This is a genomic window from Pseudoalteromonas xiamenensis (assembly GCF_017638925.1).
Classification (GTDB): Bacteria; Pseudomonadota; Gammaproteobacteria; order Enterobacterales; family Alteromonadaceae; genus Pseudoalteromonas; species Pseudoalteromonas xiamenensis.
This window is the reverse complement of the sequence record NZ_CP072133.1, coordinates 173,015-230,685: the sequence shown is the minus strand read 5'-3', so window position 1 is coordinate 230,685 and position 57,671 is coordinate 173,015. Positions and strand designations below refer to the sequence as shown.

The 57,671-nt window shown below is 42.3% G+C and carries 51 protein-coding genes, 2 tRNA genes and 3 pseudogenes (2 of these 56 running past the window's edge); 28 read left to right on the top strand and 28 right to left on the bottom strand.

The features are described 5' to 3' along the window. The 7 genes and pseudogenes from J5O05_RS01245 to dapA all read right to left on the bottom strand — a co-directional run. Positions 1 to 364 carry the 5' end (the start) of a M24 family metallopeptidase gene (locus tag J5O05_RS01245; protein WP_208843255.1) on the bottom strand. Its footprint begins 716 nt before the window's first position, so the window shows 364 of its 1,080 coding nt (coding positions 1-364); the start codon lies at positions 362 to 364; the stop codon falls past the left edge of the window. Next, positions 361 to 1,383: a proline racemase family protein gene (locus J5O05_RS01240; RefSeq protein WP_208843254.1), complete on the bottom strand. Its 1,023-nt coding sequence runs from the start codon at positions 1,381 to 1,383 to the stop codon at positions 361 to 363. Before J5O05_RS01240 ends, J5O05_RS01245 begins: the two co-directional genes overlap by 4 nt. A 101-nt stretch (positions 1,384 to 1,484) precedes the next feature. After that, positions 1,485 to 4,481: a TonB-dependent receptor gene (locus tag J5O05_RS01235; RefSeq protein WP_208843253.1), complete on the bottom strand. Its 2,997-nt coding sequence runs from the start codon at positions 4,479 to 4,481 to the stop codon at positions 1,485 to 1,487. Between the two features lie 387 nt (positions 4,482 to 4,868). Beyond that, positions 4,869 to 5,532 (bottom strand): annotated as a pseudogene (locus tag J5O05_RS01230) (GntR family transcriptional regulator). Positions 5,533 to 5,726: 194 nt separating this feature from the next. Next, complete coding sequence (locus tag J5O05_RS01225; RefSeq protein WP_425281508.1) at positions 5,727 to 7,223, bottom strand: aldehyde dehydrogenase (NADP(+)); 1,497 nt, start codon at positions 7,221 to 7,223, stop codon at positions 5,727 to 5,729. A 13-nt stretch (positions 7,224 to 7,236) separates the two neighbouring features. Beyond that, positions 7,237 to 8,239: pseudogene (locus J5O05_RS01220) on the bottom strand (4-hydroxyproline epimerase). A 4-nt stretch (positions 8,240 to 8,243) separates the two neighbouring features. Next, positions 8,244 to 9,182, bottom strand: coding sequence for a 4-hydroxy-tetrahydrodipicolinate synthase (gene dapA / locus J5O05_RS01215; RefSeq protein ID WP_208843252.1), 939 nt, complete (start codon positions 9,180 to 9,182; stop codon positions 8,244 to 8,246). A 252-nt stretch (positions 9,183 to 9,434) separates the two neighbouring features. Here dapA and J5O05_RS01210 point away from each other — a divergent pair, with 252 nt between their 5' ends. The 9 genes from J5O05_RS01210 (at position 9,435) to J5O05_RS01170 (ending at position 16,500) form a co-directional block, all read left to right on the top strand. After that, positions 9,435 to 10,697 (top strand): NAD(P)/FAD-dependent oxidoreductase, encoded by a 1,263-nt coding sequence (locus J5O05_RS01210; RefSeq protein ID WP_208843251.1) that lies wholly within the window; start codon positions 9,435 to 9,437, stop codon positions 10,695 to 10,697. A 9-nt stretch (positions 10,698 to 10,706) separates the two neighbouring features. After that, positions 10,707 to 11,936: a M24 family metallopeptidase gene (locus J5O05_RS01205; protein ID WP_208843250.1), complete on the top strand. Its 1,230-nt coding sequence runs from the start codon at positions 10,707 to 10,709 to the stop codon at positions 11,934 to 11,936. A 104-nt stretch (positions 11,937 to 12,040) separates the two neighbouring features. Beyond that, complete coding sequence (locus tag J5O05_RS01200; RefSeq protein WP_208843249.1) at positions 12,041 to 12,241, top strand: ParD-like family protein; 201 nt, start codon at positions 12,041 to 12,043, stop codon at positions 12,239 to 12,241. Beyond that, positions 12,234 to 13,031 (top strand): type I methionyl aminopeptidase, encoded by a 798-nt coding sequence (gene map, locus J5O05_RS01195; RefSeq protein WP_208843248.1) that lies wholly within the window; start codon positions 12,234 to 12,236, stop codon positions 13,029 to 13,031. Before J5O05_RS01200 ends, map begins: the two co-directional genes overlap by 8 nt. Then, positions 13,031 to 13,381, top strand: a complete 351-nt coding sequence (locus J5O05_RS01190; protein ID WP_208843247.1) for a RidA family protein — start codon at positions 13,031 to 13,033, stop codon at positions 13,379 to 13,381. The genes map and J5O05_RS01190 overlap by 1 nt, the downstream gene beginning before the upstream one ends. 439 nt (positions 13,382 to 13,820) lie before the next feature. Beyond that, on the top strand, positions 13,821 to 14,606 hold the full coding sequence (locus J5O05_RS01185) for a DUF2071 domain-containing protein (RefSeq protein ID WP_208843246.1): 786 nt from the start codon (positions 13,821 to 13,823) through the stop codon (positions 14,604 to 14,606). A gap of 43 nt (positions 14,607 to 14,649) precedes the next feature. Continuing rightward, on the top strand, positions 14,650 to 14,958 hold the full coding sequence (locus J5O05_RS01180) for a hypothetical protein (protein WP_208843245.1): 309 nt from the start codon (positions 14,650 to 14,652) through the stop codon (positions 14,956 to 14,958). Between the two features lie 73 nt (positions 14,959 to 15,031). Then, the gene (locus tag J5O05_RS01175; RefSeq protein WP_208843244.1) at positions 15,032 to 15,997 is read left to right on the top strand and encodes a hypothetical protein; all 966 of its coding nucleotides are present in this window, start codon (positions 15,032 to 15,034) and stop codon (positions 15,995 to 15,997) included. 155 nt (positions 15,998 to 16,152) lie between these two features. Continuing rightward, on the top strand, positions 16,153 to 16,500 hold the full coding sequence (locus tag J5O05_RS01170; RefSeq protein WP_208843243.1) for a hypothetical protein: 348 nt from the start codon (positions 16,153 to 16,155) through the stop codon (positions 16,498 to 16,500). A 628-nt stretch (positions 16,501 to 17,128) separates the two neighbouring features. On the opposite strand, the gene J5O05_RS01165 is transcribed toward J5O05_RS01170, so the two are convergent. The 7 genes from J5O05_RS01165 to J5O05_RS01135 form a co-directional block, all read right to left on the bottom strand. After that, on the bottom strand, positions 17,129 to 18,136 hold the full coding sequence (locus J5O05_RS01165) for an IS110 family RNA-guided transposase (RefSeq protein WP_208843242.1): 1,008 nt from the start codon (positions 18,134 to 18,136) through the stop codon (positions 17,129 to 17,131). 43 nt (positions 18,137 to 18,179) lie between these two features. Then, entirely contained in the window at positions 18,180 to 18,749 is a 570-nt protein-coding gene (locus J5O05_RS01160) for a hypothetical protein (RefSeq protein WP_208843241.1), read from the bottom strand. 128 nt (positions 18,750 to 18,877) lie between these two features. After that, complete coding sequence (locus tag J5O05_RS01155) at positions 18,878 to 19,240, bottom strand: hypothetical protein (protein WP_208843240.1); 363 nt, start codon at positions 19,238 to 19,240, stop codon at positions 18,878 to 18,880. Between the two features lie 127 nt (positions 19,241 to 19,367). Then, positions 19,368 to 19,955, bottom strand: a complete 588-nt coding sequence (locus J5O05_RS01150; protein WP_208843239.1) for a hypothetical protein — start codon at positions 19,953 to 19,955, stop codon at positions 19,368 to 19,370. Between the two features lie 37 nt (positions 19,956 to 19,992). Then, on the bottom strand, positions 19,993 to 20,436 hold the full coding sequence (locus J5O05_RS01145; RefSeq protein ID WP_208843238.1) for a hypothetical protein: 444 nt from the start codon (positions 20,434 to 20,436) through the stop codon (positions 19,993 to 19,995). 127 nt (positions 20,437 to 20,563) lie between these two features. After that, positions 20,564 to 21,280, bottom strand: a complete 717-nt coding sequence (locus J5O05_RS01140; RefSeq protein ID WP_208843237.1) for a hypothetical protein — start codon at positions 21,278 to 21,280, stop codon at positions 20,564 to 20,566. A 545-nt stretch (positions 21,281 to 21,825) separates the two neighbouring features. Beyond that, on the bottom strand, positions 21,826 to 23,538 hold the full coding sequence (locus tag J5O05_RS01135; RefSeq protein ID WP_208843236.1) for an MFS transporter: 1,713 nt from the start codon (positions 23,536 to 23,538) through the stop codon (positions 21,826 to 21,828). Between the two features lie 85 nt (positions 23,539 to 23,623). Here J5O05_RS01135 and J5O05_RS01130 point away from each other — a divergent pair, with 85 nt between their 5' ends. Next, entirely contained in the window at positions 23,624 to 26,104 is a 2,481-nt protein-coding gene (locus tag J5O05_RS01130; protein ID WP_208843235.1) for a hypothetical protein, read from the top strand. Positions 26,105 to 26,208: 104 nt separating this feature from the next. On the opposite strand, the pseudogene J5O05_RS01125 reads toward J5O05_RS01130, so the two are convergent. Continuing rightward, a pseudogene (locus J5O05_RS01125) lies at positions 26,209 to 27,442 on the bottom strand (amidohydrolase family protein). An 11-nt stretch (positions 27,443 to 27,453) separates the two neighbouring features. Further along, complete coding sequence (locus J5O05_RS01120; RefSeq protein WP_208843234.1) at positions 27,454 to 28,836, bottom strand: amidohydrolase; 1,383 nt, start codon at positions 28,834 to 28,836, stop codon at positions 27,454 to 27,456. Between the two features lie 355 nt (positions 28,837 to 29,191). On the opposite strand from J5O05_RS01120, the gene J5O05_RS01115 reads away from it, so the two are divergent. Then, complete coding sequence (locus J5O05_RS01115) at positions 29,192 to 29,542, top strand: DUF3718 domain-containing protein (protein ID WP_208843233.1); 351 nt, start codon at positions 29,192 to 29,194, stop codon at positions 29,540 to 29,542. Between the two features lie 62 nt (positions 29,543 to 29,604). Here the strand turns inward: J5O05_RS01115 and J5O05_RS01110 are convergent, their stop codons facing one another. Next, a complete protein-coding gene (locus J5O05_RS01110) occupies positions 29,605 to 30,297 on the bottom strand; it encodes a DUF445 domain-containing protein (RefSeq protein WP_208843232.1) in 693 nt (230 codons plus the stop codon). Between the two features lie 120 nt (positions 30,298 to 30,417). Here J5O05_RS01110 and J5O05_RS01105 point away from each other — a divergent pair, with 120 nt between their 5' ends. Beyond that, positions 30,418 to 31,272 (top strand): fructosamine kinase family protein, encoded by an 855-nt coding sequence (locus J5O05_RS01105; protein ID WP_208843231.1) that lies wholly within the window; start codon positions 30,418 to 30,420, stop codon positions 31,270 to 31,272. Positions 31,273 to 31,345: 73 nt separating this feature from the next. Beyond that, positions 31,346 to 31,549, top strand: a complete 204-nt coding sequence (locus J5O05_RS01100) for a CPXCG motif-containing cysteine-rich protein (RefSeq protein ID WP_208843230.1) — start codon at positions 31,346 to 31,348, stop codon at positions 31,547 to 31,549. On the opposite strand, the gene J5O05_RS01095 is transcribed toward J5O05_RS01100, so the two are convergent. Then, entirely contained in the window at positions 31,546 to 32,175 is a 630-nt protein-coding gene (locus J5O05_RS01095; RefSeq protein ID WP_208843229.1) for a riboflavin synthase subunit alpha, read from the bottom strand. The two genes, J5O05_RS01100 and J5O05_RS01095, sit on opposite strands and share 4 nt — an antisense overlap. A gap of 130 nt (positions 32,176 to 32,305) precedes the next feature. Here J5O05_RS01095 and J5O05_RS01090 point away from each other — a divergent pair, with 130 nt between their 5' ends. The 4 genes from J5O05_RS01090 (at position 32,306) to J5O05_RS01075 (ending at position 34,953) form a co-directional block, all read left to right on the top strand. Beyond that, the gene (locus tag J5O05_RS01090) at positions 32,306 to 33,661 is read left to right on the top strand and encodes an MATE family efflux transporter (RefSeq protein ID WP_208844437.1); all 1,356 of its coding nucleotides are present in this window, start codon (positions 32,306 to 32,308) and stop codon (positions 33,659 to 33,661) included. Continuing rightward, positions 33,633 to 34,652 (top strand): DUF3080 family protein, encoded by a 1,020-nt coding sequence (locus tag J5O05_RS01085; RefSeq protein ID WP_208843228.1) that lies wholly within the window; start codon positions 33,633 to 33,635, stop codon positions 34,650 to 34,652. Before J5O05_RS01090 ends, J5O05_RS01085 begins: the two co-directional genes overlap by 29 nt. Positions 34,653 to 34,789: 137 nt before the next feature. After that, positions 34,790 to 34,866, top strand: a tRNA-Val gene (locus J5O05_RS01080). Positions 34,867 to 34,876: 10 nt separating this feature from the next. After that, positions 34,877 to 34,953: transfer RNA gene (locus tag J5O05_RS01075), tRNA-Val, on the top strand. A gap of 144 nt (positions 34,954 to 35,097) precedes the next feature. On the opposite strand, the gene ltaE is transcribed toward J5O05_RS01075, so the two are convergent. Next, complete coding sequence (gene ltaE, locus J5O05_RS01070) at positions 35,098 to 36,111, bottom strand: low-specificity L-threonine aldolase (RefSeq protein WP_208843227.1); 1,014 nt, start codon at positions 36,109 to 36,111, stop codon at positions 35,098 to 35,100. A 194-nt stretch (positions 36,112 to 36,305) separates the two neighbouring features. On the opposite strand from ltaE, the gene J5O05_RS01065 reads away from it, so the two are divergent. After that, a complete protein-coding gene (locus J5O05_RS01065) occupies positions 36,306 to 36,788 on the top strand; it encodes a DUF1842 domain-containing protein (RefSeq protein ID WP_208843226.1) in 483 nt (160 codons plus the stop codon). 155 nt (positions 36,789 to 36,943) lie between these two features. Here J5O05_RS01065 and J5O05_RS01060 read toward each other — a convergent pair whose 3' ends face one another. Further along, positions 36,944 to 37,606 (bottom strand): peptidylprolyl isomerase, encoded by a 663-nt coding sequence (locus tag J5O05_RS01060; RefSeq protein WP_244369726.1) that lies wholly within the window; start codon positions 37,604 to 37,606, stop codon positions 36,944 to 36,946. A 203-nt stretch (positions 37,607 to 37,809) separates the two neighbouring features. On the opposite strand from J5O05_RS01060, the gene J5O05_RS01055 reads away from it, so the two are divergent. After that, positions 37,810 to 38,253: a BLUF domain-containing protein gene (locus J5O05_RS01055; protein ID WP_208843225.1), complete on the top strand. Its 444-nt coding sequence runs from the start codon at positions 37,810 to 37,812 to the stop codon at positions 38,251 to 38,253. Between the two features lie 17 nt (positions 38,254 to 38,270). Here the strand turns inward: J5O05_RS01055 and J5O05_RS01050 are convergent, their stop codons facing one another. Further along, positions 38,271 to 38,510: a DUF2960 domain-containing protein gene (locus J5O05_RS01050; RefSeq protein WP_208843224.1), complete on the bottom strand. Its 240-nt coding sequence runs from the start codon at positions 38,508 to 38,510 to the stop codon at positions 38,271 to 38,273. Positions 38,511 to 38,800: 290 nt separating this feature from the next. On the opposite strand from J5O05_RS01050, the gene J5O05_RS01045 reads away from it, so the two are divergent. Together J5O05_RS01045 and J5O05_RS01040 are read left to right on the top strand one after the other, a co-directional pair. Then, positions 38,801 to 39,907: a uroporphyrinogen decarboxylase/cobalamine-independent methonine synthase family protein gene (locus J5O05_RS01045; protein ID WP_208843223.1), complete on the top strand. Its 1,107-nt coding sequence runs from the start codon at positions 38,801 to 38,803 to the stop codon at positions 39,905 to 39,907. Next, positions 39,900 to 40,853: a GGDEF domain-containing protein gene (locus J5O05_RS01040; protein ID WP_208843222.1), complete on the top strand. Its 954-nt coding sequence runs from the start codon at positions 39,900 to 39,902 to the stop codon at positions 40,851 to 40,853. The genes J5O05_RS01045 and J5O05_RS01040 overlap by 8 nt, the downstream gene beginning before the upstream one ends. On the opposite strand, the gene J5O05_RS01035 is transcribed toward J5O05_RS01040, so the two are convergent. The 5 genes from J5O05_RS01035 to J5O05_RS01015 form a co-directional block, all read right to left on the bottom strand. After that, entirely contained in the window at positions 40,850 to 41,611 is a 762-nt protein-coding gene (locus J5O05_RS01035) for a hypothetical protein (protein WP_208843221.1), read from the bottom strand. The genes J5O05_RS01040 and J5O05_RS01035 overlap by 4 nt on opposite strands. A 19-nt stretch (positions 41,612 to 41,630) precedes the next feature. Then, positions 41,631 to 41,993, bottom strand: coding sequence for a hypothetical protein (locus tag J5O05_RS01030; protein WP_208843220.1), 363 nt, complete (start codon positions 41,991 to 41,993; stop codon positions 41,631 to 41,633). Between the two features lie 35 nt (positions 41,994 to 42,028). Continuing rightward, the gene (locus tag J5O05_RS01025; protein ID WP_208843219.1) at positions 42,029 to 43,114 is read right to left on the bottom strand and encodes an HNH endonuclease; all 1,086 of its coding nucleotides are present in this window, start codon (positions 43,112 to 43,114) and stop codon (positions 42,029 to 42,031) included. Positions 43,115 to 43,116: 2 nt separating this feature from the next. Beyond that, positions 43,117 to 43,707, bottom strand: coding sequence for a class I SAM-dependent methyltransferase (locus tag J5O05_RS01020; protein ID WP_208843218.1), 591 nt, complete (start codon positions 43,705 to 43,707; stop codon positions 43,117 to 43,119). Positions 43,708 to 43,883: 176 nt separating this feature from the next. Then, entirely contained in the window at positions 43,884 to 45,401 is a 1,518-nt protein-coding gene (locus J5O05_RS01015; protein ID WP_208843217.1) for a calcium-binding protein, read from the bottom strand. A gap of 191 nt (positions 45,402 to 45,592) precedes the next feature. On the opposite strand from J5O05_RS01015, the gene J5O05_RS01010 reads away from it, so the two are divergent. Next, positions 45,593 to 46,048 carry a hypothetical protein gene (locus J5O05_RS01010; protein ID WP_208843216.1) on the top strand — a complete coding sequence of 152 codons (456 nt, stop codon included), beginning with the start codon at positions 45,593 to 45,595 and terminating at the stop codon, positions 46,046 to 46,048. Positions 46,049 to 46,184: 136 nt separating this feature from the next. Then, a complete protein-coding gene (locus J5O05_RS01005; RefSeq protein ID WP_208843215.1) occupies positions 46,185 to 47,033 on the top strand; it encodes a hypothetical protein in 849 nt (282 codons plus the stop codon). Positions 47,034 to 47,089: 56 nt separating this feature from the next. Here J5O05_RS01005 and J5O05_RS01000 read toward each other — a convergent pair whose 3' ends face one another. Together J5O05_RS01000 and J5O05_RS00995 are read right to left on the bottom strand one after the other, a co-directional pair. Next, on the bottom strand, positions 47,090 to 48,520 hold the full coding sequence (locus tag J5O05_RS01000) for an alanine/glycine:cation symporter family protein (RefSeq protein ID WP_208843214.1): 1,431 nt from the start codon (positions 48,518 to 48,520) through the stop codon (positions 47,090 to 47,092). A gap of 101 nt (positions 48,521 to 48,621) precedes the next feature. Continuing rightward, a complete protein-coding gene (locus J5O05_RS00995) occupies positions 48,622 to 49,647 on the bottom strand; it encodes an energy transducer TonB (RefSeq protein WP_208843213.1) in 1,026 nt (341 codons plus the stop codon). Between the two features lie 389 nt (positions 49,648 to 50,036). Here J5O05_RS00995 and J5O05_RS00990 point away from each other — a divergent pair, with 389 nt between their 5' ends. From J5O05_RS00990 to J5O05_RS00970, 5 genes are all read left to right on the top strand, one after another. Next, positions 50,037 to 52,976 carry a TonB-dependent receptor gene (locus J5O05_RS00990; RefSeq protein WP_425281522.1) on the top strand — a complete coding sequence of 980 codons (2,940 nt, stop codon included), beginning with the start codon at positions 50,037 to 50,039 and terminating at the stop codon, positions 52,974 to 52,976. A gap of 65 nt (positions 52,977 to 53,041) precedes the next feature. Beyond that, the gene (locus J5O05_RS00985; RefSeq protein ID WP_208843211.1) at positions 53,042 to 54,583 is read left to right on the top strand and encodes a tryptophan halogenase family protein; all 1,542 of its coding nucleotides are present in this window, start codon (positions 53,042 to 53,044) and stop codon (positions 54,581 to 54,583) included. Between the two features lie 16 nt (positions 54,584 to 54,599). After that, positions 54,600 to 55,307, top strand: coding sequence for a SapC family protein (locus tag J5O05_RS00980; protein ID WP_208843210.1), 708 nt, complete (start codon positions 54,600 to 54,602; stop codon positions 55,305 to 55,307). A 3-nt stretch (positions 55,308 to 55,310) separates the two neighbouring features. Beyond that, positions 55,311 to 56,327, top strand: coding sequence for a cupin-like domain-containing protein (locus J5O05_RS00975; RefSeq protein ID WP_208843209.1), 1,017 nt, complete (start codon positions 55,311 to 55,313; stop codon positions 56,325 to 56,327). 20 nt (positions 56,328 to 56,347) lie between these two features. Then, positions 56,348 to 57,671: the 5' portion of a tryptophan halogenase family protein gene (locus tag J5O05_RS00970; protein WP_208843208.1), read on the top strand. The gene runs 167 nt beyond the window's last position; the window shows 1,324 of its 1,491 coding nt (coding positions 1-1,324); its start codon is at positions 56,348 to 56,350; its stop codon lies off the right edge, out of view.

Below are 57,671 nucleotides of genomic sequence, written 5' to 3'. Positions count from 1 at the left end.
TAAGGGTGAGATGAGACAGGTCCTTCGCCACATCGTGCCAAATTGCAACAGAGATAAACGCGGATTCAAAACCCACCTTAGTTTCATCAACCAAAAACATTGCAATCGCCGCTCCTAGCGTTTGAGCCTCTCGGTCACGCTCATATATCTCTGCACCGTGAGTTTCTGTTTTTGCTCTTTCAAAATAGCGATAGTCGGTGATGAGCACATTGCCTGAAGGCTTGAGAATTAGGTAAGCCGCATTGCCACTGTAGCCGGTTAAATATCGAATATTTTCATACCCAAGAATGAGTTGTGCTTCTAAACCAGCTGAATGAATTTTTGTTAGTGCTTGAGCTTGTCTTTCTAGATACATTGCGTTCATTTAAAAATAAAACCGTCAGTTAGTGGATCATCATCTTCAAGAATAAATTCATGCTTGCCAGTAATGTAGGCCCTACCAGACACTTTAGGGATCACGGCGTCATAATTTGCATACTGTATACCACCTGTAACACTAACTTCAAAGCAATAACCGAGAATACTTTCAATTTCGATTGTGTCGTTTAACGCAACTGAACCTTGAGCATGTAATAACGCGGCTCGGGCACTTACACCGGTTCCCGTTGGGCTTCTATCCAACTCACCATCCGCAAATATACACACATGCTTACTGTGGCTAGACGGTTCGTTTGTCTGTTTTGAAGAATAGAAAATGACGCCGTATAAGAAGCTCAGTTCTGAGTCATTGGGATGTATGCATGATAACGTGTGCGCTATTTCACATTTAAGCGCGGATCCAAGCTGTTTAAGCACTTGATGGTTTTCTGTACTCAAATCTATGTCATGCAAATCGGCATCAATGAACGCATAAAAAGCGCCGCCGAACGCGACGTCGAAAGTATAGCGTACACCGCTAACCTCGACTTTTAATTCAGTTTTATAAACAAAACTTGGTACGTTAATAAACTCGGCAAATTTCCCCATACTTTTTGAGATGACTAATCCAGCCGGCGTATCTATTCTGAGCGTTTCTCCTATCCCAATGTGGCCAATTTTATAGGCCAACTGAGTCAGAGCAATAATCGCATGACCACACATCGTGCTGTAGCCTTCATTATGTGTAAAAAGCACACCAAAATCACTGTCATCGCGCTCCTTGCCGACTAAAATCGCACCATACATATCGGCATGGCCTCGAGGCTCAAACATTAATTGTTTACGTAAGCTATCGTGATTTTCTAAACAGTCTTTGCGCTTATCCACAATACGTCGGCCACTAAGCTCTGGAAAACCTTTGTAAATGATACGAAGTGGCTCACCTGCAGTGTGCATATCAATCGTGTGAATTCCAGCAGTTGCAATTAACGCGCTATGTTCAATTTGTTGTGTGAACTTAATCATTTAGTACTCCAATGAAAAATGCCGAGACTCAAAGAGCCCGACATTGACTTTACTAAAAACAACCAGTACATCCATGTACACATCTAACACAGGGAAATTGCTTAGAACGTGAGTCGAGCGACGAAAGAGACAAAGCGTTCTTCTTGGCGCTCAGTGACGAGGCCATAGTTCGGATTCAATGCTACGCCATTGTCTCCGTAGTACGTACGTTCCTCGTTAATGTTGGTCGCTGAATCAGAATCAAGTAAGTTGTATACCGTGCCTTTCAACGTTAAATCGTTACCGTAAATTTCGGTTTGATATGCAATAGACATATCAATGTTTGTAACCCAAGGTAAATTGCCTGCACTCCCACGAGGTGCCGGATTACCATTTTCATCGTAGTGAGAAGCGTGATCATAATATACGCTCACACAATCTTCCCACGGCGAACCTGCCGCACAGCTATCAACACCTGCTGGGTGCACTGAGAAATAGCTTTTTGGACGCCCAGATGTAGTGCGAGCCACAAGACCTAACGTTAAATCGTCAGTTAAACGATATGAACCAGAGAACTTAATCGAATGACGGTGATCATTTGGAAGGCTGCCGTAACTGTGGTCCATCAAGTCCGCATAGTCATATGACGTTGTCCAACCTGGGTCGGCTTGGTTATTGTCTGTTTTAACGAGACCTTCAGTGTTTCCATAACTCTTTGACCACGTGTAAGACGAGTTAAAGCGCAAATCGTCGTTCAAATTCCCTTCAAGCGTCAGCTCAACAGCTAAATAGCGGCGCTTTGGCTTTGGTAAAGCAAGTTCTTCAGAGGTCAGCGTGACGTTATCAATCTCACCATCGCCATTGAAATCGTAAGACATCAAAATGTCTTCACCTGGGTTATTTAAAACGTAGTACGAACTTTGCCCAACGTTATCAACAATACCCAGTTCAGCGAGTTTCTTCGCAAGAACTGGCGCAACGTCAGTATCTTCAAGGCTGCGACCTAAATTGCGATAAATACCTCGGATCCCAGCCTTCATACCATCGCCAAATTCTTGTTCATAACCCAATGTAAATTCATCTGAATACATTGGCTTCAATGAACTCGAAGCGATAAGGCCTGGCTCAGTAATACCGCGTTGGCGCCAGCGTTTATCTCTCAACATATCGCCGCGGCTTGGTGAACCGTCTGCAAGTAAAACAGGGTGACCTGCGCCATCAACCTCATCCAAAGCAAAATATTCAAACCATTCAACTGACGCTGAACCTTGAGTAATGTTCATGTTTGCTGATACCGGTTGGAAATAACGTCCATAAGTCGCGAATACCTTCGCACTACCATCACCATGTAAGTCATAAATTGCTTGTAAGCGAGGCGCGAACTGTTCATCCAGTTTCGCGAATGAACGACCATCCGTAACGGTGTTTTCAAACTCGCTGTATCTCAAACCTAAATTCAACACAAGTTGATCATTCACTTGCCAAGAGTCATTGATGTAAACCGCTTTAGACTTAACGTCGGAATCGACATCACGAGTACGTACACGGCGCTCAATGTATGGCGAGCCTTCTACAGCACCTGAAATATCATTAGCACCCGCGTTTTTAATTGACCACCACCCTTCAGCCTCACCGATCCCGTTTTGACCTTCATGGAATTTCACACTTACGTTGGTGTAATCCACGCCGAATTGTAACGAGTGGTCATCCAAATCCCATGAGAAATCTAAGCGAGCTTGGTCGCGGACAAACTTTTGTTCTTTTACGCTTGAAGCAGTGTGCGCGCTCAGTATCACCGTACCATCTTGATAGTCATAAACACTCGGATCTGTCGATGCTACAACGTTTTCCACGTTCTCCGTTACGCGACCAACCACTGCAGTCATTGAGAAGGTGTCTGTGATATAACCGGAATAATTAAGGCTTAGTACTTTACCGCCATCTTCACCCGGAGCATCAACGCCTTTTTGAGTGCCGACGACGTTTGATTCCCATTCATAATCAAATGTTTTTTGAGTCCACGTACGTTTGTTGTTCATCGCCGAAAAACCAATAGAGTGATCTTCGTTGATAAACCAGTCTAACTTTGCAAACCAACGATCTTCATCTCGGTCACGTGATGTTTTGGTTGTTTGTTCAGCCCATTCTTGTTGCTCTCGTCTCGGTGCGAAAAGAGCGTAGCCAAACACTTTATCTTCAATCAGCGCACCACTTGCCCAAATCTGGAACTCTTTAAAATCGTAGTACGATTGCTGCTCATTCGTGTCAATAGTTCCGTTTACTTGGTAAACCGAATCTTGCTGTTCGCGAAGTGATTTAGGATCCCAACGTGTTTCGATGCCAAAATCGAAATCGTTGTCACCCGATTTAGAGACCGCATTAATAATCCCGCCTAGTGCTCCGCCAAATTCAGGACTCACACCGCCAGTTTTAATTTGTGTTTGTGCGACTGCTTCCCAAGGTAATCGAATCGCACCAAGGCCTGTGCGGATACTCGTTACATTGAGACCGTTAAAATAGTAGCTATTTTCTGCCGCGGATGAACCACCGAAACTTGAAGTATTTTTGAAGTTGTCACCACCAGGTAACGCCGTACCCGGTGCCATTAATGCCATGTTTTCAAAGCCCGTACTGACTGGCATTAATCGCAAGTCATTGTCGGTAATCGTGATGCCAGCCGTCGAACTCGCCATATCAACACGTCGAATTGCAGCACCCGTTACAGCGATACGTTCCATCGAACCTTGTTGTTGCATCGCCACATCAAGCACAACAGCTTGACCAACGGTTACAGATACGTCTTGTTGAATGACTTGCTCATAACCATCCTTTACGATGCTTACATCATAAATACCAACAGGTAAATTACGCAGAATGTAATCCCCTTCGCCATTTGTGACCACCGTGTATTTGAGGCCTTTTGACTTGTGAGAAAACGTCAAAGTTGCGCCAACAAGTTCCGACCCAGTCACGTTTTCAATGTGACCACGTACTACACTGTTGCCGTCAGCTGCATGCGCTGGCATTTGCCAAACCAATGCACCTGTTAACGCAGTTGCTATTGCTAAAGAAGTTAAAGATCGCGCGGGTAGAAGGCGATTTTTATTATTGCTCTTCATCTCTTGTCCTTTGTTTTTATCATGGGTAATTACATTCTGTTGATGAACAAAAGATACACACATTACATATTGTATACAATATATTTTAGTTTGTTTTTTGCAAAAATATTTCAGAAAGCTGCTATCTAGCTGTTTTAACTATTATAATTGTCAAATAGAACCTAAATATCTGACCTGTACTGTTACTTAGCCCAATGAATTGACAGGTAAATTTCTGGGCAAGAAATGAAATGTGAAAGAAATCAATTCAAATTAATCGACTTTTTGGAATGGTGTTATGGTGGCTAAATGCTGTTATCAGTGTTTGGGCTGTTCGCACCTGCACCGCTCGAGTGCCTGTGCGACCTTGAAATAAAAAAGAGCACTGAGTGCCCTTTTCCTAAATGCTTACTTGTTTTCGATTTTCACAAGTAGATGCTTGATATCTTCTTTCGCTCCGAGAATGTGCTTTTTCAAATAGTCACATGCTTCATCGACCTTTTTCGCTTTACACAACTCAAGCAATTGACGATGTTCTTCTGGCGCGGTTTTAATACCACCGGCGAGCAAGATGTGCATACGCACATATCGTTCTGAGTTTTTGCTGTATACCGCCACAAGTTCTTTTGTCTGCGGACGCTCAGCTTTGCTGTATAACTTTCCGTGAAACTCAGCATTGAGCTTACCAGTCGCTAATTGAGTGTCTCCCGCTTCCGTCGCTGCTTCCAAATCAAATAAAATCGCTTCCGCTTCAAGAAGATCTCTCGGCGTAAGATTTGTAATAGAGTGGCGGAGTAATTCAGCTTCTAACAATGCTCTTAAGTCAAAGATTTCATCGATTTGATCGGAGTTGAGCTGAGTTGCCGTTGCTCCTTTATGAGCTTCAAAATTAACGAGTTCCTTCTGCTTCTAACTGCAGTAGCGCCTCACGTACAGGAATACGGCTTACGTTAAGCTCCGCAGCAAGCGCGGCTTGACGCAGAGGCTCTCCCGCTTTAATTTCACCCGAGAGAATTTTTTCACGAATTGCTTCTGCAACTAACTGTGTTCTTGTTTTATGCTCAATCGCCATAAAGCACTCTTTTTAAATACAATCTCGCATACATTATACATAATAAAATCGTATTACCAATCCTAAAACAAATGTTGCGTAAAACAGTCTAACAAAAACCAAAAAAGAGGTAATTCAGTCAGATTGAATTACCTCTTGGGGTGCTACTTAAAATACGCCTATCGCTTACAGCCAGTGTATTTGTAACGGCAATATTAGCGTCCTTGATAACAGATTGGACGAACAAAACGTAAAAGCGCGCCAGAGCCTACAGAGGTGCTGCGAACATCACTCGAGGACGGAAAGGGTCCACCATGGTTCATCGAGCAGCACACTTCAACACCCGTTGGCATTTGATTGAAGATCAATCGACCCACAGCATACTGCAACCACTCGATCAACGCTTGATTACGTGATATGGCCAATTCATTCCCATGGACTGACGCCGTTAGTTGGCCTTCTAATTGACTGACGAATTGGAACAACTCAGCTTCGTCTTGATAAGTTACGATAACCGCTTGCGGGCCAAACACTTCTTCATGTAATGCCTTCGTTTCAAGATATGTTTCTAGATCTGTCTTGAAAACATGCGGTGTTGCATGAAACGATTCAACTTCTAAACCCTTCGCTAACAACGAAACGTTGTTTAGTTTTAGTCTCGCTTCAATTGCACTTTTGTAACTCGAAACAATTGCTGGCGTTAACAATGTGTCTGATTTACTTGCCTCAATACTTTCTTTTATTTCGTCAATTAGACGCGCTTCGCGATTGTGAACGAGCCAAACGCCCGGACTTGTACAAAACTGTCCATTTCCCATAAGCATAGATTGAACTAATGCGTGTCCTAACCCAATTTGAGCATCGTCGATACTTGCAGAAAGCACAAACTGCGGGTTTACAGAGCCTAGTTCACCATAAAACGGAATAGCTTCTGTACGCTGGTTGATCGTTTCAATTAGTTTTTTGGCTACATTTAACGATCCTGTAAAACCAACCGCTTTTACAAATGGATGAGCGACAAGCTGATGAGAAATTTCGTAGTGTTTAGCTTGGATCATTGAAAACACGCCTTTGGGCATATTGCATTTTTTAATTGCCGCTTCGATAGCGCGAGTAATAAGCTCTGAAGTACCGGGATGTGCGGTATGACTTTTCATAACAACTGGACAACCGGCTGCGAGCGCAGAAGCCGTGTCACCGCCCGCCGTTGAAAATGCATATGGGAAATTTGAAGCACCAAATACAGCGACAACACCTACAGGCAAATAATCAAGTTCCAACTGAGGCTTTGGCAAAGGCGCTCTGTCAGGCTCTGCCTGATCAAATTCGCGTAATCGATAAAGTACGTTGTTTTCTTTGCCCAACTCGGATGCGAAAAAACGTAACTGATTAACCGTTCGGCCTCGTTCACCTTGAAGTCGCATCATCGGCAAGTTTGTCTCTTGATGCGTTGTTTCAAGTAACTTATCACCGAGCTTTTCAATTTCGTCAGCAATACAATTTAGAAAAGCAGATTTTTGTTCGCGTGTCGTTTGTCGATATTCAATAAATGCGCGTTGAGCCTGATTGATCGCATCCGCGACCATCAACTCTGTTGCATTAAAAAACGGGGTTTCTAGCGCGCAGTTTTGGCTTGGCGAAAACGCATTAAATACGCCATTTGTCGCGTCACCTTGCCAAATACCTGCAATAAATGATTTTCCTGATAGCATAATTTAACGCCTTTTATATAACTTGAAATCCAAATGCATACGGATCTGCATCATCGATTGTGATTGCGTTTTTACCCGTCATGCGTGCCCAACCACGAATACTCGGTAAAATCGCGGCTTTACCAGCCACTTCAGTCAGGCCTTCAACTTTTCCGATAAACTGGCTACCAATGTAGCTTTCATGAACAAACTCATCACCCTCGCTGAGTAATCCCTTTGCAAAACGTTGCGCCATCCGCGCGGAAGTACCTGTCCCACAAGGCGAGCGGTCAATCGCTTTATCACCGTAAAACACAGCATTGGCACCGTCGGAATTTTGATGTTTACACTGGCCCGTCCAAAGTAAATGAGACGCTCCACGCACGGTACTATCAAGTGGGTGAATGCAATCCAGTGAATCATTGATGATTTGCCGCACAATAGGGCTGAAATGCAATATTTTTGATGCATCCCAATGCTCGATACCCGGAAAATTAGCTTGCGGTTCCACGATTATGTAAAAGTTTCCGCCATAAGCGATATCAACGGTGAGTCTCGCCTAAATCAGGCACATTAATTTTCACGTTTTCATGCAACAGAAACGAAGGCACATTGTAGAGTTTTACCCATTCAACTTTGTCGCCGACACGATGGAATTCTGCGTTGACACGCCCTGCTGGCGTGTCAATTTTAAGCTCATTAGGGCTTTTCGCTGTCAGAAGACCACTTTCAAGCGCAAACGTTAATGTACCGATCAATCCATGTCCACACATAGGAAGACAACCAGACGTTTCAACGAACAAGACACTCGCGTCCCCATCGACCGTGGTCGGTGGATAAATAAATGAACCCGACATCATGTCATGCCCACGAGGCTCAAACATAAGTCCTGTTCGTATCCAATCAAATTCCTTTAGAAAGTGCTGGCGTTTATCGCTCATTGTCGCACCGAGCAAATTCGGATGGCCGCTGGTGATCAGTCGCACAGGATTTCCACATGTGTGACCATCTAGGCAGAAAAAAGTCCCCTTACGCATAGGCTTAATCCAAATTAAATTTGCTTAGGTCGATACGATTAGACATAGCCTTGTCGTACATTGCGTTGATTTGTGCTTTTTCGTCATTGGTAAGTGGCAAACGAGGTGCACGAACGGTTTCTTTGCCGCGACCCGCTAACTGTTCCGCGTACTTAATGCATTGAACCAACGTTGGAATGGTATCTAGACGAAGTAATGGTAAGAACCAGCGCCATATCTCAAGCGCTTCTTCATAACGTCTTTGTTTCGCGAGTGTGTAGATTGCTACTGATTCTTTTGGAAAGACGTTAGTTAAACCTGAAATCCAGCCGTGTGCGCCGAGCATTAAACTTTCAAGTGCAATGTCATCAACACCACAAAATACCGTAAAGCGATCACCAAATTCGTTTGCTAACTCCGTTAATCGGCGCGTATCTGTTGTCGATTCTTTTATTGCAACAATGTTTTTCTCATCAGCCAGTACTTTCATACTCTCAAGGCCTAAATCGACCCCATACGTCACCGGGTTGTTGTAGATCATGATAGGAAGTGAAGTTGCACGTGCAATCAGTTGGTAATGGTGAATAGCCTCTCGTTCAGTTGAACGGTACACCATACCCGGCAACACCATTAAACCGTCGACACCAATCTCTTCCGCTGCTTGAACAAACTCAATGGCGAATTGCGTGGTTGTTTCTGCTACACCGCTGATCACAGGTATGCGGCCTGCCACTAGTTCTTTTGCTCTACGAAGTACTTCACGCTTCTCTTCGATGCGTAACGAACAGTTTTCTCCAACCGTCCCCATGACTATGACACCGTGAATACCGTCTTCTATAAGTGCTTCAATCATGTTCGCCGTTGCATCAAAGTTTATGCTTCCGTCGTCATTAAATTGGGTTGTCACAGCAGGATATACACCGTGCCAGTTAATAGTAGGGTTAGCCATCTGAGCTAAAGCCATTTTGTCTTCCTCATTAAATGCGCATCGTGAGTTGAATTATGTGTGTCACTAAACGCGGATTGAACTTGAAACATGCATGCTTACGTTTTGTACTTGCCATAATAAGCATATTGTATACAATATTCAACATTGAATTTGATTTCATACTAGAACTTCGCGAAATCAACGTAGATTTGCTGACTATCCAACTGATTTCTCGCAATTATTTTTTTGAAAGTTGTTAACAAAGCACAAGCTCAACGTGGATACAAAATGATAAAAACAAATAAAATAGATGAACAAAAGCCAAAAACTGTCGCAATTGTAGGTGCAGGTATCATTGGATTGTGTATCGGTTTGCAACTGGTAAAACGAGGATTTCAGGTTACGTTATACGACCCCAACGGTGTCGCAAATAAGTGTTCTTTTGGCAACGCAGGACACTTTGCAACGGAGCAAGTGTTTCCCCTTGCAAATCGGTCACTGTTACCGAAACTACCAAAAATGTTGCTGGACCCAAATGGCCCTTTACGAATAGAGCTTCGCTATCTTTTTAAAGCAATGCCTTGGTTTACGCGTTTTGTACTGAATATGACTCAACGCAAACAACAACAACTAACCTCTGCCCTTCGAAGCCTAAACGAACCGAGTCTTGCTGCGTATGAAAGGTTATTAGATAATTCGTATGATGTGTTCATTAGTAGTAAGGGAAGTCTACTCACGTTCGAAAACGCGGATTTTAATGAAGTCGAATCGGTAAAAAATCACTACGCGAGTCAAGGCGTCAATGTTCAACTATTAACGCAACAAGATGTTTTGGAACTAGAGCCAAATCTCTCCCACAACATCAAGTATGCCTTGTTGTTCAAGGAGGTAGCGCATAGCGCTGATCCTCATGCTCTGTGCCTTCATCTTTTCGACGAAATTCAGTCTCGAGGTGGCAGGTTCATACAAGAACGTGTTGAACACATTTCATCCACAACAGAAGGCGAAGTGATCAAACTAGCCAACAACAATAACGCCATCTTTGATAAGGTGATTATCGCAAGCGGCGTATGGAGTAAGTCGCTGGCAAAACAATTGGGATTTAGCGTCCCTATTGATGCCGAGCGAGGTTATCACAGCATGCTCAATATGGAAAACCCTATCACGCGTCCTGTGGCGTCCGCTGATAGACAGTTTATTATTACACCTATGGATAATGGGCTTCGATTAGCCGGTACGGTCGAATTTGCAGGCGTCGATGCAAAAGAAAATCACGCAAGAGCAACCATGCTGCTTACTCACGCTAACGCACTCATCCCCGCCACTCAATCTCAGCAAATAGAGTCTACATGGATGGGGTGCCGCCCTTCACTACCTGACTCCTTGCCAGTGATTGGCGTTTCACCGAGAAACAAAAACATTATCTTTGCTTTTGGCCACCAGCACCTAGGGCTAACTCAAGGTGCTATTACATCTGAACTTGTCGCAGATCTCTTACAAGATATACAACCAAGTATTACACTCACCCCCTATCGAATTGACCGATTTTAGGAGAACGTCATGAATGATTTAAAATTACCGATTGGCATCGGCACGAAAACACAAGAACAAGCACTTGCCGAGTTAACTGACATGACGACTGACTTGGTGCCCATTCAACGAGAAGAGTACCAAGCTCGAATTCATCAAGCTCAAGCTCATATGCAGGCACATAATATCGATGCGCTTTATTTAAATGCCGGGACTAATCTCAAGTATTTTACAGGTATGCAATGGTATGCCAGTGAAAGAATGGTGGGTGCAATCCTGCCAGCCAACGGGCAATTTCAATATATCGCGCCGACATTCGAAATTGGTTCATTAAAAGATTTTCAATTAATTGAAGCACCCATTCGGTCTTGGCAGGAACATGAGAGTCCCTACCAACTTTTTGTTACTGTTTTAAAAGAGATGGGACTTTCTAATAGTGCGACCATAGGCATGGACGAAAGCGCGTCGTTTTTCCTATTTGATGGCATACGTCAAATTGCTCCGTCATTAAACTTTATCAACGGTAAAGCAGTAACCGCACATTGTCGTATGCATAAGTCTGTGAACGAACTCGCCCTTATGCAACGCGCAATGGACATGACACTAGAAGTACATAAAGCCGCAGCAAGTATTCTGAGAGAAGGTATAACCACGGTTGAAGTTGAAGCGTTTATTAATGAAGCTCATAAACGCGTAGGTGCGCCCGGTAATTATTTTTGCATCGTTCTGTTTGGCCTCGCCTCCTCTTTCCCGCACGGCGTTAAAGAACCGCAAACGTTAAAGCGCGGTGATGTCGTGTTAATTGACACTGGCTGCAAGGTGCACAGTTACCTATCCGATATCACAAGAACCTATGTATTTGGTGAAGCCTCGGAATGCCAAAAACAAATGTGGCAGCATGAGAAGAACGCGCAAGCGGCAGCATTTAATGCGGCGAAATTAGGCACGCCATGCGGTAACGTAGACCTAGCCGCTCGCAGTTATCTCGCCTCTGTGGGTCTTGGACCAGAATATGATTTGCCAGGATGTCCTCATCGCACAGGTCATGGGATTGGTCTCGACATTCATGAATGGCCTTACCTTGTGAAAGATAACCCACAGCCTTTAGCCGTTGGTATGTGCTTTAGTAACGAACCTATGTTGGTGATCCCAGGGGAATTCGGTATTCGACTGGAAGATCACTTTTACATGACTGAAAGTGGGCCTAAATGGTTTACCGAGCCTTCCTGTAGTTTAGAAGATCCGTTTGGTTTAGCGTAAACAAGCTTTAATTTGAACAGCAAAGCGTAGTTACCCAACGTTTTGCTGTTCAATATTGTCGATTGAATATATGATACATATATAAATCATATACGGTACATTTAATGGGTATAGTCAAAATATCTGACGAACTTCATGAAGAACTTCGCATCGCCAGCGGCATTATGTCTCGCTCAATCAACGCTCAAGCAGAACATTGGATTAAAATTGGTAAGTTATTAGAGCTAAATCCAAATCAAACCTATGCCGATATAGTTAAAGCACAGTTTGAACTCCTCTCTAAGGAGATAAATGCCAATGAGTAACGTTGTGATCAAATCGACCGACGACATCGAAAAAATGCGCGCCAGTGGCAAACTACTCGCGCAAGTATTTGCGGCACTTGATGCTTATATCCGTCCAGGGCTTTCAACCATGGACGTGAATGATTTCGTCGAGGATTACATTGTAAACACGTTACAAGCTCGACCTGCCTCAAAAGGTCAATACGGCTTTGCTTATGTGCTAAATAGTTCGCCAAATAACGTGGTTTGCCATGGAGTACCTAATAAAGAGGTTATTATTCAAGACACTGATATCATTAACATTGATATCACGCTTGAAAAGTACGGGTTCATTACAGATTCCAGTAAAATGTATGTGATGCCAAAAGCACCTGACAATGCAAAAACACTCGTAGATACGACCATTCATGCACTATGGGAAGCGATTAGTCTCGTTAAACCCGATACTCGTCTTGGCGATTTAGGTGCGGCTATTCAATCGAAGGTTGAAAAACTTGGCTATTCTGTCGTTCGCGAATATTGCGGTCATGGTATTGGCCGTCAAATGCACGAAGAACCAAACGTTTTGCATTATGGTTCTAAGAATACAGGTATGAAGTTAAAACCGGGCATGACATTTACAATTGAACCCATGATCAACGAAGGGACTTACCGTACAAAGACACTGAATGATGGTTGGACGGTCATTACAACCGATGGTGGTCTCTCTGCACAGGCTGAGCACACGTTACTCGTTACGGAAAATGGCGTAGAAGTACTGACTTTACGCGATGAAGAACATGCTTTATACAAAAATTATCTAGGAAAATAATGAATATCATACGTTTAAATCCGACAAAACGCTGGTCAGATGCAACTGTTTTTAACGGAATGGGACACTTTGTTGAAGTGGCTAACGATGAAATGGCCGATGCAAAATCACAAGCATTGCAAATTTTTGCTCAAGCAGAACAAACCATGGCTGAAATTAAGAGTGACAAAAGCAAAATTTTGTCAGCAACTATATACCTAACTGATTTCGCGTACTTAGCTCAATTCAATGAAGCGTGGGATAGTTGGTTACCTGAAGGATGTGCACCCAGCCGCGCGTGCATCAAAGCCGAATTAGCCGATCCAAATTACAAAGTAGAAATTGCTTTTGTCGTAGCGTGTGAAATCTAGCCAAAAGAATAACCGCCTTAAACATAAAGGCGGTTTTGATGTTCAACTGCGACTTACGAATATCGATCTATCCAAAGCATTTAAGTTTATACCGACGGTGATCGGTGGCAGTTCTGTCAGTCTGCTAAGTGCCATTAGCAGCTCTTCAACTCACATTCGAAGCCACCTAGATAAATGGTAAATTGACTCAACTTATCGAGTTTATACCATCTCTTTGAATTTGATTGAATAAATAAACTACATAACGAGCTGGGCAAGGCTCGAATGAGTAAAATCCCGTTTTTGCTGAGAACTGTTTGGGTTGCCTAAAGAAAAAACAGTTGATAATTTATTGTTATCGTATAGACAATTTAACAATTTAATAAAATAGATTTATAAATGACTTCGTTAACTGGTACGTTTTGCTTATACGCAGTTATATTTCAGGGTAGATTCAGCGTTGGATTCATTAAAGTTTAAAGATTTTCTTCACCCAAGACCTTCTCCAAAAGGGATTGATGTTCTCTGTAAATTACAACATTTTGCGATCATTACCTACGCAGTAGATCCTTCGAGGTTTGATGGGCTTTATCCCGAACGCTTTAAACTGGATACTTTAATAATTAATAGTGAAGAAAAAGCTTTAATCTCCGTTGTTCCTTTTATCGACATTGACTTTACGTCAGCAGTCTTCCCATTCCCTAAGTTCAAAATGGGACAAACCAATTATCGAATTTATATTGTTGATAAAGAAACAAATGAGCGTTGCGTTTGGTTTTTAGGTACCACTTTAGATTCATGGACACTTGTAGTGCCAAGGTTTTGTTGGAATTTACCATGGCATAGCGGTGAGGTTAAATTTGATTGTGAATTCGATGAATCACAACAAATATACAGGAAATATAAAATGACTACCGAAGCCACTTGGGCTTCGGCTAGTGTAGAGTTATTTCAAACCCAAGACACTCCTATAGAATTACCCGGGTTTCCTGATCCTGAAACTGGACTTGTATATTTGACTCATCCACTCGCGGGTTTCTATCATCGTCGCGATGGCAAACTCGGGACTTATCGTGTTTGGCACAAGCAATTAGAGGTTTCTCACGCAAAGCTTATATCTGCAAATTTTGGTTTATTAAGTCGATTAGGTTTAGTAACTCTTGAAGAGCAGCAAGTTGTGCATAGCGTGCTTATTGAGCCTATTAATGAATTTACTATTTATTTACCGCCTAAAGTGCTGAAATAGAAATCTAACAAGCAAATCATGTGACAAAGCTAAAGGATGAATCGTGAAACTACCTGAATTTTTATTTGATATTAGCAAGTGGGGAGCATTTAAAACCAGTGGGGTTGCTCTAGGATGTGCTGCATTACTACTATTATTTAGAGACTCATCAAACCCAGAGGAAATGTTGTTTATTCAAAATGTTGTACGCTTCGCTATTGGCTCTTCTGTAATTGCATACTGTCAATCATTAGCTTATTCAACATATTGCCTAAATAAAGAAGCTCGAGACCTTCCAATTCTTGCTCAAGTATTCTTTATGGCACTTCATCTTGCTTGGTTTTGTTATTGGTATTTGTATAAATTGGCTTAACAAACGTATTAGTTCAGTAATGTGCTATTAAATTTCTACCTAGCTGTGCTATCAACCAAAAGTGAGGGAGCGAATGCCATTATTATTTACTAAAGAGACAGAAGGACGGATCAATGCTGTCTATACAGGACGATTTGCGTTTGTTCGAGGTCTGAGTTCTACAGAGGCTGACCTATTTATTGCTGAAAAAATAGCTAGCACAGAAAAAAAGGACAGGTTGCTAGAAGAGCTTGAGCATTCTCGTGTTTATATTAAATGCAGCAGTGGACTAATAATTAGTGCCATCCGATGGTTTGTGAGAATTTTTTGGCTCGTCTCAAAGAATGAAAAATTTGTATATAGATATTATAAATTGAGAGCGATATTTTTTGTGAATATGTATAGCTTGCATGAAGATATTGTTGAGTTTAACCGCAAATCGAATGACGATTCCAAATTTTCTGAAATGGCTACTAGAGATCTGAAACTATCAGATCAAAAAGTGATGTCAGCATGGAAAAAAGAACTTGGATATACGTATCTGGCAATACAAATTTTTTATCCAGTCCTGTACCTCATGGGTTACATTACAACAAAAAATTTCACAATTGTTTCTTCTAATGGTGATGTCGACGAGTTAGTCGATCATAATTCTTCAGTAGGTGGCTTGCTGAACGATATAGGCACAAAGGAAAGAGGTTTTTTTGATCCATTGTTAAAATATTTAATTGTCGAAAATTGGTCAAATATGACCTATTCAGATGGATTAAGTTGGGTTAAAGAAAAATTTAGATCAGAGAGAGATTCATGGCGTTATGTAGAGACAGCATTAAATAAAAACAAAAAGTACCAATCTTTATACCCCTCATTTCATGAATACTGCCACAAGATATCTGATTTTGTTTTGAGTTGGTCATCGTGTAAAGACATTAATAGTCGAGAAGCACTTGTGTACTTCTTAAAATACCCAGATGATAAGGATGCTTACAATTATCTTCTTAAAACACAAGATGTTTTTTTAAAAAAAGCTATTGATTATTTTTATTACCATGGGAATTGATGATGCTGCTCACAAATTACGTAGAGAACCACGGCACTAGGTTTGATCACGAGATTGTTTTCAATAAAAGTTGGCTCGTAATTGTTTATGTCGGAAGCAAAACAGTTAACAGAGATATCGAAGTGCCCGCCGTTGTAAGGATTACTGGAACTGAAATGGAGAATGAAGTTTGGGTAGGTACAAGGAATAATTCTTTAGTTTGTGATGTGCTTCCATTGCTGCAAAACGAATTTGCATGCAAAGACTTTAGTGAGCCATTTATATTAGCAGTTCAACTTGGTAAAAAAGCATCTTCACGCCGATGTTGCTTTTTTGAAGAAATAGTTATCGATAAATCAGATAGTAATTTCAGCATATCCCAAAAATTCGCTTCAGGTGTGGGTCGATTAAGAAAGTCTATAGATGGAAAGAATTTTAACAATTCCACTGGTACTTATATAAAAAACATTGGTGATACAGCGATTAAAGAGTTCATCAAAGCATTGATTAAAATTTTGTTTTAGTGAAAATTGTTGGGGCAGCTCTTGCTTTTTACTGGCTTAGCACAGTGTAAGAACTTACCCCAAACGCCATTGTTCGCGAGCAAAAAACGCCTGATTAAGGAGCGCAAGCCAAGCGTTTTGCGTCCTTTAGAGTAACTTGTTAGCTTAAATTTTCACTGAATCAATATGATAGTATTTTTTACTATGCTCCATTTGATATAGCCCATCTAATTTTTTAAGCTTGCCACTTTCCTTTATTGAGACAGCTAGTCCACCACAGTATCGGGGTCACCCATTAGTCAGCCGTTGTAAAGTGCGCGAGAGACTTTCTGCCGAATTATTTTCAGCATTAAACAGAAGTCACTCAATTTTCACTCGCGCCCGTTTTTTCTTTGGTTTGATGTCGGATAATCATCCGCACCAGTCACCCATCTGGTTCTAGGTAAGTAACCTTACCCCAAGCGTCTGCTCCACAAAATACTCGGTGCCAGCAACGTGTCCATATAGAAATAACAGAAACTGTGGTTCAATTTAATGACCAACCTTTTAGTGGCTCACGTGCTAGGCGAATGATTAAATCAAGTGGCCGATAAACCCATCCAATCAGAGTCTACTGGTTCATACCAACCTCTTTGCTGGCTTGGGTTTATCAGCCGAACGCTTTGTCAACATCAAACGGTTCATTATTCTTCAACATATAATATGCAGCTCTTGCCAGTTTGTGGGCCACCGCTCTAATAGCAACGATGCCATTCTTTTTTTGGTACTTACGGTCATAAAAAGCTTTCACTTTTGGTTCGTAGCGAACTGCCATATGCGCCGCTTGTGAGAATGCCCAAGAAAGGTATTTGTTACCACTTTTGGCATTACCTTCGCCTTTTTTCTTATTGTTACTCTCCCTTAAACTTTGTACACAACGGCAATAAGATGCGTAATCGCCTACAGTTTCAAATCGCGCAGTAGTACCAGTTTCGAGCAAAATGGTGAGTCCAAGTACGGGGCCTATGCCCGTCATCGTTTGCAGTAAATCAAGCTGTTTCGGAGCTTCGATGGCTTGTTCAGCTTCCTCTTCCAGTAGCTTAATTTCAGACTGGATTGAGCGAAAAATACGTAAGTTGGTGTCCGCAGCTGTTTTTAAGTGATGTGTTAGTAAAGTCACTTCAAATGACTTCTTTTTAATTTGGCTACTACTCACCCGAACGCCAGAGCTGCGCCAAATTTGGTTTTGAATAGACAATAATTGCTTACTAGCTAACTGCACGAGCTGCATTCTTCTGCGCAACATATCACGCACCGCTCGCTGCTCTTTAGGGTAGATGTACCCCGTAGGCAAAATTCCTAAACGCATCAAGTGGGCAAGGTGAAAAGCATCTTTAAAATCACCCGAATATTTAAGCCCTTCATATTGTTTAACAGCAGCCGTATTGACCAACAGCATGTGAAAGCCATTTGCGGCTAAACCATCGACCAACCAGTACCAATTGAATGTTGACTCGACAGCCACGCCGACTAATTGTTCTTTAAACGGCGTTAAGTATTCCAAGCACAGTGAAAGATCATTAGCGATGCGTTTTGAGAAAACGGTTTTATCGTTCTCATCGTTAACAACAATGACGTGATTATTTGAATGTAAATCGATACCACAGTAAAGTGCCATAACAGTCTCCGGTCAGTCTTGGTTTGAGCACCTGTTAGCATAGCTAACAAAGGCCCCGGAGGCTGACTAGAGGATTATCAGGTCTTGAACTGTGCAAAGCCAACAAAAAACAAGACCTAACCCCATCAATTCCACTTATAAACCATCCAGTTGATTGCCTTGTTAGCCGAGTCTCTATTTTTGAGTGCATACAAATTTCTGTGTCCGCCTGTTTACAATTAAATGGCTTTAGCTCTTTTCCCATTATCTCTTTGGCCTCCTCTGAATTTCCTTTAAAAGGTTGATTAGGTTCAAGTAGAACCTTACCTGTGTCTGCTTCGATGACTCCGTAATTCCCGAAGTCTGCACAACCGCTACCACCACAAAAATGATTTATAAAAATAACAGTCTTTCCTGTTGATGTAATTTCACAGCGCAGATACAGATAGTCCTTTTGTATTTCAAATTGGTGATTTTTGCTGATTGATTTACCTTCAATTTTGACGTCGAAAAATGGCTCCTTTGCTGATGTAGCGTCAGATACTGTAACTAGCGAGTCACCGCACGAAATTGAGTCTGCAACAGAAAAAGTGGAAACTACAGACAGGGAAAATAGAAGAATAGCTCTGATCAAAGTAAATACTCCATGTTTTTGAGCTAACGCCCTGTTAGGGGGCAAATTGTAGTTGGCTAAAATGTGTAGCGAAGCGAAACCGAGCCAAACTTTAGCAGTCCCGCACTTAAACAGCTTGTTATAAATACTTACTCAAATAGTGCAAAAATTCTTTTATCTGAATGCTGCAGGTATGCGTATTTTAACTCTAATAAATGACCTGCTAGATCCATAGAATTAACGTCCGTATTTTCCCGCGAGATTTCGTCTGACCATTGTACAGCAACATCTTTCAGCACTTCATCCTCAATCGATGCGATTGCTTCAGTGAAATTTAACGGTAATAACCAAAGACAATCACTCTGCGCAGAACTGGTGCAATTAAAACGACCTAATAAATCGCTTATTTGCTCCTTGGTAAAGAACCCTCCACCCAAAATTGAGGACTCAGATATTTCTTCAAAACTGCTGTAATCGCAATCACTAGTTGCTGCGAAGAATGTTACGTCCAAACTCAATCCTTTAGGTATTTATAACGCTTGCCATAAACGGCACAAAATAGCTGGCTAAAATTAGCGACGTAGGAGCGCAGCCAAGCTTTTTGCGTCCCATTCATAATGGCATTGTTAAACGCAAATATCACTGAACTTGTATTTTTACAGACTCACGAACAAGCTTTGAAGAAGCGCCTTGTAACGCCATAAATTCTTTCATTTCTTCAAGTTGATCTTTGCCAAACGCTAAGACACCTGCTTTTTTTGATGCTGGAATTCTTAGCTCACTGGTAACAACATACGCAGTAATTCCATCAACAACCACTCGTTGGTCGGTAAAGGTGCCAAATGGCTTGCCGTACTGATTCGCGCACATGATTCTTCCGACGGAAGTTTTGTGACCATTAACATCAATTTCTTGAGGACCATTAAACAAAACATCCGTACAACTTTGCTTGGATAGAGAGAACATTTGCTTTTGAAATGACTCTGCTGAAGTTTTAGAGCCTAGCGTTAACATTTGTTCGGTGATTATCCATTTGTATGTTATTGGGTTTTCACCTTCCGGCACCCACTCTTTTATGTATTGAGAGTTATCAGCGCGATCCGACACAACCGACCATTTAACATTTTGAGGCAACTCAACATTAACGCTGGTAACGCTACTACTAGGCGAAGTTGAAGCACAAGAAGCAAGGAAAGCAGTTCCCATTGCCATTAATAATTTACGCATTGTTATCTCCTTTTTGCGTCTACCCTTAATGCGTTTGTTAGCTTCCGTATTCAACAAGAAACTGTAAACACTCCGTTTTTATTTCATCTGAATTGCCATAAATACCTAAGTTTGCATTAGCCAATTCGTCCCAATAACACATCATTTGACTTTCAATTTGGGGGTTAGGAGCATGCCCAGAAAATGCCATGTCGTATAGTTTTCCAGTCACTCTCTCATAAGTTGTTTTATTGTCTTGAAGGCCTTTAGCAAACAAAGTAAAAGCGCGAGCACCTATTTCGTTTAACTTTTCATGCTGCTCAAAATGGTTCAACAGGGAAACAATTTCATAGCTATCCTTGGCAACTGAAATATCAAACAAACGAATATCAGGTTCAGGCGATTCCAAGATAATTTGATCTGCCCAATTTATTACATCTTGTTTTTTTAAAGCTCCGCACTCAAGAGCAAAAATCATAGAGCTGATTTCTAATGTATCCATAAGGAAGCTAACGCCCGCCTAAGGGGCTGGCAACGCATTACACCAAACTCAAACACAACAACCGAAACTACCGCGGCTCAATGAGACTGGAAACGCCACGCGTTGACAGTCCCTCTTGAGGCGTTTGTTAAACATTTTTTAGGCGAGATTCCAAATATGTTGCAACAAACCAGATTGGTACTGTTGGAATTAGCCAAAAAAACGTTGTTAGAATTAATTCATTAATAGACGTGCAGAAAAACAACGCCATTCCTAAAGCTGATTCACAAACTAGTATCAGAAACGCATTTCCATGCTCTCTCAAGTGACGATATGACTCTACAAACTCTTTACGATCAATTTTTTGATTAGATCTATCCTTCGCTAGTTTTCGATAAAAATCAAATATATGAGCATTCTTAGCTTTGATCGATGATACAAGCATAAAAATTTGACTATATACGATAAAAAATGCAGCCATCGACATAATGCCTCGGAGCAAAGTAAATGAATTTAATTTCCACACAGCGACATAAAAAACACCAAATAAGATAACAAATATCAGCCACACACTGACAGAAGTGTTATTTGAACAAGTAAACTGAAATCTATATCTTAAAGCATGCAAAACTAATATCGGAGCACTAGACACATAACAAAAAGCAGTACCAAGAAATAACATACCGAGTAAGAATGGAGCAGAAATATCTTTTATCTTTAATGCATCAAAGTCTGTATAGCTAGCCATCGTACCTGCCAGCCCTGAGTCTGGATGTAACACTAGTGCAATTATAATGAGGAACCCGAAGATACTACCTATAAAGTACCTTACAAAATAAAATTCCCACCAATTTCCGTTATTCAAACTTCCTCCGTACTATAAAAATTGTTTAACGGCGTATTAGCGAAATTCTCGGTTAAGGAAGTTATCCACATCCTTCTTTCATCCTACTAACAAGTATTTTCTTTAACAATAGCAATAAGTTACCAACAGTTTCTTCTTCTGACAATCAAAAAGTTGTTCAGCAAAAACGAGCCTTTACTTATTCGAGCCTTACCCGACTCGCTATGTAAATTATTTTGTCTTTGAACTTCATAGAGATATGTTTTTTTACCGCATAACCGAGCCTTGTTTATCCATTACATAGCGCGCCATTTAATAGTTATCTTAAGATGTATAACTTAACCGTCCATCGGTTCTAACTCATTTTTGCTCAGAAACGAGTTTGACCTATAGTCTGTTTCTCGCTCTAAACTGCGTTAGAGTATAAATCATTATTTCTCGGGAAATCGTGTGATTCCAAAGCAACCGACTTTCAGTAAGATGCTTTATTTTTCAAGGTTGATTTTACTTGCCGAAATTCGATGTCAGCACAAAATATCAATATGGAATATTATTGCGGACGCACATCAACTGAATTTTTTATCAAATTTGTAAAACGCTAAGGCGGTAGAAAGCGCAATCCCAGAAAATAGCATCCACATTAATTCAGGTTTATGCATCTCTATAACGAACACGTCATAGCTCCAACCTGAAAGAAAGCCTGCAAATAAAAAGCCCAGCGCCATCGAGACGAAATAGTAACCCATGTACGTTGCAGCAGCGCCCTTAGGTGCAAACGTCGCAACATATTCTTGGCTTTTGGGCGATGTGAGCATTTCTCCTAACGCGATGAGTACAATCACCAAAATCATCAACGCACCTCCTGACAACCAATTTCCACTTAAACACGCGAACACAAATGCGAGTGCGGTTACGATTAGACCTGCAATGAGCACCGAGATGGTGCGTTTCTTTGCAACACATTGGCTTACCGCAACTTGGAACAATACTATTGCAGCGAAATCTAGGTTGATTAAATATTCAGGATTGACTTGTCGGTATTGGGATAGAGATGCCAAAAATAGTTGAAGTTGTACGTGCCGAGTTTCTTCAGGGATGGTTTGCAGTTCTCTTAGCGCTGTGTTGATGGATTCAAGTTGAGATATTGGAAGTAAAATTTTAAGGTGGGCTAAATGCGCTCGGTAACTTGTCATTGTATCAGCCATTAAATCGGTCTTAAGAAGTTCCATTGTCAATTTCTCAATCGCAGCAATATCGAGATGAGATAAAAAGTTCGCCACTTGTGGACTAACAGCATTGATCAAGTGAACCAAATCGCTTGTATCAACGTAATCGCGAATGAATATTGGCAAGGTATAGAATAGCTGGTTATAGACAGTCCAAAACCCGGTAAGTATGAGTAAATATAAGGCAAAGCGCGGTTGGCTTATCACAAGCCGCTGTTGCCACCAACGCGTCGCTACTTTGGTACAACGGCGTTCCCAAAACATGAAACCTATTACGAACCCGACAAGCAAGATTGCCCCAAACGGCCCTGTGATAAACTGACTACCGATAAGCATGATGATCACAACAAGGCCGAAACTCAGGAGCGCAAACCGAGCGTTTCCTAGAACCGTTTGAGCGTCGTTTAAAATATCAATGATACGTCGGTTATTATTCGTCGTGATAGACGGTTTGTACCATAGTAGTAACGGAATAAAATTGAGCAATATCCAAGCCGCAGACATCATGAACACGGCATCCCAACTGATGGCTCGCATGTAGCCTGCGATTAATGGACCAAGAAAGCCCCCGACGTTCACCATGGTGTAAAAAATACCAAAACCTAATCCTCGATTGTTTTCATTGGTGCTCATGGCAACCGTTCCGACAACAACGGGTTTAAAGCACGCGGCACCGAGTGCGACAATCGACAAAGCAGCAAAAAACTCGTTAAAGCTTTTCGCATAGCCAAGCAGCCAATACCCAGGCGCCATAATTATGAAGGCGAACAAAAACATTTTTTTGTAGCCAACTTGGTCTGCTATCGCGCCGGTAAAAACGGGCAACAAATACAGAAAGAACGGAATTATGCCCTGAATCGCGCCCCGCTCTACATTACTAAAACCAACTCCGCCTTGCTCAACCGGTGTTGTCATGTATATCGATGAGACCGCAAAGAATCCATACCATGCTAACCGCTCAAATATTTCCATGAGGTTTGCGACATAGAAATTACGACCAAATTGACTCGCTATCGAGCCTGACTTTGTGGCTTCTTTTGAAGTGATATCCATAGTGCGTATTGTTGTTTGATAATTGCTTTTTATATTGCATACAATATACACTCATTGCAACACGTTAGATCAAGGTAAAACTAAAATGAAAAAAACACATCCACGTTCCCTACTTGCGGTTCTCATTTCAAGTACGCTTTTATTAGGCGGTTGTCAGTCCGAGCCAACACTTAGCCAATCCCTAACTTCAAACAATGACGTGCTGTCCATCCCCACCCCTAACCAAATGAAAGCTGATATTACCGTCGCAGGCAGAGTATCTACGCTAAACCATATTGATATTCAATATCTTGGGAAAACCATTCCCTACACATACAGTGAAGGAAAAATCACGAATAGCCGTGGCTATAACTGGTGGGTCAGTAAGCATTTCGCGCTTAAAAGCGATCTTCCTGAAGAAAAGGTAACGCTGTATTTAGAACTGTTAGAGCTGTCTTATCCACATTATGTTGCACTTTTCGGTGCGGAGCCTTCAAACATTGATAACCAACGCATCGCGGTGGTGTATGGTTCAACACGAGCGCGCGTTAAAGAAGCAATGCTAGATGATGGCTTCTTACGTGGCGTTCATGATACTGCGGGGGGTGAAACGATGTTTTATAACCGCGCGGGGTATAATTTTCCGAGTCATCGTTACCATCATCAACGCTATATTGTGATCCATGAAACGATGCACGCTTTTCATATGGCTTTGACGGGGCATTCTAGCTGGGCACCGAATTGGATCACGGAAGGTCTTGCAGACTCAATAGCGCACCATGTCTATGATCCAGACAAAAAGCAACTCAATGTGATGGTTTTTGATAGAGCGCCAATGAACTACCTCACCACTGGGCTTCAGCAATATTACGCGACGAACAAACCCACTATAGAACAAATTAATGACTCGCCTCGTCTCCAACGCGGATTGAATTTTTTTATCATTCACTTTCTGTTAAATGATCCTGAACGTGCACTCTATTTTCAGCACTTTATGAATAGATTAATGGCGGCTAATCCCCACAGCGACAACACCTTGCCGGTGGCGAATAAATTGCTTAAAGAAACCTTTCCAAATTGGCAAAAAGTAGAAGACGAATTCGCGCAATTTGTGTCAAACGTAGCACCGACCTTCAATATCGTTGAAGGACCTTGGGAGCAAGATGGTGAGTATTATTGGGTGAGAAATACAGACTCGGGAAAACTTTCGCGACTTGATGTTATTCCCACCATGAAAACACCGATGCCACTAATGGATTTTACGCATTCAGCGACATCAACAAACACGATTGGTATTGATATTCAATTTGTTCCAGAACAACTTAAGCGCGGACTAGTTGGTATGTCTGTTATTGCTAATCTTGCAGTTGAGCGTGAACAATACCGAAAAACATATCAAGGTAAAGAACCTGAAGGACTCGACAATGCGCTTCGTATCTTACTGGTTGATGGCGAAACTATCGAAGTCAGTTCTCCATCAAACGAACAGCATACCTATTCGTTGTCAAAACATATTTCTGACCAACTGACGGCACACCCGACACTCTCCTTACTTGTCGAAAAAGAACCAAACACAGGCCAGTTAATCCTCAACATCAGCGCATCAGGCGAAACACAACGTATCCCGCTTGCAGTCGATGATGAAATAGTTGAACAGGTAACATTGGATAAGATGAGCATTCTGGCGCAAAACAACAATCACAAGATTTCACCAAGACTGCCAAATCGCTACACCACAAAAGCAGTGCAAGGGAGCTCGAACCCTTGGGGTATAAATGACTGGCAAACACTCTATCAACTTTTTGCAACCTGCGAGGACTTTTCAGCATTAATCCCTACCTGCCATGAGCAAATGACAACGTTGCTTGAACTCACTAAGAAGTCAGACCCGCTCCACATGTCACAACAACTCGCCGTAATTACGGACGCTTGGCTACAGCTTTTGTCAGCAACGAAGAGCGAGTCACATAACGAGGCGATTCAATCGTTATTTGGTATTTCCACAAAAATTGATTTTAATAAACAACAACCTTATTTGTTTACGACCTACCACTATAGTCAAACTGCAAACCTCAGTTCGAAAGTCACGTATAGAGACGCAAACGGGAATGCGGTAAAGCAGGATATTGTCGAAACTCGCCTTTCTGAAAGTAACGTCAAATCGCCGTTAACCGTGCCGGCTAACGCTGAAGATATGGTGATTGAATCTCATATACAGGTTGGAAATTTGTCACTCGTCAATAAAATCAGACAACCCACATCCTACTTTGATGGTGTGTGGTTAAATTCTCACGCAGCTGTCCAAGACAAGAACATTAATTTGGACGTATCACTGACAGGTCCGTATTCCGGTGAAACTGAAGGTGAAATTCGAGTATCGTACATCCCAACATCAGCATCGCAAGCGCAAATTCAAACTCATCTGCCTGTTAAAATTGAGCCATATGAACACAAGCAGTGGCCTTTTGTTGTGTCCATTCCGAATGCGTTTAGCGAGGATGATTTACTCCGCATTGAAGCCATTTTAGAGGTGGATGGTGAACCGGTAAAACTCGTTAAAACAGCCCGATTGAAAGAAATAATGTAAGCAAGTCGCGTGCTATACGCGTGTCGAAAAAAGAAAAAGGTTTCGACAAATCAAAAGGCCTGATTAAATCAGGCCTTTTTTATCTTTCGGTCAATGGGATCCGATTATTTTGTATAACCCGCAGGCATGTCCGATTTCTTCATGTAACGATCACGCAGCTTGTCATGACGCGATTGCGTTGAAATCTCTTCGCCATTAATAAACATTTTAACGACATGAGAACTTAGCTCAAGTGGATCACCATTCCAAAGAACAACATCTGCTTTTTGCCCTACCGCAATTTTGCCACCCGTTAGTCCAAATACGTCCGCTACGTTTGCAGTCACGGCCTTGATTGCGCCATCGTAGCTCATGCCATAAGACACCGCGTTGCCGGCATCAAAACGCAATTGATACATATTGTGGCTTGCATCACCCGCGACAGTAAGCATTACCTTTACACCCGCTTTTTCAAGTTTGCCAGCGTTTGCTAGATTCGCGTGCATTGCATCAAAATTACCTGGTAAGTTGTCCATCGCACTGAAAATAACCGGTACATTTGCTTTTGCTATTTCGTCCGCAACTAACACCGCGTCATTCGCACCACTAAGCACTAGATTAAGGTTGTACTGTGCTTTAATTTTAAGCAATTGTAGAATATCAGCAGCGCGTTGTACTTCAACAACAACTGGAAGTTTACCGGCTAGGACTTTGGTCAGAACCTGTTCTTCAGTACTTGGTGTTTCGTCTTTCTTCTTGTCGTCTTTCTTCGCAAGCTTTTGCTTATGGCTTTCTAGCTTATCAACTAGCGTTTTATAAGACATAGCGCGTGAGTACCTTGTCTTTTTCACCCATTTCGACAACTAACGCTTTCTGGCTGCCAATGACGCTATCAAATGCGCCTGTAAGCTCAACCGCAGCAGCAAGACCAGCAAAAATCGTCTCACCACCAGTAGGTGCGATAAGATCTTGTGTGATCCCGCCTTTGCGCGCATAGGCTACTAATGAACTACGAGGGTTGTATGCTGTGCTCGGATCAAAATCGATTCCAGCTTTGTCGTCCCCAGCATCACGAGAACCACCAACGGCTCCCACTTCTACAAGCCCTAATTGATTCATTGAACTAATAAGACCTGGTGTGACAATACCACCTTGGGCGTCGATTACCGTATCCGCTTTCACTTCACTTGGGTTGATAGCCGAAATTTTGCCATCTGTAATCACCAAACTGGCGTTTTGCAGAACACCACTGTCTGTGGCGGTGTGAATGGTTGCATTTGTAATTGCAATTGAACTTGCAAACGCAGAACTAGATGCCACTAGTGCGAAAGCCAATGTGCTCAAATTAAACGTTTTCATAATTGGCCTCCTTACTTCTGACCTAGCATAAAGTCACTAACTGCTTGATATTTTTCATCGTCACGGTCGTACACTTTTGCACCGTCGATAAATACTTGTTGCGCTTTTGCGTAAACGCTAAATGGACTTTGATTCCAGATAACCACGTCAGCGTTTTTGCCAGCGGCCAATGAACCAACTTTATCCTGAATACCTAGGCTCTTCGCCGCGTTGTAGGTGATCCACTTAATTGCGTCTTCTTCTTTCAAGTTGAAGCCCACGTCATTCGCACGATACATCACTTTGCCCGCTTCTTGGTTCAAGCGTTGAATTGTTGTGTCGGAATCAGAATGAACAATCGCACAAGAGTTTTTAACTGCATCAACAATTGCTACGTTTTCTTGTACCATGTCATAGGCTTCCATCTTGAAACCCCACCAATCCGGCCAAAGTGCCGCACAGTTTCCATTTTCTGCAAGCAAATCAGCTATCTTATAAGCTTCAATGCCGTGGTGGAATGTACCTGCGTGATAACCAAACTCTTTCGATAAGTCGATCATCATCGCCATTTCTTCTGCTTTATAACAATGGTTGTGAATTAGGATGTCGCCATCTAACACACCACGAAGCGTGTCCATTTTAATATCGCGCTCTGGTGCTTCTGGGTTTAAGCCCATTGCATATGCTTTATCATATTCTTCCCAAGCGCGTTTGTATTCTGTTGCGGCAGCCCAAGACTTACGGTAGCCAGCCATATTACCCATACGAGTTGAAGGTAATACGCCTTTTCCACCATAAACACGTTTCGGGTTTTCACCACACGCCATCTTCAAACCGTAAGGTGCATCTGGGAATTTCATACCTTGCATTGTTGGCGCTGGAATATTTTTAAGCGTTACACCTCGGCCACCAAACAAGTTTGCAGAACCAGGTAGGATCTGTAATGTCGTAATACCACCTTCACGAGCACGGTTGAAACCAGGATCTTGAGGCCACACTGAATGCTCAACCCACACTTCAGCCGTGTTAGGTGAAGTCATTTCGTTGCCATCTTGGTGAGACTCAACTTGTGGACTTGGGTATGCACCCAAGTGCGAGTGAACATCGATAATACCAGGTGTTACCCATTTCCCATTTGCATCAACGGTTGTATCTGCGGTCGCTGATAAATTTTGACCTACTTCTTTAATCTTACCATCTACAAGCAATACGTCGGTGTTGTCTAAACGCTCACCCGTCCCCGTAAGTACTGTTGCATTTTTAATAAGAGTGGACGAACTTGAGTAAGGTTTATAGGTGCTCGGATAAGGGTTTTTATTTATTTCGACCTTTTCTCTTTTTGGGCCTTGGTCTTGGCACCCTGTTAGCGCGACACCCAGTGCCACCGCTAAAATGGAAGGAACAAATTTTTGCATTGTTTTTTCTCTGTTGTTTTTTTAGGGAATGTATCGGATCTACGTCTTAAATGCTAATAAACAAGCCTAAAAAGCAATTAATTACGATGAAAATCAAGATACATTGCTACTTAGTTAATTAAAGGTAGCAACCTCGTGGAAATAATCAAAGGTAAGCGGTGAATCAACATGAACAAACGAAAAATATTTTCGTGAAATTGTGTCAAAAAACACAACTTAAGTTGTTGGTACTAGCGAGTTTATTTAAGAGTGTGTCGGGGTTGAAACAGCTACTTACATCCTGTCGCAGTTGGTTAACAGCAATTTTGATGGCAATTGCCATACTGGAATTGCCCATACCGATACAAGGAATACCATGATGAAACGTTTACTATTAACATGCACAGCACTCTTAGGTTTTGTAGTTACAACAGCTAATGCAAACAATTTTGTGGCAAATGATGATTCCGTAGCTACAGCGCTTTGCATGGCCGTCGCATCCGATAGCATCAATACACTTCGCGATACCCTAACATTGACGCGTGTAAGCAAAAATACAGTGACAATGAAACTGCGTTGTAATGACAACCGTGTTGAAGATTTTGCTAAAAAATACGACCTTTCAAAAACTGCACGCCTGCTTGGACTTTCGCTTGAGACCAATACATCGATCAAGGACCTCGCGGCCAACACACCTAAAACAATTTACATTAGTGGCAGTCGCTAATGTTTAAGATTCGACAGGCATGCGACTTGTGTTCGCATGCCATATCGACGATTAACGGTGAATTAAACTAAATGAGCTGCAAGTCCGAATAGACCGCCAAACACACCACCCCACACCACTAACCAACCTAAGTGGGTTTTAATCATTGTTTGGATAATTTCTTTAACCATCTGAGGTGTAAGCTCGGCGAGTCGTTTATCCACCAAATCTTCTACTGTTTCGAGTAACTCTTCATTGGCTTTACCCATTTTCAACTCTTCGGCTAAGAGCGCATGAAAGTCATCACTCTTAGCAATATCGCTCATTGCTTCTTTCATTTTTTCTTGAAACGATTCGCGCATTGGCTCTAAGGCTTCTTTGCCACCAAACATACCGAGCATTGCCCCAAACTGTGATGCTTCAATTACAGCAACCAGTTTGTCAAATGCAGGGCTTAAATCGACTTTTTGGATAACAGGCGCTAAATCAAACTTTTGTTGTTCTTGTTCGATAAATTGGGCGATTTTATCGCGATTAAAAAATTCTTTTAAAATTAAATCGCGAATACCGGATTTGAATTGTTCAAACTTAATAACGATTACGCCTGAGCCATACAGCAAAGGGACCTTTTCAAACAGCATATGGATCGCAAGCCAATTTGTTACCGCGCCAGATAATGCAAATAAACCAACGGAAAACACGAGTGCATTATCGATAACATACCCAAGCACCACTAATGCGGCAGCAAACAAATTCGTAACGACGCTTTTGTTCATACAAACTCCTTAATTCTCAACGTTTGTTATTCTATATCAATAATTTTTCTGCTCAATGTTTTGTGCTTTGGCAATCTTCAGCCATTATTGTAAGTACGTTGATAGATAAAGTGACTTGTCATGTGGAATGCTGTTTGCCAACAACTGTCTGAAGTTCTTCATCAGCCTTTCGAAATCGTCAAAAAGTCAGAAATTCCTGGCCACGACTACGAACGCCGATTCAAAATAAGCAACGGTGCGGTAAATTATCTTGTAAAAGTAGCTCGCGTAGAAGCACTCGAACGGTTTGAGTGTGAAGCGGGTAACCGAGCACTGTTGATACGAGATAGCGATTTCTTAATAGCAGACTCAATTTTAATTGGTACGACGATGGAGTTTGCTTATCACGTCATTGAATGGGTGACAACCGAGCCACAACAAGACAATTGGTTTGAGTGCGGTGTTTTGCTTGGCAAAATGCACAGCCGCAACGAACAAAAAATGTATGGGCTGGAATCAGATAACTATCTTCACACACAAATACAGCCAAACCGCTGGCATAAAAAATGGGATACCTTTTATGCCGAGGAACGCATAGGCTGGCAACTTCAGTTGTTAGCAGAGCAAGGGGTTGAATTTGTCGAAATAGATGCATTCGTTGAAACCATTCGTGCAATGCTACCGCATCAAGTCGAACCGAGCCTACTGCATGGCGATTTTTGGCGCGGTAACATTGGCTTTCATGAGTCTAAGCCAGTCCTATTCAAACCGGCTTGCTATTATGGTGACCGAGAAATCGATCTCGCGACAAGTGAGTTATTTGGCCCGCTTCCAGACGCTTTCTATCAGGGATATGAGAGCATAGCGCCGCTGCATCATGGTTACGAACAGCGAAAAGCGCTCTACCAACTTTACCCTATTCTTCATCAAGCAAACATGTACGCTGGCAACTATCTTGTTCAAGCTAAAAACAAAATTTATGAAATCTTAAAATAGCCTTCACAAAAGTGCCATTATTGACTTTCGAGCTATAATTAGGAGGTGTTTAATGGCATAAAAAGGTAGCGTGATGAGAGAGCTCTATTCACAACGCATCGAGTGCCCTCATTGTGGTCATCATATTCACGTTTCACTTGATACCACCTGTGGAGACCAAGATTTTTACGAAGATTGTGCGGCCTGTTGCAATCCAATACATCTCAATATGCACATCGACGATTTACGGAACAAACTTGAACTCCACGTTGACAGTGACGATGAACAAATATTTTAGGTGGATTGTTTTCGTAAGTAATTTTCGACTGTGTTAACGATAGTCAGTGTTTGTTGATCCACTTCAATATTGACGGCGTCACCAACTTGAAGCAAACCAATATTGGTGATTTGTAAAGTCTCAGGAATGAGGTGCAGCCAGAAGCCGTTGTCATCCATGTTGCCAACAGTCAGACTAGCCCCGTTAACCGAAACAAATCCTTTATACATAATGTATTTCATCCATTTGCTCGGTAATGTGAGTTTTATACGACAATTGTTCTGCTCATGAATGATTTCTTCAACTTTTGCCGTGTCGTGAATATGACCAGAAACGATGTGACCACCTAACTCAGTGCCGAACGTGACTGAGCGTTCAAAGTTCACTTTCATACCGCGACGCAAATTGCCCAAATTAGTAAGCAGCAATGTTTCATCGATTACGTCGAAGTGGACTTGACCGACCACATCTTGAGGTGGAACTTCGAAATGCACAACGGTCAAGCAGCATCCGTTTATCGCAATGCTTGCACCAATATCGAGATGCCCCAAATAGCCTCTTTCCACCGAAAGTACGAGCCGTTGAACGCCTTCTTCCTGATTTGCATTAATCACTGTTGCTTGCGTTTGAATAATTCCTGTGAACACGCGCTTGGTCTCTCAAATACTGATGGACAAATGGTATAGTTTCATCCGCTTTTTGTCATCTCTTGTCTCAGGAAGATGAAACTTAATCTGCTTTAACTTACTATACGCCTTTAATTATTACGTCGAGATAATCATGTTTTCAGCTTGGGAAGCCAAAAGACTTATCCAACTCGCCACGCCGGTATTTTTCGCTCAAGTCACGCTGGTTTTAATGTCTGTAGTCGACACCATGATGGCGGGTCAAGTAAGTGCTGAAGACCTTGCCGCACTCTCAATTGCGGTAGGTATTTGGAACCCTATTTTGTTTGGACTCCAAGGAATATTGCTCGCCCTGACGGGGGTTGTGGCCCATTGCCATGGCGCAGGCGACGACTCAGGGATCCGCCACTACTTCCAGCAAAGCATTTATTTAGTGCTTATCTTAAGTGCCCTAGGCTTATCCATTGCGCCGTTTACCGAATTAGTCATCGCTCGATTAGACACAGCACCCACTATCGTTGAAAAATCACTTGGCTACATTTGGTTTGTAAAATGGGGCATGCTCGGGTTTTTAACGTTCACAATCTATAGAAACGTCACCGAAGGGGTTGGCCTAACCAAACCTGCTTTTTACATTAGTTTGCTTGGATTACTGCTCAACATCCCCGTGAACTATATTTTTATTCATGGGTTGTTTGGAATGCCTGCATTAGGAAGCGCTGGGTGTGGGCTTGCAACAAGCCTTGTCTTTGCGTTTATGGCGATTCTACAGCATACCTATAGCCAAAGGTCTTCCGTACTTTCCAAATTGAAATTGTTCGATAATTTTCAAAAACCTCAGCCTAAAGAGCTGAGTTATCTGTTTAAACTTGGTCTACCGATTTGTCTTGCGACGTTTTTTGAAGTCACGCTGTTTGCCTGTATTCCGCTGTTTATCGCAGACTTAGGCCCAATTGCTGTTTCAGGTCATCAAATTGCGGCGAGTGTGTCGACTGTTTTATTTATGATGCCACTCAGTTTATCTATGGCAATCGCTATCCGAGTTGGTAATTTATCTGGCCAAGGCCACCTAAGTTCTTTACGCACGGCCATATCCACCGCGTTTATGTTGGCATGTATGGTTGCCGCAATTGTTGCAACATTCACGTTTACCCTGCGCGATGTCGTTGCCTCCTTTTACTCAAGTAACGAGCAAGTGTTGATACTCGCGTCATCAATCTTAGTTTTAGCCTGTATTTATCAACTACCTGATGCGCTTCAAGTTGCGGCCAATGGCGCATTACGAGGCTTGAAATTTACGAAACCTATTTCACTGATCACCTTTTTAAGTTATTGGGTCATCGGTTTTACGCTAGGCTTCGTATTAGCAAAGACTAATTACATTGTGCCAGCGATGGGACCACAAGGCTTTTGGATAGGCATTATTGTGGGACTCTCAGTTGCGGCGATTTTATTGATAACTGCCGTGAGGAATCGACTTGCGACGCTTACTGCTAACATCCATTAGCTTATTAGGCCTATTAATCGGCTGCTCTTCGCAGCCGAGTGATGACTATGCTGAATATCAAAAGCGACTCGCTAACGTCGTTGACGTCACCTACAACACGATTTCTTACTCCGGCTTAGTAAAGTTAACGCCACCCAGTTTACCTAAAGAGCCGACTATATCGTTGATAGAACTTGCTTCAATCAACCATTGTGAAGTGTCTCGCTTTATTGCCGAGCATAATAACCAACTTGGTAAAGTCGCCGTACCGAGTGAGCAGCTCAAGTACGCGATTCGATTCATACAGTTAATGCCTAAGTGCATTGAGTCACTCGATGACAAAAATGCGCAGTTAAAATCAACGCTCGCCAATGCGCTTATTGCGAAGAAGCAAGCCGCGTCGATGTTATTTCAGCTCATGTTGTCCAGAGAACGAGAAATGCAATCGTTGCTCATAGCAACGTCAAAAGAAATACCGGTACTCGGCATAGAAGGGAAAGAAGCAGCCATAGAAAGTCTCACACGTCTTGTGTCAATCAACGCGAAAATTGATGCCCAAGATTTTGATGCGATAACGCCACAAGACATCACGTTAGCGCTAAAGAACCTAAACCAGAATAGTTACGTGAGCGCTCTGATTTCAAGCACAGTGAAACAAACTAATTTTAATGAACAAACGACGGTTTCACTCAACACCATCGATTTACAAAATACGCTTTGCAAAAAAGGGCGAGCTAAAAATAAAGCGGAAATATTAAGTAATGTTTTTCAAACCTTTTACATAGCGCCAATTCAACCCTACCAAAGTCAGCTCGTCGGTTCATTGGAGCAGATTTCTCCTCTTCTTTATAAACTTTATGCAAAGACACCAAGTCTGGCGATAAAATTTGATGCAACGAATGAGGCAAGCTTACTGGCGAAATTAAAGGATTCCGCTAAAGAACATGTAAAGTGGTGGCAGGGTTTTTACAAATCCTGTGAAATCAATCCCTTCAATTCCAAAGCTCGCTAAAATCCGATTTAGCCTAATTCTCATTCATTGTGATTTAAAAATCGCCAATCAGTTAAAAAATCGATACTAGAGGCTTGCATCATCAATTTAGTCACTATATATTAGCGCCCTGTTGAGGCATTAAGCCAAAACGTAGTACGACCGTAGCTCAGTTGGTTAGAGCACTACCTTGACATGGTAGGGGTCGGTGGTTCGAATCCACTCGGTCGTACCAATCTTATAATACAACCGTAGCTCAGTTGGTTAGAGCACTACCTTGACATGGTAGGGGTCGGTGGTTCGAATCCACTCGGTTGTACCATATCTTGTTTTATCCTAAATTAAACTTCCAGAAATAACCTCGAACAACGCTTTAGACACTTTGACTCAGAAAGACTAATTCCTGATGGATTTCGTTTGTTTTGGGTGGCAAAACTGACTCGCTCTACCACCGCTTTCCTTAAGCCTAACGTACAAAATGACTGAGTTTTTCGATTAACACATCAATATCCTGTTTAGAAACGTCTTTGTGCGTAACCAAACGCATACCTTGATAACCTGGCGAAAAGAGTATGCCCTCTTGCTTTAGCGAGTCTGCAATCACTTGAATGTCGACCGAGTCTTCAACATCAACAAAAACAATGTTTGTTTGTACGTTGTAATTAACCGTTGAAAAACCTTCAATCTCATTCAATCGTTCAGCTAAATATCGAGCATTTTGGTGGTCGTCCGCTAATCGAGTAACATTATTCTTTAAAGCAAATAGACCCGCAGCAGCCAAAATCCCTGCTTGGCGCATTCCGCCACCGACCATTTTGCGAAGCCGCCTCGCTTTTGCGATATAAGCGTTATCTCCGAGCAACAGTGAGCCTACCGGCGCACCGAGGCCTTTTGATAAGCAAATCGTCATAGAATCAAATTGAGAGCATATTTCTGTTATATCAACCTCAAGTGCAACTGCTGCGTTGTACACCCGAGCGCCATCAAGATGTAACGCGAGGCCATGCTCATTGCAAAATGCTCTAGCTTTGTTTAGATAGTCGATTGAAAGTACTTTTCCGCCAATGGTATTTTCTAAACTCAATAACTTAGTGCGCGCGAAATGAAAATCATCTGGTTTAATGGCCTTTCTCAACTTTTCAAAGCAAAGTGTTCCGTTGTCGTTATTTTCAATTGGCTGCGGTTGCACAGAGCCAAGGACAGCAGCCCCGCCCGCTTCATATAAATAATTGTGCGCTCGCTGTCCGCATAAGTACTCGTCACCGCGTTCACAGTGACTCAGTATCCCGAGTAAATTCGCCTGAGTACCAGAAGTCACAAACAGCGCGCTCTCAAAACCGTGCCTTTGCGCAGCAAACCGCTCTAGTTCATTAACCGTAGGATCATCGCCATAAACGTCATCGCCAACCAACGCGGACATCATGGCTTTCAACATGTCATTACAAGGTTTAGTTACTGTATCTGAACGAAAATCTATCATTTTTATTTCCTTTGTTGACGCGTACTTTGACCTTATCAACTTTGAAGCTCAAAAGCATCTGAAGCGCGCTAGAAACCTACCGCACTACATCTAAAACTTGTCAAACAACCGAGACAGGCTACCCTTACAAACCATCTGGCTATTATTTAACCGCATTTAGATTAATTTGATTTAAAGAAAGTTAGGAGTAAGTTGTGCAGGAAAGCAATTCAAATTTAGACTTTGTACCAATCAAATTTCACGTTATTACCCCAAAACTCCAAGATGACAAGAAACTAGTTCCGTGCTTAAAACTGTCACTCGTTGTCGACATTAAAACAGGTCAAGTAACAGGCCTTGGACAGGTATACAACACTGAGCGGCCAGATGTCATCGTTATTTCTAATTTGCAAGGTAATTGGAGTTACCAACGGACTTCTGAAACCGTTAATATTGTTTTGCTCGCAAAAGGGTTTGGACCTTTGTTTAAAGATAACGTGGCGCAGATGGGAAATGTAGAAAATTTGCGCGTGCACATTCATTTAGCCAATAACTGGCGTACTGGCGTTGCTCAATACGAGTTTTTACATGAAGAGTGTTGGACGTCAATTGACAATGGCATTATTTTCGTTGACGGTCAGTGCCAAGCCGCCTCGTCAGAACAACTGACAAAAGTGCAACGTATCGGTTCTAAATAATAAGTTGCCGCCGTGGAAACGAGCGGCAATCTTTTTAATTGGTCTAAGCGCGACCGAATCGTCTGCCAATTACTGAACTTGCAAGCATCAACAGCGCAAAATAGATCGAACCGCCTGAACTAGAACCATTGTCTGTACTCGGTTTTTCGATATTTTTAATAAGTGTATTTTCTTTCGGAACTCAATGACGCTGCCGTATTTGGATCATTGTCTAAAACCTTCACTGAGTACACAACGACGAGGTTTTCTTTTGCAGGTTTTATGTCTGCGTTGCTGCACTGCTCATCTGAAAAATTAATTACAGGCACTTCCCCACAACGCGTTAACCCACTGATTTGGTCAACCACATTCATACCACTATCGATAACTTCGCCAAAAACCGTATAACCCGAATTCTGTACGTCCAGTTCCGCACTGTTGTCTTTTACATTGATAAACCATTGGCTCGTGGCTGAATTCGGGCTATTTGGAATCTTCGCCATCGAAATTGTACCACGCACGTTAGAATACTTAGGTTCGTTCTTTACAGCAGCGAATGTTTCGATGTTAGCAAGCTTATCTTCAGCGTCATAACCAATGCCCCCACCTTGGATAATAAATTGTGGAATGGCACGGTGAAGCACACTTTCATCGTAACGATTTGCTTCAACGTATTTTAAAAAGTTGGCAACGGTTTCAGGAACTTGGGTATCGTACAAGTTTACTTTGAAAGATTGTTGCGAAGTTTGAAATTCTACAATGGTCGATTGAGCGCTTGCAGATAGGACTAATGCGCTCAGTAGAGACGCCACTTTTGTTGCGTTTTTAATTTTTATCATGGTAATTTTTTTATTTAAGTTTGAGCAAGAGCGAACTACTATACTTCTAGGTGATTGTTTTCAAAGGGATGATAACAATTAACAACAAAGTTTAAAATTGCTTTCATTTACAAATTGCTAAAATTATTTTTGTCACTCAATTTACAACAACCAAACTTTGTCTATTCTTTTTCTATTAGTCTACTTCCATGCGCTAATACCAAATGCTGATTGAATTTATTTATGTGAGTACCGCTTCAGAAAGCTATACATGGGCAGATCTCGAGGTTTTACGCCATGAGTCGTCCTCTCGAAATCAATTGGAAAAAATCACGGGCATGCTGCTGTTTGATGGACAACACTTCATGCAGGTATTAGAGGGGGAAGAGCCAAAAATATTGGCGCTTTTTAACAAAATAAAGAAGGATAAGCGCCACTTCGCCATCGAGCCGCTCATTCATAACCCGATTAATAAGCGGCATTTCTCGAATTGGTCGATGGGTTATATTTCCTGTGATGGCAACCAAAATATGGCCAATTTTGACGAAATGGATAAACTCAAGAAAAAACCATTAAGCTTTAAATTATTAACGGCATTCGCACGGCATCAAATTTTGTTTGATGAACAGATTGAAGCGTGTGTAAACAACCAAAATTCTGTCGCTTAACACAACCAAATCAAATATTACTCTTTGATAAACTGTATGTTGCTAAAGCCAAGCTTCGCAAAATATTCGTCTCTAAAGTTACGTACTGCAGCCTTACGTTTTGAGGTCATCGCAACGGCTTGTTCCATTTTTACATAGTCACCTATATCTACACATTCAGCCGCCGCAATGGCTTCGAACATGTCGTGATATTTATCTTGTGCAAAGTTAATTTCGCGCTGTTGCTTTTTGTAAGTGTAACGAATACGTTTGGCCATGAGGACTCCCTATAAAGTAGGCGCGGATTATAGAAGAAATTACTCGCAATTTCACCTAACTTCCAGCCCAATATTAGCTCCTCTTCGCAGCGAAAGAACAATTATGCGCGCATTGAACATCATTGGAAGGCAAAATACCAACAACCAACCGCTCCCTCACAGGCTCATCCTTAACAGATAAAAACATCTAAATAATTCAACGCAAAAACGAATTATTTAGTCTAAATTTATTGTAGATAGTCTAGGTGCACAAACCTAGTAGCAACTTGAACTTACTCAAGGGTGATTGCATGACGCAGATGCTACTTCCATCAGAACAAATAGGTTCAATTCCTAGAAATCGAGTTTTAATCGAAGCCTATCAGACGTTTAAAAGCGGTCTAATTGATTACGAACAGCTCAATCTGCTTGCACAGAAAGAAACTGAAATCGTCATCAACGAATTAGCGAGTTTAGGGTGTCCGGTAATTTCTGACGGAGAACAGCGAAAGTTCGATGGTTTTGCTCACTATTGTTTGCATAACTCCTGTGCATATCACCAACACGGTTTGCTCGTTGACTTTTCGGATGGCCATAAACGTCTATTTGCCCCACATTTAAAAAAACCACCATTCAAATATGAGCATACTGCGGATGAATTTCTCGCGTTTGCCGTTTCAAAAACGACATTACCCGTAAAGCAAGCCGTCATTTCGCCTTCGATGTTGAGCCTTGTCTATCCACCAGCGGGCATTGAAGGCTATAACCATCATCAATTTGTTAATGATTTGATTGAGCAACATGTTGGCGAGGTCCGCCGCTGTCTCGAACTTGGCGCATACAAAGTGCAAATAGACTTCACCGAAGCACGGTTGTCTTTAAAATTTGATCCTTCCGGCAATTTACTGCGCTCGTTTGTCAGTTTAATTAACAAGTGTTTAGCCCATTTTAATGTAGAAGAGCGGCAAAAAATCGGTATCCATACGTGCCCTGGTGCAGACATAGATGCAACTCACAGCGCAGATATTGAATACAAATACCTGCTGCCTACTTTGTTTGAAATTCAAGCCGGCAATTTTTACGTTGCACTCAAAGGAGAAAAAGACAAAGAGAAAACACTGCAACTTCTCGGCACCATTATTAAACCCTATCAAAAAGTCTTTGTTGGGGTGATCAATCCCATTTCCAAAGAAGTAGAAAGCCCTGAGGAGATAAGAGATCTTCTCTTGCTTGCCGCTAAATACATTCCGTTAGACCAACTTGGTTCAACCGATGACTGTGGTTTTTCTCCGTTTGCCGATGACGTATCAACGGCAAGGGACATTGCCTACGCAAAGATAAAAGCACGTTTAGAAGGTACTCGATTAGCCAGCGAGATCCTGTTTCCGCTAAACAACGTTGTGGCCTCCAATGAGTAAGTCCATAAACCGCTTTTACTCCACTTTGCAAACTGACTTGATACACCATCAACTGTCTCAACGTATTAATGAACTGGAATTTGAGCGTCACACCCTTAAAAAAATTCAAAAACTGGCAAATGTGGGAGTTTGGAAATTAAACCACTTAAGTTACGACGTTGAACTCTCAGATGAACTCATCGAATTATTAGCCCTTGGCATAAAATCCAACACTTTAACATGGGAGCAATTCGTCAATCTGCTCGACCCTACAGGTAGCAACAACATGCATACCATTTTGATGGAGCAAATCATTTTGGCAGGTAAAAAGCGGGCGTTTGAACACTGTTTTTTTAAAGCCAATGGACAATGCAGCTATTTAAAATATGTATGTGAAACATTCAACAACACCATCGGCCAACCGCACGTCACCGTTGGGCTTATCCAAGACATTACCGAGGAAAGACACAAGTCACTTCAGTTACAACAGCGTTCAGTTACTGATGAGCTTACGGGGTTGTATAACCGAAGAAAACTGAATGAATCACTTTACGAACTAATCGCAACGCCCGTCGAGTTTTCAATAATTTTAATGGACATGGATTGGTTTAAAAACATCAATGACCAATATGGACACCTCGCTGGTGATGAAGTGCTCATGAAGACCGCTAAAACGCTCATGCAAACATGTAAAAGTAGCGACATTATAGGACGTTGGGGAGGCGAAGAGTTCTTGATTATCTGCCCCAAAAAATCGCTTGAAGAGGCCTCAAAAATAGCTGAACAGATCCGCGCCAGTGTTTCACAAATGCTGTTTACGTTTTCAAGTAATGTCACTGCCAGTTTTGGCATCGCCGAATTTTCTGAATCTGACACCGTTGATTCACTCATCATTCGTGCGGACAAAGGACTGTATGAAGCTAAACATTCTGGTCGAAACCGAGTGTGTGTGCATAAACCCTTTTAAATTCGATGCTTTCTTATTTTAGATTTTGTGAAAATATAAAAGTTATCCTCGGTCGATTGTTGTTGATATTTCAGTACCTCATTAACCTCTGAAAGAGTTAACAGATTACATTTATCCTGACTTTCCCGTTTTAACAACTCGCCAAACGCCATTCTGGAATGATCGCTCATCATCAAAAAGTGTACGTAAGCCCAGCTAGAACTGTACATCAAGGGTACTTCATGTTCTTTCCAAATGTTGCTGTGTCCTATTGTCGATGCTGGCATTAAGGTTTTTCCTGTCAAGTAGCCTCGTTTAGTCCAATCGCTGTTTGCTCCTGCCTCGGCGTAATGCATTGTCGTTTCGAGCTTTTCAAAGTATTCAGCTAAACCTTCATTTAACCAACGATTTGTTTTGCCAAGTAGTGAATGATTGATAGCGTGTACGGCTTCGTGAACCGCATTTTGGATAGTCGATTTGTCGCCTCGATAAAGCACAAACGCCTTTTTAAATTTATGCGTGTAAAAACCTCGAGTGTTAGAACTAACTTTAAATGGACCTCTTGCTCTATCGTATTCTTTTTTGCTTGGTAAGATAACAATTTCTAGCTTCACTCGTTTAACATTTTGTATACCAAGCAGCTCACTGTAGGCTCTAAATACAGCATAGAGTTTAGACTCTATTTGGTTTTTAAGGTCAACTTTGCTACTTGGTACACTAACCGTTAAGTCAAAAAAATCTAAGGCGTCTTTCGATACAAAGACGTGTTCTTGAGCCATCGCCTTTGGCTTTTGATCGCTAAAATTTTTGACCCCCCTTTTCATCTACCCACGAGTAGATCCCTTTTGTTTTTTGAAGTGTTACAGAACCCAATGATGGCGCATCGCATATAAATTCTTCATGGTATTCATAAACTCGGCTTGCATATTGATTTGTTGAGCGTTCAAAACGTTGAATTACGGTTTGCTTTTCGACTTGGTTATCAATTATCTGGGGCTTATCATCCTTAAAAGAAAGCCATTCCAAGCAATGGTCGATAATTTGGCTAAGTTTAATCGAACGCAAATAATTACTTTCTGACAGATATAGAAATAGCGCAACGACACTAATCAGAATCAATAGGGTTCGAGGTCGAGCGACTCCTTGTACATTATTTATCATCGCTTATCCTTAGCGCCTTTAACTATGATTCAATTTTATTCAGCGACCATATCCAAATACGGGTTCACCTTTATGGTTTGATATTCGTTTTTCGCAATCCACAATTTGGCATTTATATCACTTGCCTGAGAATAGGCCCAATTACTGATTGCTAAGGTAAGATCGGGATCGCTGTGTACATGCAGCTTAAGTTCTTCATCAATCACTCGTCGATAGGTGTCTAAATTTTGTTGTAACCATCTATCTCTGTGCACAAACGCGGCCAAGTAATCGCTTTTTGAATTGTTACATCTTGCATGAGCCATTACAAAATTATGTGCGGTGTCATTGGAATAGCGAGAAAACGGAATGAAATGATCAACGTTTGACTCATCTGAAGAAGAGATAGTTTTTTGGCAGTAGAAACATTTATTTGATTGTATATCTGTAAGGATAGGTAAGATTGAAGACAAGTTCATTCTATCATTTGAAAATAAAAACGCCTCAACACTCGGATTGTTATTTAAAATTCCTTTCTTTTTATTGATCGATACCACTTTTTTCGTCCACGCATTGCGAGCAATATGGATCACTAAGTCGTAGAACTTCCTAAAGCAATCAGCAATTCCTTCGTTAAGTACTATCGAGTAACTTTGCGATGCCGAACTCTTAAATTGGATTGGATACAAAAAAGCATCACACTGTCCTGAAAGCGTTTGCAAACGTTCAATTGGTCCAGTTTTTATCGAGTCGAGTAGTGATTTTATGGTTTCGATACGAACTGGTGCACGTAAAAATAAACTAAAACTATGTGTTCCGTTTGCCTTGAGTTTATTGATCGTTGTGATAATTTTTACTTGGCTCGCACTGTTTTGATAAAGAATGTTTGGGGTTTCTGAATTACTTGTATTGAACGGGCTTGCCTGATCCCAATAAAGTTGGATCATTTTTTCAATGATCCGATTAAATGGGATCTCAAGTTTGCTAGAGAAACCGTTTTGTGGTGTTTCGATACAAATGTCCGCAAGAGCGTTAAGCAAAGCAAATTTGTATGTTGCCGAAAAATCGCCCTCGACAACGAGTCTTTGAATATAACCAATAAATTGGAGTTGCAGTTCCGCACTTAAATTTTGGACTGTCATTCTCAATTATCCTTGAGAAAAATAAAGTTCAGCCAACAAGTATTACTTTCTCCCGACCGATAATCGCTATTTTGCCAAGTGTCGACTAAGGACATATTGGAATGTCTTAACACTGCGTCGACTAAATTGTGCTCTGTAAAAAACGTAAAATGACGCCCCGCAATATCTTGTTCACCATTGCCTTTTTTCACCGATATGTACAAAACGCCGTTTTGTTTAAGTGATTGAACAAGATTATTGATAACAGGGGGCAACTCGACTCTTGGCACGTGCAACAAACTGGCACAACACCATATTCCATCAAACTCATCGTTAAAATTTAACGTTTGGAATGTGGTATTTAGCACGTTTAAGCCCGTATTAGCGCTAGCAATATCACACAATGCTGGTGTAGGTTCAGTAGCGACAACCTCATAACCCTGCTTAATAAAATACACGCTATCTCTTCCGCTACCACAACCGATGTCTAGAAGCTTTCCATCTGCACAAACATATCGAAAAAATTTTTTATATGCTTCATGCATACTGAGATTTTGCGTTTCAGCGGCGTATTCTTGGGCTTTGTTTTGATAGTAATCGATAGTCGAGTTCATATACCGAGTTTAAATGTCCATTCCTTTACAACAATGACAAGTTAAACAAAATTAATGAACTACAGCAATAAATTACAACGATTTAAAGACAGGCGGAAATTGAAATGCGACCACATGGGATTAAAAGGTCGGGTTAAGGAAACCAACCTGACCTTTTAGATGATTTAAGCTAGAAATCAATCACACTCAATCGTGCTACCTGTTTTGTCGTAACACATTTCTTCACGTGTGATGTAATGGCGACATTTCCAAACATCGGTGCCTTCCATGCAGTAAGTGTATTCACCTGTAATTCCACTACCAACGTCGTAGCTGACTTTCCATTCATAATAGTAATACGGAGTTAGGTTCTGGTTTTCTTTCCACTTATCAAAACTGTAACCTGAAACGATATCGTACAACGCGTAAGGGCGTTGGTTTCCACCATAAGTACGCCAGCCATTCGGGAAGCCTGTTACACTACCTTCCATGGTGACGACTCGGTTTGCCGCTTCGTAGTATGGGTTTGAAAAGTTATCGCGTTTAATCAATTTAGTGAGCATGCCTTGGTAGTCGGAAACCCAAGTTGTTCCCTCACAATTGTTTAAAAACACCATACCTTTGTCATCGCCACTACCGCAGCTTCCAACAGGAAACGCATCGCCAGACCATAAGTAATCTCCGGCGTCGCCACCGTACATTTCCGCTTCATAATTAGAACTGACCGCAATAATAGCGTCGTTGTTGTCACCACCGCTTAGGTAAGAATTCGTGTCTTCAGACACAATAAGGTCGTCTCCATCGTTACCCCATGCTTTGTGCCATTTGTTGCTGTTCGGGTTGTTTTCTCCAACTTCAACGAGTAAATCTTTGCCATCGCCACCGTATAAGCGGTCTTCATATCCATCATTGCCGGTTAAGTAATCATCACCCGCGTCACCGTAAAGCTTATCGTCACCCTTATCACCGCTGAGAACATCATCACCATTGCCGCCATGAATGATGTCATCACCATCGCTGCTGCTAGAACACCCGCCTACTGTAAATATTTGTGAACCGTTACCATTTTTTAAAGCACAGCCGCCACCCAGATAGTCATTACCATCATCGCCATACAACACATCTTTACCTTGGCCGCCCATAATGAGATCTCCGCCCTCATTGCCAGACAAATTGTCATCATTTTGAGCGCCATATAGATAGTCATGACCGGTACCTCCTGAAATAGTGTCATTGCCGTAGCCTCCGTCTAGCTCATCATCGCCGTCGTTACCTTGGATAACGTCGTTACCCCCTTTTCCGAAAATCTTATCGTTGCCAAAACCACCCGTAATAAAGTCGTCTTTATTTCCCGTAGTGATAGTGTCGTTACCAGTATCACCATCTACGGTTTGTGGTAGTGCGACCACGCTTGCATCATAGCTATCGTTGCCCGCGCCAAGCTTTGCTAGCACCACATCAAGGTCACTATAGGTAAAGGTGGCACAGCTACTTGTACCACTCACTGTGCGAGTTACAGTCAATACATCGCCTGATACAGTCAATTTGAATGTTTCATCGCTTGAAGTACCCGTGATATTCAAGATTGTACCGAGTGATGAATGTGTTGTAGTTTTAGCACTTGCGCCATTTGCAAGCCCTGTACACGCGGCATAAGCGTGGTTAGAAAGTGCAAGCGCGATTGCCAATGAGGTCAATTTATATGTGAGCTTCATTTGTTTTCCTAGAAAGTGTTTTGTGCGAATGTTCCTTCGCTTTGTTCACCTAAAAGTTAACTGGAAATTTTGCAAAAATAATGGATGACCTATTTTGGGCATCGATAAATACACGTTTTGCTACACTTTTAAACAATTTTAAAACCCAAATACGGTACACTTTTCTGAAACTACTCAGGAATGAAATTACAATGAAAAAACATGTGGCATTTTTCACCCTTTCTTTACTTGCATCCAATGCCTTTGCTAACGACATCAATTGGTCTACCGCTACTGGCTACCCATTTTTCGTAGTACCTACCATTTCCACTACGAGTGATGATGTGCGTTACTACGCAAACTACAAATTAGGCTTAGATGACGGCGTGAGCGTTGGAGCAGAATGGCTGCAAGGTCAACATGCGATGGGGGTATTTGTGGGTGCTGTGGGTGCACGCCGAGTAAATGACAATTGCTTGATTAATTCTATCTGTATTTCGTTATTTGATGACGAAACAACGAACGGGGTTGGTCTGTCTTATGAGTATAAATTTTCGAACACGGTAGCTAATGGCTGGGCATTGCGATTCGAAGGTGGTTACGGTAAAGAGTCCAGAAATGACGAAAAGCGATTTGATGGCAATATCCAAGTGGTTTACCACTACTAACGAAACCGATTGGGATTAACATAATCTATTTTCGTTCAAAACAACGTTTAATGCGTTGAATTTTCTTAAAACTAGCTAAACTTTAGGCTGAAAATGTGCTTTATTAATAATAGCAAATTAAGTCTAAAGGTTAGCTATGCGTTCAATATTTCCCCTATGTCTGCTCAGTGTGATACTTGCATCTTTTTGTTCGTTAAAGGTGAACGCTGAGGCACCACTGGTGATCATTGACGCAGAATCTTGGCTCAACACCGAAAATCAAAATTCCTTTCAATCTCAAGTCGCAAGACAAGTACTCAGTGAATTTAAAGGACAATTTGATGTTTCAATCATGCCTCGAAATCGAGCACGACAAACTTTAGAAAGGCACCCTTCTGCCTGCTCGCCTTGGATGCTTAAAAATAAAGCTCGTGAAAAGCTTTACGCTTACACCTTACCTTATATGATGGAATCAAGTTTAAAACTTGTTTTATCAAAGGAATCCGCTTGGGGAAAAGCGCTCGCGTCTAAGCAAGACAAGGAACCTGTTTCGTTATTTAACTTGCTTGTGCAAGATACCGCACCAGTCCTTGGTATTGAATCAGGCCGCAGCTACGGCGATACGACAGACGCTCTCCTGAAACAACTTGAACACAGCCATTCAATTTATGTACGAACGAGTACCGCCGATTCGCTTGCGCCACTCAAACCCATGCTTCACCATGGTTTTATTGATGTGCTAATTGAATACGACAAAATAAATGAAGAACTTAAAGACAAGTTTTATGTTTTGGAATATCAAGAAACAGAGCCATTTCAGCTCGTTTATTTTGCTTGCTCAAAGACCGAACAAGTGAAACCGCAAATCCAATTGTTGAACGATGCCATTCGTGCGTTGAGTATCAACGAATCCTACATAAATAAAATACTCAGCCATTTGCCTGAAAAGGACAGAACAAAAGCTCGCGCTTATTGGCAACAAGCGCTTGGTCAAGCTAAGTCGTGACATTCTAATACCCTTACAACATTAACCGACCAAACACCGCGCAGGCAAAGCGCCAATTAAGACTGAGACGCTTGAACTTGTTTTTGTTCTGCCCACACGTCTCTGGCCAAAATGCCCTGAACATCTACATCGGTATTGGTAAAATCAGGTGTTTTAGCTTGTCCATGCTGTGTCCAATAATCGTTTAACGCGGCTTTGATAGTCGGAGTCAGTAAGAAAATCGCATAAACATTTACGAGCGTCATGAGTCCGAGCGCCATATCAGCAAGACTCCACACTTCCTTCAGCGTTGCATTAGCCCCCCACACCACCATCGCCAAATAGATTGCGGTATACATGTTACGGCCTATTTTATTGTCCAATTTAAAGAAGTGCAGATTGCTTTCAGCGTAGGCATAATTTGCCACCACAGAACTAAACGCAAATAGGAAGAGGATCAACGCGACAAAACTAGTCCCCCAATCACCTAAATGCACACTCATTGCATCTTGTGTAAGGCGGATCCCTTCCATTTCACCGCCATAGGTAACGCCTGACAGTAAAATAATGACGGCGGTACAACTACAAAGCACAATGGTATCAAAAAACACACCAAACATTTGCAAGTAACCTTGAGTAACAGGATGGTTGGGGCTTGGCGTTGCTACGGCTGCAGCGTGAGGTACACTGCCTGCACCCGCCTCATTAGAGTACAACCCACGCTGTACACCATTTTTTATTGCCGCTCCAAATGCACCTGCTCCCGCCTCCCCTAGTCCAAACGCATTTAACACAATGGTTGAGACCATTTCACCTAACATGGTGATATTAAGTAATGCTATGACCAAGGCTGTACCAACAAAAAGCACGCCCATCACCGGCACAATAAGTTCCGCAAACTGAGCAATACGTTTCATGCCGCCCAGAATAATCACGCCAGCCACACTCGCAATAATTAATCCGGTGAGCATAGGTGGTACATTAAACGCATGCTGTAATGCATCGCTGATGGTGTTCGCCTGCATTGCACTGAAACTTGAGCCATAGCCCATAAACAAACAGATTGAAAATGCGATAGCAAGCCATGGCTTTTTTAAACCAAGACGAATGTAATAGGCTGGCCCACCTCGAAATTCACCATTGCTGTCACGCACTTTATAGATTTGTCCGAGAACGCTTTCCGCGAAGCCTGTTGCCATTCCAAGAAGTGCAATCACCCACATCCAGAAGACCGCGCCTGGACCGCCAAGCGAAACGGCAACCGCAACCCCAGCCAGATTTCCAGTACCAACGCGCGCCGAAAGTCCGGTACACAACGCCTGAAATGAGCTTATTTGCCCTGCATCACTTTTTAAACTCGTTCTTAGTAAATGCAGCATATGACGAAAATGCGTGAGCTGAATAAATCGAAACGAAATTGAAAACCAAATCCCTGCGCCAATGAGTAAAAAAATGAGTATTTGGCCTTTACCCCAAAGGATTTGATTAATGAATTGAACGAATTCCACGGTGACAGCCTATTGTTATTTTGTAACCAGCCTAACGAATGCAGGGCAAGATAACAATAGGCGATTTAGATACGATGACTTAACTGGATGACGCCGTATAACTAGATTTCAAAAAGCGGAGCCGTTTGTCCCGATTCTTTAATAGTAATACGTGCCGAACCATCTGATTTAACTAGTAACTGGCAAACACCATCTTTATCATTGATATGAATAGATTTATTCGCCTCAACAGACTCAACGCGATAGTCACAGCGCAATTGCGCTTTTTCAATTGTTCCTGCGTTTACTTCAAACGCCACGTCGCGTTTTGCAAGTCCAATTAGGCGAGTCGAAATTCGACTAAACTCATAAGGTCTGCTGGTCGTAGGTTGATTTTCGAGCTGCGTTAGGATGTCTGCATACGCCTTTTCAACTACGTCTTGCTTTATGTTGAGCTTGCGATTCTTTTTCGTCTCACGCAATACACGAAGTGCCCCAAGATAGTCCCCAGCGCGCATGTATTGCTGAATGTAAGCTTGGCTTACAGGGAATTGAAATTCCTGAGGTAAAAAACGCTTTAAGGTATACGTTCTAAAAAGTGCTTCTTCATAACGACTCAGCTCATTTTTTGTTTGAGCGACATTCATTTCTAGGAAATAGTAAAGGGCTTGCTCTGCGGTGTTTTTGGTATTCGCTTCATACAAGCTGGTTAATTTTGTTTCGAGGTCAAATTGAGTGTTTTGAAGATTTTTATAAATATTAGCAAAACGACGATAGAACCCTGAACTCACAGAGTCATTGCTATACCCCACAAAACCGATGTTTTCAGAGACTAAATAGACACGGCTTGAGGAAACGACCTCCTCGTTTTGGATCGCGGGCGAATAAACAAAATTCTGTAATTGTGTGGCCGCTTTTTCTTCAAAAGGCTTTACGTCGGAGGTAAGAAGGTAGTCAATGTCCTTAACCTTTCCATCGGTATCGACGATGTAGGACATCAATGCGAAACCTTCTAAACGATTGGTTTGTGACGTCTCAACAAATTTTGGGTTGTTATTTTTGATTAGCGTTGCTGGTTGTGCGACAACACATGACGTTGCAACAAGACCAAATAATGGCACAATCCTTTTTAATGAATTGATTATCATCGAAATATTCCCTCTTTTTATGCCAGCGAGATTCTAAAGCATTTACCTGTCTTTTAAGCTCACATCGATGCATTTTTAGTAAAATTATGTAAACGCCTATCATGAATGTGCCGACGTCGAAGGTCATGCATACGTATGCATTACCCTGCCAATGAAGTCTAACTTGTTAACAATAAACAAATAAAAAAGGATGAAAAAACACGAATCCCTCCACACTTCATCTATTTATAAATCAATTAGATACAAATATCACCATCACAAATTTGTAATAAATTTGAATTCTTAATTGACGATTAAATTCTAATCGCCTACCCTAATGAAAGCGCTTACATTTGATTTTAAAAATGTAAGCGCTTACAGTAATAATAATACACAAGATGAGAACAATGATGACAACCAAACGCTTGCAAAGAACCCAACTAGCGACTGCTCTATCGCTAGTCCTCGGAACGCTGACAACCGTTGCTTATGCTGCGGATGAAGAAGCGATGGAAGTGATTGAAGTAAAAGGCATCAAAGGCAGTTTAATTAAATCAATGGATTTGAAACGAAATGCCAACGGTGTTGTAGATTCGATTTCTTCTGAAGACATAGGTAAATTCCCAGACACAAACCTTGCTGAATCGCTACAGCGTATTTCCGGGGTTTCTATCGATCGTACAAACGGCGAAGGTAGCCGAGTTACCGTGCGTGGTTTTGGCCCAGACTTTAACTTAGTTACGCTCAACGGTCGTCAAATGCCCGCTTCATCGCTTGAAGCGACAACCGCCTCTTCTTCTCGTTCATTTGACTTCGCAAATCTTGCATCTGAAGGCATTGCGGCGGTTGAGATCTATAAAACAGGTCGTGCAAGCGTACCTACGGGCGGTATGGGTTCGACGATTAACATCATGACCACTCGCCCATTGAATGCGCCAGGATTGAAAGCAACGATTGGCGCGAAAGCAGTCATGGATACCTCATCAGAGAAAAATGACGGTATTACTCCTGAACTTTCTGGACTGTACAGCAACACCTTTGCTGATGACACCTTCGGTATTGCGTTGTCAGGTAGCTATCAAAAAAGAAAAAGTGGCAACCAACAAGCAAACGTAGGCACTGGTTGGCGTAGCTTCCCAGGTTCAGTGGACCAAGATTGGGGCGCAGGCACGGCAGATTGGGGTGGAATTCCTGATGGTCCAGATTCTGGCCATATCAACCGCCCAACAGAGGATTCAATCTATTCTGTTCCACAAAGCCTAGGTTATGCCCTCCATGAAGTACAAAGAACGCGTACTAATGGTCAATTAACGCTTCAATATCGTCCTGTAGTATCAGTCACTACCACTGTTGATTACACTTATTCAAAGAATGACGTTGCAACGCAATTTAATGATCTGTCTGCATGGTTCAACTTTGGTCCATCTACTGGCGAATGGACAAATGGTCCAATTGCCTCGCCACTTATTTACTCTGAAGACACAAGTGGCGGCCCTGCTGACTTTTCAATGGGAGCAGGCGACTATGCAACGACAAGTGAAAACAAGTCTGTGGGCTTTAATCTTGAGTGGCAGGCAACAGACAACTTAAAACTTGAATTCGACTACCACAGCTCATCGGCAGAATCGTCTCCTGACAGTCCTTATGGCAGCAACAACGTTGTCAGTGCTGCAACGTGGGTTCGTGCAGTGACTACCGCACATTTTGACAAAGACTTCCCTGTATTAGAAATTCAATATCCAGATGGCGTGTCGAACATTCGACCTGAAGATATGCGTGTAACAGGTAGTTCATTCCGTAACTCGATGATGCGCAGTGAAATCGATCAAGCTCAATTCCGCGGCCAATACGTATTTGACGATGGCATTATTGAGAGTATTGATTTCGGTGTGTCGACAACAGAAGTATCTAACCGCTCAGCTTTCTCAAACGTTCAACGAGATACATGGGGCGGCGTAGGTCAGGCTGGTGACTTTGATGACTCATTCTGGCCATTGGAATCAGTGAAAGACCACTTCGACATCCCTGGTAGTAACTCGCCGGCGCTTATCAATGAATTCTTCATGTGGGACTTTAACAAAGTTCGTGCTCGTGCTGCTGACTTATACGCGGTTGAAGGTGCTGGTGACTGTGGTAATGGATTCTGCGCATCATCTAACTACACAACAGACCGTCGTACAAAAGAAGAGTCTACCTCTGCTTACATTCAAATGAAAATTGCGACTGAAATCAACGCGATGCCGTTAACCGTTATCACAGGCGTACGCTACGAGAAAACAGATGTTACCTCTCGTGCACTTGTGCCAACGTATAGCAATATCGGTTGGGTAGCTGCAAACGAATTCAATTTAGTTGCCACAGGCGCGCAAGACTTCACGGAATTGAAAGGCGATTACAGCAACGTTTTACCTAACATCGATACAAGCCTTGAAGTGGTTGACGACGTCATTGTTCGTGCCTCTTACAGCAAAACAATTGCTCGCCCGGGTTATGGTGATATTCAAGGTGGTTTAACGGTCGATTCGCTTGTTCGTATTGATGGTGGTACAGGTGCACGCGGTAACCCTGCCCTAAAACCATTTGAATCAACTAACTTAGACCTATCATTGGAATGGTATTACGATGAAGGGAGTTACGCGGCAATTGGCTACTTCCACAAAGATGTTGAAAACTTCATCGGCACTAGCATTGTACGTGAAGCCGTGTTTAACCTACCGCATCCCGCACAAGGTTCACGTTATCAAGAAGCGGTTGCAGCCGTTGGTTTGAATACCGATGCAATCCGTGAGTACATTTTAGCGAACTACCCTGATTCTACTGAAGGCTCGACTATTTTTGGTATTGAAGGCGATGATGCTGCGGCGCTATTCAACATCACCGTTCCGGTAAACCAAAAAGAAGCGACGTTAAAAGGTTGGGAAATTGCTGCACAACACGTTTTTGACAACGGCTTTGGTTTAATTGCTAACTTAACATTCGTTGACGGTGACATTGCGTATGATGACTTTAGCCTCGAACAGCAGTTCGCGTTATTAGGTCTAAGTGATTCTGCAAACTTTATCGCGTTCTATGAAATGGACGGTTTACAAGCACGTATCGCCTACAACTGGCGTGATGAATTCTTATCATCAACAGGTCAAGGCACAGGAGCTCATCCAACGTATGTAGAAGCCTATGGTCAATGGGATGCGAGCGTAAGCTATGACATCAACGAGAAATTGACCGTGTTCTTCGAGGGACTAAACTTAACGGACGAATATGGCCGTTCACATGGTCGTTCAAAAGAACAAGTATTAAACGTAACTCAAACTGGGCCAAGATATAACATTGGTGTACGTTATACCTTCTAATTTGCGTTTATCCCCCCAAGGGCTAGTGACATAGCTAGCCCTTTTTTAACTTAGTGCGGTTTACTATGGAAAAAGACATCAAGCACATTGTCGTTGTAGGTGGTGGAACGGCCGGCTGGCTTACTGCTTCTCTTATTCGTGCTGAACTTGCCTGTCAATCAATAGAAGTCACGTTAATCGAATCCCCTGATATTCCAACCATAGGTGTGGGAGAAGGCACATGGCCTTCGATGCGACAAACTTTGGCTCGTATTGGTTTTCCAGAATCCTTGTTGTTTACGGACTGCAACGCGTCATTTAAACAAGGTTCATTGTTTTTAAACTGGTCAAATGATGACGTTCCTCATCGTTATCACCACCCCTTTACCGCTCCTTGGCAAACATCAAGTATTGATACCAGCCTGTTTTGGTCACAACGCGCAAAAGAAACTCTACCATTCGCACATGCGGTAAATGCACAAGCTCGTCTGATAGAGATGAATATTGCACCTAAGGACATTACCACTCCAGAATACGCTGCTATCCATAATTACGGATACCATTTTGATGCGGGTCTTTTCGTAAAGCGTTTAACCGAGTTTGCAGTATCCACTTTGGGGGTACGGCGAATTACAGCAAACGTTACCCATATACACGAAGACAGTGATGGGTTTATCACCAGACTAAGTACCGACGAGCGTGAGCAAATTGATGGCGATTTTTTTATAGATTGCAGCGGTCAACATGGCTTGCTTATCGATAAACACAGCAAAATCCCCTTTATTTCTGTGAAACGCGAATTATTTAACGACCGAGCAATCGCGTTGCAAGTGCCTTATGAAGAGACCAATTCGCCTATTGCTTCGGCCACGGTTGCGACGGCTTACGAAAACGGTTGGGTGTGGGACATCGGCTTACAACACCGACGCGGTATAGGTTTTGTCTATTCGTCGCAATTTTGCAGTGACGAACAAGCGCTTTCTCAGCTCCATAACCACATTCAACGTGTCACTAATCAATCGCCGCTCGGTAAGCCAAAGTTCATCCAATTTAACCCAGGCTACCGTGAAAAATTCTGGCATAAAAACATACTTGCAATAGGCATGGCCGCAGGGTTTGTCGAACCCTTAGAAGCCACAGCGCTTGTGATGATTGAGCAAGCTGCGAAGTTTTTTGTCGATCATTTCCCGCATACCCAAGAGCAATTGGCACTGTGCGAGACACGCTACAACCACCTCACAACGGGGCGCTGGCGAGACATCGTCGATTTTCTGAAATTGCATTATGTGCTCAGTAAGCGCACAAGTGATTATTGGCTTCATCACCATAATCCAGATACGCATTCGGCAAGGCTCACAAAGTGGCTAACTCACTGGAAAACCCATCGTCCTAGCCGTTTTGACTTACCGCAAATTGAAAGCCTTTTTCCTTCGGCCAGTTTTGAATATATCCTTCATGGCATGGGGTTTGAGCAGCAACTGCATTTAACACAATCAGAACGTGCGATTGTGGAACAAACCGAAAAAGAATACGGCAATTTAATCAATGAAGCGAAACGACTTTTGAATTTGCCTACAAACCGTAGTTTACTAAACAAAATAGCCATACATGGCCTGCCAAAGATTTAAGATAAGCGAGAAAACAATGACAACAACCGTCCTCCTGAATCACCAGCAGCACAAAAAGATTAAAATCATTACCCGAAAATCGGCAGAGCTTGGTGACGCACAAATGGCCGCCTACACCTTTGTTTCCGAATTTCGCCAAATCCAAGCGCATTACCCGATTTTATTTCAAAAAGATACAACCAATGGCCAATTTTTCCCGGTCGCGCTACTTGGTCTCGAACCACACTCCAACTTGTTTCTGAGTAGCGCTGGCTGGGAAGCTTCATATGTGCCTTTATCAATTGAACGACTGCCTTTTTCGATAGGTCAGCAACACGACCAACGCGTAATCCATATCGATATGAGTAGCCCCAAAGTTTCTCGCGTTGACGGCGAACCATTGTTTAGCGAGTTTGGCGAGTTTACGCCCTACCTTGAACGTGTAGGTCAGTCACTGGAATTATTGCATCAAGGCGTTCAAGAAAATGCGCACTTTGTTGCACAACTGCTCGAAGGTAACTTGTTAGAATCATTGTCATTAGACATTGAGCTTAACAATGGCGAAACAACACAATTAACGGGTTTTTACACTATCAATGAAGACAAACTAAATTCGCTTTCAGACCAGCAACTTTTAAAGTTGCAACATGAGGGGCATTTAGCTGCAATTTACTTTGTACTCGCGTCTCATTCGCAGCTTCTGACGTTAATCGACAGAAAAAATAGACAAACCCAAAAGGTATAAACCATGGGTTTGGATATCAGCCAATTACAACCGATCCCAGAACGTAACGACGTCGCCTTTCGTGATTTAAAGACGCTGCTGGCAAATCAAGAAACGCCAATAGTGCTACGAGGATTTGTTGCACATTGGCCTTTAGTTGCCAAGGCACAAGAATCCGCTCTACAAGCGCTGCGATATTTGGAACAGTATTCGACCCAAGAACCTGTCACTGTGTTTAACGTTGCCCCCAATGCAGATGGCCGCGTGTTTTATAACGAGAGTGCAACTGGGTTTAATTATCGCGTTTTAAATGGACCATTTAGCCGACTTGCACAGCAGCTCAGCACATCAAATAATGAAGCGCTTGGCGCGTTTTACTTAGGTTCTACGTTATTTGGACGTTGGTTCCCTGAAATTGATACCGAGCACAGCACTGTGCTTGATGAAATCTCGCCACTTAAAAGCCTCTGGCTTGGTCAAAAAAGTAAAGTGGCCATTCACAGTGACTTTCCCCTAAACCTCGCGTGTAACGTCATTGGTAAACGTCGATTCGTACTATTCCCACCAGAGCAAATCAGTAACCTCTATATCGGTTCACTTGATTTTACGCCAGCAGGTCGCCCTATCTCGATGGTTAACTTAAATGAGCCTGATTTCGACGCGTTTCCACGTTTCGCTGAGGCCTTAAAACACGCACAGTTTGTTGATTTAACCCCTGGCGATTGCCTTTATATTCCGAGCATGTGGTGGCACTACGTAGAAGGCCTTGAAGACATCAATGCGCAGATCAACTATTGGTGGCGAGATGAAAAGAGCGTCATCGGGAGTCCAACGGATGCCCTCACTCACGCACTGCTTGCCATAAGACAATTACCCGCACACGAGAAAGCGGCTTGGAAAGCCTTTTTCGACTACTACCTATTCAGTGATGAATTTGATACTAACCACATTCCACATGAATTACTTGGGGTATTTGACGGCTCGAATACGCAACAACAGTTAAACGTTAAAAAACAGCTCGCCAGAAACTTGGAACGCTAAATTCGATGAATGAGAACACCATGAACGTAAACGCAGTAAAAAAAGTGGTCATTGCTGGTGGTGGTACAGCCGGCTGGATGGCTGCAGCCTCGTTAGCAAAATTGTTAGGTAAAACACTCGACATTACGCTTATTGAATCTGATCAAATTGGCACAGTCGGTGTTGGTGAAGCCACCATTCCAACGTTGCTTACTCTACATCGGCTGTTGCACATCAATGAACAAGAGTTTATGGCGGCGACGAATGCGACCTTTAAGCTTGGCATTGGCTTTGAAAACTGGGCAAACAAGGAAGACAGCTACATTCACTCTTTCGGATATACCGGAAAAGATTGCTGGGCAGCGGGTTTTCAACATTTTTGGGTTAAAGGAAAACAAATGGGCATTGCGTCAGAGTTTGGCGACTATTGTCCAGAGCTGATAGCAGCAAAGCAAAATAAGTTTGCGCACCTAAACAAGCAATCCCTGAACTATGCCTACCACCTAGATGCCTCGTTGTACGCCAAATTCCTCCAGACCATGGCGTTTGAACATGGCGCGAAACGCATTGAGGGTAAGATTTCCCGAGTAAATTTAAACGAAGTCACCGGTTATATAGACAGCCTAACGCTCGATAGCGGCAATACCATCGCAGGCGATTTGTTTATTGACTGTACTGGGTTCCGAGCTTTGCTCATTGAGCAAGCGCTCCACACAGGTTTTGATGACTGGAGTCATTGGCTACCTGCTAACTCGGCAATCGCCGTGCAAACAACAAAAGCAGATGCACCTAAACCATACACTCGCGCTATTGCGCACGATGCAGGCTGGCAGTGGCAAATACCACTACAAACCCGCATGGGCAATGGCATTGTGTATTGCGATAGATTCGTAAGTGATACCGAGGCAAAACGTACTTTACTCGAAAATTTACCTGGCGATCCCATAACCGATCCTCGCGTGATTAAGTTTACGACCGGCCAGCGGCGTAAGCATTGGAACAAAAATTGTGTCGCGATTGGCCTTTCTTCCGGTTTTATTGAACCTTTAGAATCCACCAGCATACATTTAATCCAACGCGGTATTGTACGCCTAATGCAGTTGTTCCCGCAGGCTGGGATTCAACAAACGGATGTAGACGAATTTAACCGTCAAACACAAGAGGAAGTGGATAATATCCGCGATTTCATTATTCTTCATTACAACGCAACTGAGCGCACCGATTCTGCATTCTGGCGTCACTGCAAAAACCTCGAGATCCCAGACACATTGCGCCACCGCATGGAATTATTCCGTGAAACTGGACGTGTATTTAAGTCTGGCAACGAGCTGTTTGGTGAGAATTCCTGGACACAAGTAATGATGG

What these genes read in the sequence shown, in the direction of transcription:
- ltaE (WP_208843227.1), bottom strand. Translation starts at nt 36,111, where the DNA reads ATGATAGATTTTCGTTCAGATACAGTAACTAAACCTTGTAATGACATG.
- J5O05_RS01225 (WP_425281508.1), bottom strand. Translation starts at nt 7,223, where the DNA reads ATGCTATCAGGAAAATCATTTATTGCAGGTATTTGGCAAGGTGACGCG.
- J5O05_RS01050 (WP_208843224.1), bottom strand. Translation starts at nt 38,510, where the DNA reads ATGGCCAAACGTATTCGTTACACTTACAAAAAGCAACAGCGCGAAATT.
- J5O05_RS01205 (WP_208843250.1), top strand. Translation starts at nt 10,707, where the DNA reads ATGAATGATTTAAAATTACCGATTGGCATCGGCACGAAAACACAAGAA.
- J5O05_RS01200 (WP_208843249.1), top strand. Translation starts at nt 12,041, where the DNA reads ATGGGTATAGTCAAAATATCTGACGAACTTCATGAAGAACTTCGCATC.
- map (WP_208843248.1), top strand. Translation starts at nt 12,234, where the DNA reads ATGAGTAACGTTGTGATCAAATCGACCGACGACATCGAAAAAATGCGC.
- J5O05_RS00975 (WP_208843209.1), top strand. Translation starts at nt 55,311, where the DNA reads ATGGGTTTGGATATCAGCCAATTACAACCGATCCCAGAACGTAACGAC.
- J5O05_RS01135 (WP_208843236.1), bottom strand. Translation starts at nt 23,538, where the DNA reads ATGGATATCACTTCAAAAGAAGCCACAAAGTCAGGCTCGATAGCGAGT.
- J5O05_RS01170 (WP_208843243.1), top strand. Translation starts at nt 16,153, where the DNA reads ATGGAGAATGAAGTTTGGGTAGGTACAAGGAATAATTCTTTAGTTTGT.
- J5O05_RS00990 (WP_425281522.1), top strand. Translation starts at nt 50,037, where the DNA reads ATGACAACCAAACGCTTGCAAAGAACCCAACTAGCGACTGCTCTATCG.
- J5O05_RS01100 (WP_208843230.1), top strand. Translation starts at nt 31,346, where the DNA reads ATGAGAGAGCTCTATTCACAACGCATCGAGTGCCCTCATTGTGGTCAT.
- J5O05_RS01130 (WP_208843235.1), top strand. Translation starts at nt 23,624, where the DNA reads ATGAAAAAAACACATCCACGTTCCCTACTTGCGGTTCTCATTTCAAGT.
- J5O05_RS01040 (WP_208843222.1), top strand. Translation starts at nt 39,900, where the DNA reads ATGAGTAAGTCCATAAACCGCTTTTACTCCACTTTGCAAACTGACTTG.
- J5O05_RS01150 (WP_208843239.1), bottom strand. Translation starts at nt 19,955, where the DNA reads ATGCGTAAATTATTAATGGCAATGGGAACTGCTTTCCTTGCTTCTTGT.
- J5O05_RS01190 (WP_208843247.1), top strand. Translation starts at nt 13,031, where the DNA reads ATGAATATCATACGTTTAAATCCGACAAAACGCTGGTCAGATGCAACT.
- J5O05_RS01240 (WP_208843254.1), bottom strand. Translation starts at nt 1,383, where the DNA reads ATGATTAAGTTCACACAACAAATTGAACATAGCGCGTTAATTGCAACT.
- J5O05_RS01235 (WP_208843253.1), bottom strand. Translation starts at nt 4,481, where the DNA reads ATGAAGAGCAATAATAAAAATCGCCTTCTACCCGCGCGATCTTTAACT.
- dapA (WP_208843252.1), bottom strand. Translation starts at nt 9,182, where the DNA reads ATGGCTTTAGCTCAGATGGCTAACCCTACTATTAACTGGCACGGTGTA.
- J5O05_RS01025 (WP_208843219.1), bottom strand. Translation starts at nt 43,114, where the DNA reads ATGACAGTCCAAAATTTAAGTGCGGAACTGCAACTCCAATTTATTGGT.
- J5O05_RS00985 (WP_208843211.1), top strand. Translation starts at nt 53,042, where the DNA reads ATGGAAAAAGACATCAAGCACATTGTCGTTGTAGGTGGTGGAACGGCC.
- J5O05_RS01175 (WP_208843244.1), top strand. Translation starts at nt 15,032, where the DNA reads ATGCCATTATTATTTACTAAAGAGACAGAAGGACGGATCAATGCTGTC.
- J5O05_RS01110 (WP_208843232.1), bottom strand. Translation starts at nt 30,297, where the DNA reads ATGAACAAAAGCGTCGTTACGAATTTGTTTGCTGCCGCATTAGTGGTG.
- J5O05_RS01035 (WP_208843221.1), bottom strand. Translation starts at nt 41,611, where the DNA reads ATGGCTCAAGAACACGTCTTTGTATCGAAAGACGCCTTAGATTTTTTT.
- J5O05_RS00980 (WP_208843210.1), top strand. Translation starts at nt 54,600, where the DNA reads ATGACAACAACCGTCCTCCTGAATCACCAGCAGCACAAAAAGATTAAA.
- J5O05_RS01005 (WP_208843215.1), top strand. Translation starts at nt 46,185, where the DNA reads ATGCGTTCAATATTTCCCCTATGTCTGCTCAGTGTGATACTTGCATCT.
- J5O05_RS01015 (WP_208843217.1), bottom strand. Translation starts at nt 45,401, where the DNA reads ATGAAGCTCACATATAAATTGACCTCATTGGCAATCGCGCTTGCACTT.
- J5O05_RS01010 (WP_208843216.1), top strand. Translation starts at nt 45,593, where the DNA reads ATGAAAAAACATGTGGCATTTTTCACCCTTTCTTTACTTGCATCCAAT.
- J5O05_RS01045 (WP_208843223.1), top strand. Translation starts at nt 38,801, where the DNA reads ATGACGCAGATGCTACTTCCATCAGAACAAATAGGTTCAATTCCTAGA.
- J5O05_RS01105 (WP_208843231.1), top strand. Translation starts at nt 30,418, where the DNA reads ATGTGGAATGCTGTTTGCCAACAACTGTCTGAAGTTCTTCATCAGCCT.
- J5O05_RS01120 (WP_208843234.1), bottom strand. Translation starts at nt 28,836, where the DNA reads ATGCAAAAATTTGTTCCTTCCATTTTAGCGGTGGCACTGGGTGTCGCG.
- J5O05_RS01020 (WP_208843218.1), bottom strand. Translation starts at nt 43,707, where the DNA reads ATGAACTCGACTATCGATTACTATCAAAACAAAGCCCAAGAATACGCC.
- J5O05_RS01145 (WP_208843238.1), bottom strand. Translation starts at nt 20,436, where the DNA reads ATGGATACATTAGAAATCAGCTCTATGATTTTTGCTCTTGAGTGCGGA.
- J5O05_RS01165 (WP_208843242.1), bottom strand. Translation starts at nt 18,136, where the DNA reads ATGGCACTTTACTGTGGTATCGATTTACATTCAAATAATCACGTCATT.
- J5O05_RS01055 (WP_208843225.1), top strand. Translation starts at nt 37,810, where the DNA reads ATGCTGATTGAATTTATTTATGTGAGTACCGCTTCAGAAAGCTATACA.
- J5O05_RS01210 (WP_208843251.1), top strand. Translation starts at nt 9,435, where the DNA reads ATGATAAAAACAAATAAAATAGATGAACAAAAGCCAAAAACTGTCGCA.
- J5O05_RS01030 (WP_208843220.1), bottom strand. Translation starts at nt 41,993, where the DNA reads ATGATAAATAATGTACAAGGAGTCGCTCGACCTCGAACCCTATTGATT.
- J5O05_RS00995 (WP_208843213.1), bottom strand. Translation starts at nt 49,647, where the DNA reads ATGATAATCAATTCATTAAAAAGGATTGTGCCATTATTTGGTCTTGTT.
- J5O05_RS01115 (WP_208843233.1), top strand. Translation starts at nt 29,192, where the DNA reads ATGATGAAACGTTTACTATTAACATGCACAGCACTCTTAGGTTTTGTA.
- J5O05_RS01060 (WP_244369726.1), bottom strand. Translation starts at nt 37,606, where the DNA reads ATGATAAAAATTAAAAACGCAACAAAAGTGGCGTCTCTACTGAGCGCA.